At 71.1% G+C, this 55,697-nt stretch carries 55 protein-coding genes and 3 tRNA genes (2 of these 58 running past the window's edge); 28 read left to right on the plus strand and 30 right to left on the minus strand.

Annotated features, from left to right (window positions below; all coding sequences use genetic code 11):
- On the minus strand, positions 1-122 hold the 5' end (the start) of the coding sequence (locus ACZ5L9_RS01625) for a transcriptional regulator (RefSeq protein ID WP_464532893.1). Its footprint begins 151 nt before the window's first position; only the first 122 of its 273 coding nucleotides appear in the window; its start codon is at positions 120-122; its stop codon lies beyond the left edge, outside the window.
- A gap of 72 nt (positions 123-194) precedes the next feature.
- On the opposite strand from ACZ5L9_RS01625, the gene ACZ5L9_RS01630 reads away from it, so the two are divergent.
- The 4 genes from ACZ5L9_RS01630 (at position 195) to ACZ5L9_RS01645 (ending at position 2,567) form a co-directional block, all read left to right on the plus strand.
- Complete coding sequence (locus ACZ5L9_RS01630) at positions 195-1,091, plus strand: DUF929 family protein (protein WP_464532895.1); 897 nt, start codon at positions 195-197, stop codon at positions 1,089-1,091.
- Entirely contained in the window at positions 1,091-1,777 is a 687-nt protein-coding gene (locus tag ACZ5L9_RS01635) for a vitamin K epoxide reductase family protein (RefSeq protein ID WP_464532899.1), read from the plus strand. Before ACZ5L9_RS01630 ends, ACZ5L9_RS01635 begins: the two co-directional genes overlap by 1 nt.
- A 30-nt stretch (positions 1,778-1,807) precedes the next feature.
- The gene (gene orn, locus ACZ5L9_RS01640; protein ID WP_464532901.1) at positions 1,808-2,443 is read left to right on the plus strand and encodes an oligoribonuclease; all 636 of its coding nucleotides are present in this window, start codon (positions 1,808-1,810) and stop codon (positions 2,441-2,443) included.
- A gap of 48 nt (positions 2,444-2,491) precedes the next feature.
- Positions 2,492-2,567 (plus strand) — tRNA-His (locus tag ACZ5L9_RS01645).
- Positions 2,568-2,621: 54 nt separating this feature from the next.
- On the opposite strand, the gene ACZ5L9_RS01650 is transcribed toward ACZ5L9_RS01645, so the two are convergent.
- Complete coding sequence (locus tag ACZ5L9_RS01650) at positions 2,622-3,062, minus strand: hypothetical protein (protein ID WP_464532904.1); 441 nt, start codon at positions 3,060-3,062, stop codon at positions 2,622-2,624.
- Between the two features lie 115 nt (positions 3,063-3,177).
- On the opposite strand from ACZ5L9_RS01650, the gene ACZ5L9_RS01655 reads away from it, so the two are divergent.
- The 3 genes from ACZ5L9_RS01655 to ACZ5L9_RS01665 all read left to right on the plus strand — a co-directional run bounded on the left by ACZ5L9_RS01655 (position 3,178) and on the right by ACZ5L9_RS01665 (position 4,935).
- A complete protein-coding gene (locus ACZ5L9_RS01655) occupies positions 3,178-4,065 on the plus strand; it encodes a bifunctional helix-turn-helix transcriptional regulator/GNAT family N-acetyltransferase (protein ID WP_464532907.1) in 888 nt (295 codons plus the stop codon).
- A 111-nt stretch (positions 4,066-4,176) separates the two neighbouring features.
- A tRNA-Lys gene (locus ACZ5L9_RS01660) sits at positions 4,177-4,252 on the plus strand.
- Between the two features lie 62 nt (positions 4,253-4,314).
- Positions 4,315-4,935: an alpha/beta hydrolase gene (locus tag ACZ5L9_RS01665; protein ID WP_464532910.1), complete on the plus strand. Its 621-nt coding sequence runs from the start codon at positions 4,315-4,317 to the stop codon at positions 4,933-4,935.
- Here the strand turns inward: ACZ5L9_RS01665 and ACZ5L9_RS01670 are convergent.
- From ACZ5L9_RS01670 to ACZ5L9_RS01710, 9 genes are all read right to left on the minus strand, one after another.
- Positions 4,932-5,372, minus strand: coding sequence for a hypothetical protein (locus tag ACZ5L9_RS01670; RefSeq protein ID WP_464532914.1), 441 nt, complete (start codon positions 5,370-5,372; stop codon positions 4,932-4,934). The two genes, ACZ5L9_RS01665 and ACZ5L9_RS01670, sit on opposite strands and share 4 nt — an antisense overlap.
- A gap of 110 nt (positions 5,373-5,482) precedes the next feature.
- Complete coding sequence (locus ACZ5L9_RS01675) at positions 5,483-6,238, minus strand: SDR family NAD(P)-dependent oxidoreductase (RefSeq protein ID WP_464532918.1); 756 nt, start codon at positions 6,236-6,238, stop codon at positions 5,483-5,485.
- Positions 6,239-6,449: 211 nt separating this feature from the next.
- Complete coding sequence (locus tag ACZ5L9_RS01680; protein ID WP_464532922.1) at positions 6,450-8,813, minus strand: FdhF/YdeP family oxidoreductase; 2,364 nt, start codon at positions 8,811-8,813, stop codon at positions 6,450-6,452.
- Positions 8,814-8,913: 100 nt separating this feature from the next.
- A complete protein-coding gene (locus ACZ5L9_RS01685) occupies positions 8,914-10,050 on the minus strand; it encodes a M20 family metallopeptidase (protein ID WP_464532926.1) in 1,137 nt (378 codons plus the stop codon).
- A gap of 4 nt (positions 10,051-10,054) precedes the next feature.
- The gene (locus tag ACZ5L9_RS01690; RefSeq protein ID WP_464532929.1) at positions 10,055-10,723 is read right to left on the minus strand and encodes a DUF1028 domain-containing protein; all 669 of its coding nucleotides are present in this window, start codon (positions 10,721-10,723) and stop codon (positions 10,055-10,057) included.
- Positions 10,720-11,175, minus strand: coding sequence for a RidA family protein (locus tag ACZ5L9_RS01695; protein ID WP_464532932.1), 456 nt, complete (start codon positions 11,173-11,175; stop codon positions 10,720-10,722). Before ACZ5L9_RS01695 ends, ACZ5L9_RS01690 begins: the two co-directional genes overlap by 4 nt.
- Before the next feature lie 57 nt (positions 11,176-11,232).
- The gene (locus ACZ5L9_RS01700) at positions 11,233-12,723 is read right to left on the minus strand and encodes an aldehyde dehydrogenase (protein ID WP_464532937.1); all 1,491 of its coding nucleotides are present in this window, start codon (positions 12,721-12,723) and stop codon (positions 11,233-11,235) included.
- A gap of 35 nt (positions 12,724-12,758) precedes the next feature.
- Positions 12,759-14,849: an oxidoreductase gene (locus ACZ5L9_RS01705; RefSeq protein ID WP_464532941.1), complete on the minus strand. Its 2,091-nt coding sequence runs from the start codon at positions 14,847-14,849 to the stop codon at positions 12,759-12,761.
- A 146-nt stretch (positions 14,850-14,995) separates the two neighbouring features.
- Positions 14,996-15,925, minus strand: coding sequence for a LysR family transcriptional regulator (locus ACZ5L9_RS01710; protein WP_464532945.1), 930 nt, complete (start codon positions 15,923-15,925; stop codon positions 14,996-14,998).
- 211 nt (positions 15,926-16,136) lie between these two features.
- Here ACZ5L9_RS01710 and ACZ5L9_RS01715 point away from each other — a divergent pair, with 211 nt between their 5' ends.
- A complete protein-coding gene (locus ACZ5L9_RS01715; RefSeq protein ID WP_464532949.1) occupies positions 16,137-17,408 on the plus strand; it encodes a flavin-containing monooxygenase in 1,272 nt (423 codons plus the stop codon).
- Between the two features lie 238 nt (positions 17,409-17,646).
- Here ACZ5L9_RS01715 and ACZ5L9_RS01720 read toward each other — a convergent pair whose 3' ends face one another.
- Entirely contained in the window at positions 17,647-19,167 is a 1,521-nt protein-coding gene (locus ACZ5L9_RS01720; RefSeq protein WP_464532953.1) for an APC family permease, read from the minus strand.
- 299 nt (positions 19,168-19,466) lie between these two features.
- Here ACZ5L9_RS01720 and ACZ5L9_RS01725 point away from each other — a divergent pair, with 299 nt between their 5' ends.
- Complete coding sequence (locus tag ACZ5L9_RS01725; RefSeq protein WP_464532958.1) at positions 19,467-19,889, plus strand: PPOX class F420-dependent oxidoreductase; 423 nt, start codon at positions 19,467-19,469, stop codon at positions 19,887-19,889.
- An 18-nt stretch (positions 19,890-19,907) separates the two neighbouring features.
- On the opposite strand, the gene ACZ5L9_RS01730 is transcribed toward ACZ5L9_RS01725, so the two are convergent.
- Together ACZ5L9_RS01730 and ACZ5L9_RS01735 are read right to left on the minus strand one after the other, a co-directional pair.
- Positions 19,908-20,234, minus strand: coding sequence for a GroES family chaperonin (locus tag ACZ5L9_RS01730; protein WP_464532963.1), 327 nt, complete (start codon positions 20,232-20,234; stop codon positions 19,908-19,910).
- Complete coding sequence (locus tag ACZ5L9_RS01735; protein WP_464532966.1) at positions 20,231-20,491, minus strand: DUF3618 domain-containing protein; 261 nt, start codon at positions 20,489-20,491, stop codon at positions 20,231-20,233. The genes ACZ5L9_RS01730 and ACZ5L9_RS01735 overlap by 4 nt, the downstream gene beginning before the upstream one ends.
- A gap of 35 nt (positions 20,492-20,526) precedes the next feature.
- Between ACZ5L9_RS01735 and bcp the strand changes: the two genes are divergently transcribed.
- Positions 20,527-20,997, plus strand: a complete 471-nt coding sequence (gene bcp, locus ACZ5L9_RS01740) for a thioredoxin-dependent thiol peroxidase (protein ID WP_464532969.1) — start codon at positions 20,527-20,529, stop codon at positions 20,995-20,997.
- 4 nt (positions 20,998-21,001) lie between these two features.
- Complete coding sequence (locus ACZ5L9_RS01745; protein WP_464532971.1) at positions 21,002-21,292, plus strand: antibiotic biosynthesis monooxygenase family protein; 291 nt, start codon at positions 21,002-21,004, stop codon at positions 21,290-21,292.
- Here ACZ5L9_RS01745 and ACZ5L9_RS01750 read toward each other — a convergent pair.
- A tRNA-Leu gene (locus tag ACZ5L9_RS01750) sits at positions 21,281-21,353 on the minus strand. The genes ACZ5L9_RS01745 and ACZ5L9_RS01750 overlap by 12 nt on opposite strands.
- Positions 21,354-21,453: 100 nt before the next feature.
- On the opposite strand from ACZ5L9_RS01750, the gene ACZ5L9_RS01755 reads away from it, so the two are divergent.
- Both ACZ5L9_RS01755 and ACZ5L9_RS01760 read left to right on the plus strand, forming a co-directional pair.
- Positions 21,454-21,879: a hypothetical protein gene (locus ACZ5L9_RS01755; protein ID WP_464532974.1), complete on the plus strand. Its 426-nt coding sequence runs from the start codon at positions 21,454-21,456 to the stop codon at positions 21,877-21,879.
- Positions 21,880-21,905: 26 nt separating this feature from the next.
- A complete protein-coding gene (locus ACZ5L9_RS01760; protein WP_464532977.1) occupies positions 21,906-22,553 on the plus strand; it encodes a Maf family protein in 648 nt (215 codons plus the stop codon).
- Here ACZ5L9_RS01760 and ACZ5L9_RS01765 read toward each other — a convergent pair.
- Positions 22,477-23,046, minus strand: a complete 570-nt coding sequence (locus ACZ5L9_RS01765) for a GtrA family protein (protein WP_464532979.1) — start codon at positions 23,044-23,046, stop codon at positions 22,477-22,479. The two genes, ACZ5L9_RS01760 and ACZ5L9_RS01765, sit on opposite strands and share 77 nt — an antisense overlap.
- A 215-nt stretch (positions 23,047-23,261) precedes the next feature.
- On the opposite strand from ACZ5L9_RS01765, the gene ACZ5L9_RS01770 reads away from it, so the two are divergent.
- Entirely contained in the window at positions 23,262-25,061 is a 1,800-nt protein-coding gene (locus ACZ5L9_RS01770) for an acetyl/propionyl/methylcrotonyl-CoA carboxylase subunit alpha (protein ID WP_464532982.1), read from the plus strand.
- Between the two features lie 235 nt (positions 25,062-25,296).
- Entirely contained in the window at positions 25,297-28,698 is a 3,402-nt protein-coding gene (locus tag ACZ5L9_RS01775; RefSeq protein WP_464532985.1) for a pyruvate carboxylase, read from the plus strand.
- A gap of 242 nt (positions 28,699-28,940) precedes the next feature.
- Here ACZ5L9_RS01775 and ACZ5L9_RS01780 read toward each other — a convergent pair whose 3' ends face one another.
- Positions 28,941-30,176, minus strand: coding sequence for a SpoIID/LytB domain-containing protein (locus ACZ5L9_RS01780; protein ID WP_464532988.1), 1,236 nt, complete (start codon positions 30,174-30,176; stop codon positions 28,941-28,943).
- Positions 30,177-30,399: 223 nt separating this feature from the next.
- On the opposite strand from ACZ5L9_RS01780, the gene ACZ5L9_RS01785 reads away from it, so the two are divergent.
- A complete protein-coding gene (locus ACZ5L9_RS01785) occupies positions 30,400-30,690 on the plus strand; it encodes a DUF1540 domain-containing protein (protein ID WP_464532992.1) in 291 nt (96 codons plus the stop codon).
- A gap of 7 nt (positions 30,691-30,697) precedes the next feature.
- Here ACZ5L9_RS01785 and ACZ5L9_RS01790 read toward each other — a convergent pair whose 3' ends face one another.
- Positions 30,698-32,107, minus strand: a complete 1,410-nt coding sequence (locus ACZ5L9_RS01790) for an NAD(P)H-quinone dehydrogenase (RefSeq protein ID WP_464532995.1) — start codon at positions 32,105-32,107, stop codon at positions 30,698-30,700.
- Between the two features lie 72 nt (positions 32,108-32,179).
- On the opposite strand from ACZ5L9_RS01790, the gene ACZ5L9_RS01795 reads away from it, so the two are divergent.
- From ACZ5L9_RS01795 to ACZ5L9_RS01805, 3 genes are read left to right on the plus strand one after another with little or no spacing between them, the layout of a single operon-like run.
- Positions 32,180-33,181 (plus strand): DMT family transporter, encoded by a 1,002-nt coding sequence (locus ACZ5L9_RS01795; RefSeq protein WP_464532999.1) that lies wholly within the window; start codon positions 32,180-32,182, stop codon positions 33,179-33,181.
- Positions 33,182-33,190: 9 nt separating this feature from the next.
- Positions 33,191-34,018, plus strand: coding sequence for a DUF429 domain-containing protein (locus ACZ5L9_RS01800; RefSeq protein WP_464533001.1), 828 nt, complete (start codon positions 33,191-33,193; stop codon positions 34,016-34,018).
- On the plus strand, positions 34,018-35,085 hold the full coding sequence (locus tag ACZ5L9_RS01805; RefSeq protein ID WP_464533004.1) for a hypothetical protein: 1,068 nt from the start codon (positions 34,018-34,020) through the stop codon (positions 35,083-35,085). The genes ACZ5L9_RS01800 and ACZ5L9_RS01805 overlap by 1 nt, the downstream gene beginning before the upstream one ends.
- 113 nt (positions 35,086-35,198) lie before the next feature.
- On the opposite strand, the gene lpdA is transcribed toward ACZ5L9_RS01805, so the two are convergent.
- A complete protein-coding gene (gene lpdA / locus ACZ5L9_RS01810) occupies positions 35,199-36,605 on the minus strand; it encodes a dihydrolipoyl dehydrogenase (protein ID WP_464533007.1) in 1,407 nt (468 codons plus the stop codon).
- Between the two features lie 71 nt (positions 36,606-36,676).
- On the opposite strand from lpdA, the gene ACZ5L9_RS01815 reads away from it, so the two are divergent.
- Complete coding sequence (locus ACZ5L9_RS01815; protein ID WP_464533010.1) at positions 36,677-37,129, plus strand: gamma-glutamylcyclotransferase; 453 nt, start codon at positions 36,677-36,679, stop codon at positions 37,127-37,129.
- Between the two features lie 11 nt (positions 37,130-37,140).
- On the opposite strand, the gene ACZ5L9_RS01820 is transcribed toward ACZ5L9_RS01815, so the two are convergent.
- From ACZ5L9_RS01820 to ACZ5L9_RS01830, 3 genes are all read right to left on the minus strand, one after another.
- On the minus strand, positions 37,141-38,202 hold the full coding sequence (locus ACZ5L9_RS01820; RefSeq protein ID WP_464533014.1) for a DUF3533 domain-containing protein: 1,062 nt from the start codon (positions 38,200-38,202) through the stop codon (positions 37,141-37,143).
- 77 nt (positions 38,203-38,279) lie between these two features.
- A complete protein-coding gene (locus tag ACZ5L9_RS01825; protein ID WP_464533017.1) occupies positions 38,280-38,732 on the minus strand; it encodes a hypothetical protein in 453 nt (150 codons plus the stop codon).
- A gap of 132 nt (positions 38,733-38,864) precedes the next feature.
- On the minus strand, positions 38,865-39,671 hold the full coding sequence (locus ACZ5L9_RS01830; protein WP_464533020.1) for a purine-nucleoside phosphorylase: 807 nt from the start codon (positions 39,669-39,671) through the stop codon (positions 38,865-38,867).
- A 123-nt stretch (positions 39,672-39,794) separates the two neighbouring features.
- On the opposite strand from ACZ5L9_RS01830, the gene ACZ5L9_RS01835 reads away from it, so the two are divergent.
- The 3 genes from ACZ5L9_RS01835 to ACZ5L9_RS01845 are packed head-to-tail and all read left to right on the plus strand — an operon-like array spanning position 39,795 to position 41,957.
- Positions 39,795-40,175 carry a MerR family transcriptional regulator gene (locus ACZ5L9_RS01835; protein ID WP_464533023.1) on the plus strand — a complete coding sequence of 127 codons (381 nt, stop codon included), beginning with the start codon at positions 39,795-39,797 and terminating at the stop codon, positions 40,173-40,175.
- A 45-nt stretch (positions 40,176-40,220) separates the two neighbouring features.
- The gene (locus tag ACZ5L9_RS01840) at positions 40,221-41,237 is read left to right on the plus strand and encodes an aldo/keto reductase (RefSeq protein WP_464533026.1); all 1,017 of its coding nucleotides are present in this window, start codon (positions 40,221-40,223) and stop codon (positions 41,235-41,237) included.
- 51 nt (positions 41,238-41,288) lie between these two features.
- Positions 41,289-41,957 carry a lysoplasmalogenase gene (locus ACZ5L9_RS01845; RefSeq protein WP_464533029.1) on the plus strand — a complete coding sequence of 223 codons (669 nt, stop codon included), beginning with the start codon at positions 41,289-41,291 and terminating at the stop codon, positions 41,955-41,957.
- Between the two features lie 39 nt (positions 41,958-41,996).
- Here ACZ5L9_RS01845 and ACZ5L9_RS01850 read toward each other — a convergent pair whose 3' ends face one another.
- Positions 41,997-42,464 carry an SRPBCC family protein gene (locus ACZ5L9_RS01850; protein ID WP_464533031.1) on the minus strand — a complete coding sequence of 156 codons (468 nt, stop codon included), beginning with the start codon at positions 42,462-42,464 and terminating at the stop codon, positions 41,997-41,999.
- A gap of 51 nt (positions 42,465-42,515) precedes the next feature.
- On the opposite strand from ACZ5L9_RS01850, the gene ACZ5L9_RS01855 reads away from it, so the two are divergent.
- A complete protein-coding gene (locus ACZ5L9_RS01855; protein WP_464536786.1) occupies positions 42,516-44,228 on the plus strand; it encodes a phospho-sugar mutase in 1,713 nt (570 codons plus the stop codon).
- Between the two features lie 42 nt (positions 44,229-44,270).
- On the opposite strand, the gene ACZ5L9_RS01860 is transcribed toward ACZ5L9_RS01855, so the two are convergent.
- Positions 44,271-45,986, minus strand: coding sequence for a putative bifunctional diguanylate cyclase/phosphodiesterase (locus ACZ5L9_RS01860; RefSeq protein WP_464533033.1), 1,716 nt, complete (start codon positions 45,984-45,986; stop codon positions 44,271-44,273).
- 191 nt (positions 45,987-46,177) lie between these two features.
- Between ACZ5L9_RS01860 and deoC the strand changes: the two genes are divergently transcribed.
- The 3 genes from deoC to ACZ5L9_RS01875 are packed head-to-tail and all read left to right on the plus strand — an operon-like array spanning position 46,178 to position 48,894.
- The gene (gene deoC, locus ACZ5L9_RS01865; RefSeq protein WP_464533035.1) at positions 46,178-46,849 is read left to right on the plus strand and encodes a deoxyribose-phosphate aldolase; all 672 of its coding nucleotides are present in this window, start codon (positions 46,178-46,180) and stop codon (positions 46,847-46,849) included.
- Position 46,850: 1 nt separating this feature from the next.
- Positions 46,851-47,972, plus strand: a complete 1,122-nt coding sequence (locus ACZ5L9_RS01870) for a uridine kinase family protein (protein WP_464533038.1) — start codon at positions 46,851-46,853, stop codon at positions 47,970-47,972.
- A gap of 19 nt (positions 47,973-47,991) precedes the next feature.
- Positions 47,992-48,894: a VOC family protein gene (locus ACZ5L9_RS01875; protein WP_464533041.1), complete on the plus strand. Its 903-nt coding sequence runs from the start codon at positions 47,992-47,994 to the stop codon at positions 48,892-48,894.
- A gap of 25 nt (positions 48,895-48,919) precedes the next feature.
- Here ACZ5L9_RS01875 and ACZ5L9_RS01880 read toward each other — a convergent pair whose 3' ends face one another.
- Positions 48,920-50,008, minus strand: coding sequence for an adenosine deaminase (locus ACZ5L9_RS01880; protein ID WP_464533044.1), 1,089 nt, complete (start codon positions 50,006-50,008; stop codon positions 48,920-48,922).
- 40 nt (positions 50,009-50,048) lie between these two features.
- On the opposite strand from ACZ5L9_RS01880, the gene ACZ5L9_RS01885 reads away from it, so the two are divergent.
- Complete coding sequence (locus ACZ5L9_RS01885; protein WP_464533048.1) at positions 50,049-50,504, plus strand: MaoC family dehydratase; 456 nt, start codon at positions 50,049-50,051, stop codon at positions 50,502-50,504.
- 51 nt (positions 50,505-50,555) lie between these two features.
- On the opposite strand, the gene ACZ5L9_RS01890 is transcribed toward ACZ5L9_RS01885, so the two are convergent.
- From ACZ5L9_RS01890 to ACZ5L9_RS01910, 5 genes are all read right to left on the minus strand, one after another.
- Positions 50,556-51,839 carry a thymidine phosphorylase gene (locus ACZ5L9_RS01890; RefSeq protein ID WP_464533052.1) on the minus strand — a complete coding sequence of 428 codons (1,284 nt, stop codon included), beginning with the start codon at positions 51,837-51,839 and terminating at the stop codon, positions 50,556-50,558.
- An 8-nt stretch (positions 51,840-51,847) separates the two neighbouring features.
- Positions 51,848-52,267, minus strand: coding sequence for a cytidine deaminase (locus ACZ5L9_RS01895; RefSeq protein ID WP_464533054.1), 420 nt, complete (start codon positions 52,265-52,267; stop codon positions 51,848-51,850).
- Positions 52,254-53,528 carry an ABC transporter permease gene (locus ACZ5L9_RS01900; protein ID WP_464533056.1) on the minus strand — a complete coding sequence of 425 codons (1,275 nt, stop codon included), beginning with the start codon at positions 53,526-53,528 and terminating at the stop codon, positions 52,254-52,256. The genes ACZ5L9_RS01895 and ACZ5L9_RS01900 overlap by 14 nt, the downstream gene beginning before the upstream one ends.
- A 67-nt stretch (positions 53,529-53,595) precedes the next feature.
- The gene (locus ACZ5L9_RS01905; protein WP_464533059.1) at positions 53,596-54,837 is read right to left on the minus strand and encodes an ABC transporter permease; all 1,242 of its coding nucleotides are present in this window, start codon (positions 54,835-54,837) and stop codon (positions 53,596-53,598) included.
- Positions 54,834-55,697, minus strand: the 3' portion of a protein-coding gene (locus ACZ5L9_RS01910; RefSeq protein ID WP_464533062.1) for an ABC transporter ATP-binding protein. It continues 708 nt past the right edge of the window; the window shows 864 of its 1,572 coding nt (coding positions 709-1,572); the start codon falls outside the window, past its right edge — the gene reads right to left on this strand; it ends in the stop codon at positions 54,834-54,836. Before ACZ5L9_RS01910 ends, ACZ5L9_RS01905 begins: the two co-directional genes overlap by 4 nt.

Consider the following 55,697-nt stretch of genomic DNA (forward strand, 5'->3'; position numbering starts at 1 on the left):
GGCCGGGAGCCGCCCGCGCCGTTGACCTGGGTTCCCAGCGCCGCCACCGCCAGCGAGTGCAGCATCAGGACCGAGCAGACCAGTGACGACATCACATACTTCTTGACCTGCTCGACGTGCACGCCCGTGAGCATAGGGGCCCGAGTCCCGCCTCGTTCAGACTCCGCTCATGCTGGGGTTCTAGCATGCGTGGCATGACCAGCACGGGGAACAACGGCCCGCAGGACGCTCCCAAGAACCAGGGGCAGAGCAAGAGCCAGGCGAAGGTCTCGCGCCGCGAGGAGATGCGTCAGGAGATGCTGCGCCGCCAGGCCGCGGCCCAGCGCAAGGCCCGGCTCAGGATGGCCGGCGGCATCGCCGTCGTGGTCGCGGTGATCGCCGCGATCGTCGTCGTCGTCGCGATCAACGCCGGCGGCGACAAGGCGCCCTCCGGCGCGGCGCCGAGTGGCGTCATCAACGAGCTCACCAGCGTCCCCGACAGCGTGATCAACGCGGTCGGCAAGGGCACCTCGGCCGCCTCGCCGACGCCGACGTCCGGCCAGCCGGCGATGACCGCCGACGGAAAGCCCCGCGTCCTGTACGTCGGCGCCGAGTTCTGCCCGTACTGCGCCGCCGAGCGCTGGTCGGTGGTCAACGCGCTGTCCCGCTTCGGCACGTTCACCGACCTGGGCCAGACCTCGTCGTCCTCGAGCGACGTCTACCCGAACACCTCCACGCTCAGCTTCCACGGCGCCACCTACACCAGCGACTACCTCTCGTTCACCGGCGTCGAGCAGACCGATCGCGACCAGCAGCCGCTGGACACGCTGTCCGCCGCTGACCAGAAGATCGTCGCGGCCCTCAACCCGCAGGGCGGCATCCCGTTCATCGACTACGGCGGCCAGTACACCTCCTCGGGCGCGGGCTACGACCCGAGCGTGCTGCAGGGCAAGAGCCACCAGGAGATCGCCGACGCGCTCTCCGACCCCGACAGCGACATCACCAAGGCCATCGTCGGCCAGGCCAACGTCGTCACCGCGACGCTGTGCCAGCTCACCGACCAGAAGCCGACCAACGTCTGCAGCGCCGCGGGCGTGAAGGCCGCGGCCTGATGCCTGCCGGCGATCCGACCCCGCCGGTCGAGCCGGACGAGGACGCCTCCGAGGCCGAGTGGGAGGCGTACACCGCGGCAACGCTCGCGTACGAGGCGCAGCACGGTGGTTCGCGGCGCCTGCTCGACATCTGGCTGGTGATCGCCGGCGTGATCGGGCTCTACGCCGCCGGCGTGCTGACGGTGGACAAGATCTCGTACTGGCAGCAGGTCGCGCGCGGCGAGACCCCGACCCTCTCGTGCGCGGTCAACGCCGTGGTCAACTGCGGGAACGTGATCAACACCGCGCAGGCCTCGATCTTCGGCAACCTCCCCAATCCGCTGATCGGCATCGCGGCCTGGCCCGTCGTGGCCGCCCTGGGCGTGCTCGGCCTCTCCGGCGTCCGGCTCAAGGCGTGGCACTGGATCGCGCTGCAGGTCGGCGTGACCGGCGCGATCGTGATGGTGACGTGGCTGCAGTTCGAGACGATCTTCCGGATCAACGCGCTGTGCCCGTGGTGCATGGTCACGTGGGCGGTGACGATCCCGACCTTCTGGGCGGTCACCGGACGCAACCTGAGGACCTTCGCGTACGGCCATCCGCTGGCCAAGCTCGTCTACGACGTCGTCCCGGTCTGGATCGTGCTGCACATCGTGATCCTGTTCACCGTCGTGCAGACGCACTTCGGCAGTCGGCTGTGGTCCTGATCCCGTCGCCGAGCCCGATAGGGTGCTGCGGTGTCCACCACTGATCGCCTTGTCTGGATCGACTGCGAGATGACCGGCCTCTCCCTGGAGGCCGACGCGCTCATCGAGGTCGCCGCCCTCGTCACCGACTTCGACCTCAACGTCCTCGGCGAGGGCATCGACATCGTGATCAAGCCTCCGGCCGCGGCGCTGGAGCAGATGGACGACTTCGTCCGCACGATGCACACGAACTCCGCCCTCCTGCCCGAGCTCGAGCACGGCGTCACGCTGGCCGAGGCCGAGGCGCAGGTGCTCGCCTACATCCAGGAGCAGTGCGGCAAGGACGCCCGTCCGCCGCTGGCCGGGAACACGATCGGCACCGACCGCTCGTTCCTCGCCCGCGACATGCCCACGCTCGAGGGCTGGCTGCACTACCGCAACGTCGACGTCTCCACGATCAAGGAGCTGTCGCGTCGGTGGTTCCCCCGGGCGTACTTCCAAGCGCCGACCAAGCGCGGCAACCACCGTGCCCTCGCCGACATCCAGGAGTCGATCGAGGAGCTGCGCTACTACCGCGAGGCGGTGTTCGTGCCGCTGCCCGGCATCGACAGCGAGACCGCGAAGGGGATCGCCGGGAAGCACGGCGGCTCGATCACCGGCCTCACCGATTCCACAACCGAGAGCTGATTCCCCTATAGTTCCGGTCGTTGCGCTGACCTCGGTCAGGGCCACATGGTGGGTGTAGCTCAGTTGGTAGAGCCCCGGCTTGTGGTGCCGGTTGTCGCGGGTTCAAGTCCCGTCATCCACCCCACGAAGAAGCCCCGCTGATCACAGATCAGCGGGGCTTCTTGATTTCGTACGCGCGTCAGCTGGTCTGGCCGGGGTCGCCTTCGTCGGTGCTGCCCTGATCGGTGCTGCCCTGGCCGGTACCGCCCTGGCCGGTACCGCCCTGAGCCGTACCCGGCGCGGTGCCCTGGCCGTTGCCCTGGCCGGGGCCGAAGTTCTGCCCCGGCGCGCCGCCGGGGCCTCCGCCCGGGAACTGACGGAAGTCGCCGGGCCCGCGGCGATCGTCGTGACCGTGGTGGCCGACGATCACGCCGCTGACTCCGGCACCCACGATCAGGCAGGCCAGGCCCACCACGATCGCGTGCCAGAGCTTGATGGTCCGCTCCCGGAAGGAGGGGCGCGGCGCGGCCGGCTGCTGCCAGACGGGTGGCTGCTCGCTCGGCGGCTGCCAGGTGGGCGGAACGGCGCCGGCCTGCGGCTCGGGCGCCCGCTGCGGAGAGGGGTCTGCGTCGGTGGTCATGTCGCCAGCCTGCGTCCGCTACCTGGGAGCAACACCGTCACAACCTGAAACGATCGCTGAGAACAGGGTGCCGACAGAGTTGGCCGGCACCCATTATCTGACTAAAGTCAGAGATATGTCGTCCGATGCCACCGCCGTCGTCCGCCGCTTCAACCGCAGCTACACCCAGCGCATCGGCGCGCTCGAGGACTCCTTCCTCGGCCTCGGCCTCCCCCTCGGGACGGCGCGCCTGCTCTTCGAGATCGGCGCCGAGCCCGGGACCGTGCAGGAGCTGCGCGAGCGCCTGGGCCTCGACTCGGGCTACCTGAGTCGCCTGCTGCGGCGACTCGAGCACGAGTCGCTGGTCGCGCTCACTCCCGACCCCGCGGATCGCCGCCGTCGACGCGTCGACCTGACACCGGCCGGCCGGGCCACCTGGGACGACCTGGAGCGCCGCTCCGAGGAGCGTGCCCGCCTCCTGGTCGACCCGCTGACCCCGCGCCAGCAGGCGCGGCTCGCCGAGGCACTGGCGACCGCTGACCTTCTCGTACGAGCGGCGACCGTCTCCCTCGAGACGGTCGACCCGACGTCACTTCCGGCCCAGCAGGCGATGGCGGCGTACTTCGCCGAGCTCGACTCGCGCTTCCCCGACGGATTCGACGCCGGCTCGCAGAGCACCAAGGACGCCGAGCTGCTGAGCCCGCCGCGCGGCGCCTTCGTGGTGGCGATCAGCGACGGCGCCCCGGTCGCGTGCGGCGGCGTGCAGACGATCTCCGGCGACATCACCTACGGCGAGATCAAGCGGATGTGGGTGCACGACGACTGGCGCGGCGCCGGACTGGGCTCGCGCCTCCTGCGACACCTGGAGACGGTCGCCGGCGGCCTCGGCCACGACGTGGTGCGACTGGACACCAACGACTCCCTCGTCGAGGCCATCGCGATGTACCGCCGCGCCAGGTACGCCGAGATCGAGCGGTACAACGACAACCCCTACGCCCGGCACTTCTTCGAGAAGAGCCTCTGAGCGGCGTCCGGTCGGCACAGCCAGCGCGGAGTCGCCCCGATTTCGTACCGCCCCGGCCCGCTGGTAATGTTCTCGTCGTTGGAGCGAGCGCCTGGCGCGAGCGAAGACGATGCGCCTCTAGCTCAATTGGCAGAGCAGCTGACTCTTAATCAGCGGGTTCACGGTTCAAGTCCGTGGAGGCGTACCAACGAGAAGCGGCCCCGTCCTGAACAGGACGGGGCCGCTTTGCTCTGCTCGTATCGTGAAGGCGTGAGCCCGAGCGCGGAGACCCGAGCACGACTCGTTCCCGTCCGGGTGCCGCGCTCCCCCTCCGCGATGGTGGTCGTGCTGCACGGCGGCGCCGGGCGCCGCTTCTCGAGCAGGGTCAGCCCGGTCCAGTTCTCGGTCGTCAGAATGATCCCCGTCGCCCGGCGGATCGCCACGGCGGGCCGGGGCCTGGCGGTCTACCGGCTGCTCAACTCGGCGCGCGGCTGGGATGCCGCCCGCACCCCGGTCGATGACGCGCGCTGGGCGATCGACCAGCTCACCGGCCGCCATGGCGACCTGCCGGTCGGGCTCGTCGGCCACTCCCTCGGCGGTCGCGCAGCGCTCCTCGCCGGCGACGCGAAGCCGGTGCGCGCCGTCGTCGCCCTCAACCCCTGGCTCTATCCGCACGACGACGCCGACCTGTCCGGACGACGGGTGCTCATCGTGCACGGCACCGAGGACACCGTGGCGCTGCCGAGCCACGCGCACGCCGTCGCGCGGAGTCTCTCGCGGCGCGCGTCCGTCGACTTCCTCGACATCCCGGGCGGCGGGCACGCCATGATCCGCCACGCCCGCGCCTTCGAGGACGCGGCGGGCCGATTCGTCGGCGAGACCCTGCTCTAGACGGTTTGCGCCGTGAGGTCCTGGGCGCCGAGCGCGGCCATCCGCGCGCGCACGTCGGCATCGACGTGCCGGCCCAGGCACACGCTGGCGCAGACGCGGCCGAAGGCCGGCTGAGCCGCCCAGCGCTCCACCTCGTCGATCACGTCCGCACCGTGGCCGTAGTGGGAGACCAGCGCCTCGAGCGGGCCGCGCCCCAGGCCGCCGAGCGCGTCGCTGTCACCCGCGGCCAGCTCGGCGATCATGGCGATGAGCGCGACCGCCTGCTCGTGCGGGGCACAGGTGACCTCGTTGAGGAACGCCGCGGCGGGACCGGATCCCGGCCCGCGCCACTCGGCGAGCCACGCCTCGCCGTATGCGCGCGGGGTCTCCCAGGTCGTCCGTACGCCCACGAAGTCCTCGTAGGTGCAGGAGCCGTTGGAGCCGATCGCCGCGAACACCGGGCGATGATCGCAGATGATCGCGGCTGGGTCCGAACCGCGCGGCCCGGAGCTCGAACGGCCCGCCACCACCTGAGTGGCAGCGGGCCGAGGGAGCGGTCAGACGCGGATCACACGGTGGTGTAGCCGCCGTCGACCTTCCAGTACGCGCCGGTCACGAACGAGGCGTCGCCGGAGAGCAGGAAGGTCACGACCTTCGCGACCTCCTCGGGCTGACCGAGACGGCCCAGCGGGTGCTTCGCGACGAGCGCCTCACGGACGCCGTCGACGGCCGTCGCCCGGACCAGCGGGGTGTCGATGTAGCCCGGACCGACCGCGTTGATCCGCAGGCCCGCCGGGCCGTACTCGGCCGCAGCGTTCTTGGTCAGGCCCACCACGCCGTGCTTGGCGGCGGTGTAGGCGGCGTTGCCGAGCGCGGCGACCTCGCCGTGGATGGAGGCCATGTTCACGATCGCGGACTCGCCCGCACCGGCCTTGAGAAGCTCGGGGATCTGGTAGCGCAGCCCGTAGGTGACGCCGGAGAGGTTGATGCCGATGACACGGTCCCAGTCGGCGACGTCGAGCTCGCCCACCGGGGCGTTGTTGCCGCCGATGCCGGCGTTGTTGACCGCGTAGTTGAGGGTGCCGTAGGTCTCGACGGCGAACGCCACCGAGCGCTCCGAGTCGGCGGCCTTCGAGGTGTCGGCCTGCAGCGGCGTCGCCTCCCCGCCGGTGGCCTTGATCTCGTCGGCCACGCGGGTGGCCGCATCCAGATTGATGTCGGTGATGACGACCTTCACCCCGTGAGTGGCGAGATCCTTGGAGATCGCCTCCCCCAGTCCGCTTCCGCCACCGGTCACCAGCGCCACCTTGCCGTCGAACGTCATCCGTCCGTTCCCTTCGCTCCAGGGGCCGTCCGGCGAGCTCGTCGGGCAAGGCCACTTGATTGATCTTTCATCTATCTCAACGGCCGGAGGGGTACGGGTATTCCTGCTCCCACGCGTCTCGCGGGGAGCGTCGGGCGGCAAGCAACGGGTCCGAGGCAACCGGACCGGGGCAACCGGACCGAGCCGGCCCGAGCCGGCCGGAGCGCTCCCGCTAGAGCGATCCGAGGGCCGCGCGGTTCGGCGCGACGAGGGTGCCGGCGTCGCTGTTCGCGAAGGCGTCGGGGTCCGCCGCCGAGACGATGCGGATCACGACGGACTTGTAGGCGGGCTGGTTGCTGCCGTCGGCTGTGTGCCGCAGCGGAACCAGCGGGTTGGCCTCGGGGTAGTAGGCGGCGGCACAGCCACGGGGCTGGTCGTAGGAGACGACCCGGAAGCTGGGCACGCTGCGGGTCGAGCCGTCCTCCCACTCGCTCACGATGTCCACGATCTGGCCGTCGGCGAACCCGAGGGCCTCGATGTCCTCGGGGTTGACGAAGACCACCCGGCGCCCGCCCTTGATGCCGCGGTAGCGATCGTTGAGGTCGTAGATCGCGGTGTTGAACTGGTCGTGGGAACGGAACGTCTGCAGCAGCAGCCGGCCCTCGGGCACCCGGATCACCGACAGCGGTGTGGCGGTGAAGACGGCCCGGCCTGCGGGGTTGGGGAAGGTCCGGCTGTCGCGCGGCGGGTGCGGCAGCACGAACCCGCCCGGTTGGTCCACGAGCACGTCGAACCCCTCGCACCCCGGTACGGCGCGCGCGATCCGCCGCCGGATGGCGGTGTAGTCGGAGCGGAACTCGGCCCACGGGATCGCGCCGGTCGCGTCCCGGCGCCCGGCCAGGGTGGCCTCCGCCATCGAGCAGACGATGTCGACCTCGGACCTGAGGTGGGGCGAGGCCGGCTTGAGCGGGCCGCGGGAGGCGTGCACCGAGCTCATCGAGTCCTCGACCGTGACCCGCTGCTCGATCCCGCCGGTGCGGTCTCGCTCGCTGCGGCCCAGCGCGGGCAGGATCAGCGCGTCGGCGCCGTGGGCGAGGTGCGAGCGGTTGAGCTTGGTCGACACGTGGACCGTCAGGTCCGCGTTCGCCATCGCCTGCTCGATCACCAGCGTGTCCGGCATCGCGGAGACGAAGTTGCCGCCCATGCCGAAGAACACCTTGGCCCGGCCCTCGAGCAGCGCCGTCGCCGCCGAGACGGCGTCGTACCCGTGCTCGCGCGGCGGGTCGAAGCCGAACTCCGCTTGGAGCCCGTCCAGGAACCGCGCGGACGGGCGCTCCCAGATCCCCATCGTCCGGTCGCCCTGCACGTTCGAGTGGCCGCGGACCGGGCACAGGCCCGCACCCGGCTTGCCGATGTTGCCCTGCAGGAACGCGACGTTCGCGATCTCCTTGACCGTGGCGACGCCGTTGCGGTGCTGGGTCACGCCCATCGCCCAGCAGAACACGGTCGCCGAGGACTCCCGCAGCAGGTGCGCCGCCTCGATGATCTGCTCGTGGCTCAGACCGGTGGAGTCGTACACCGCCGTCCAGTCCAGGTTCTTGATGCCCGCCGCCCACTCCTCGAATCCGGTCGTGTGCGCGGCGATGAAGTCGTGATCGAGCGCGTCCCACTCCAGCAGCAGCGCTCCGAACGCCTGGAAGAGGGCGAGGTCTCCTCCGAGCCGCACCGGCAGGTGGAGGTCGGCCAGCGCCGTGCCGTTGCCGACGACGCCGCGGACCCTCTGGGGGTTCTTGAACCGCACCAGGCCGGCTTCGCGCAGCGGGTTGATCGCCAGGATCTTGGCGCCGCGGCCCTTGGCCTCCTCCAGCGCGCTGAGCATGCGAGGGTGGTTGGTACCGGGGTTCTGGCCGGTGACGAGGATCAGGTCGGCGGCGTGGACGTCCTCCAGGCTGACCGAGCCCTTGCCGATGCCGATCACGTCCGCCAGTCCCACCGAGGTCGACTCGTGGCACATGTTGGAGCAGTCCGGCAGGTTGTTGGTGCCGTAGGCGCGTACGAAGAGCTGGAAGGCGAAGGCGGCCTCGTTGGAGACCTTGCCGGAGGTGTAGAAGATCGCCTCGTCCGGGCTCGCGAGGTCGTTCAGGTGGCGCCCGATCAGGGTGAACGCGTCCTCCCAGGCGATCGGCTCGTAGTGCGTCGCGCCGGCGCGCAGCACCATCGGCTCGGTGATCCGACCCTGCTGGCCGAGCCAGTAGTCGGTGCGCTGCGACAGCGCCGCGACCGGGTGCTCGGCGAAGAACTCCCGCCCGACCCGGCGTACCGTCGCCTCCTCGGCGACCGCCTTCGCGCCGTTCTCGCAGAACTCGGCCGCGTGCCGGTGGCCGGCGTCCGGGTCCGGCCAGGCGCACCCCTGGCAGTCGAAGCCGTCGACCTGGTTCAGCTTGAGCAGGGTCTGCGCCGTGCGCCGCACGCCCATCTCGTCGACGGCATGCTTCAGCGCGATCGCGACGGCCTTCGCGCCGGCGGCGTGGTGATGCGCCTCGGACACGCAGGCCTGCGACTCGTCGATGTCGTGGCGCGGAGCCTTGCGGGTCATGCCGCGACGGTATCGACGCCGCGGTCAGGCGCGATCCGCAGGTCGACGTACGTCAACCGGTCGACGACCCCGGCCACCTCGGTGCGGAACCCGGCCGTCGTCACCGGTGGGACGCGCCCGCCACGTCGAGCGCCGTCCAGGCCAGTGCGGTGGCCGCGTCGAGCAGCGCCCTCTCCGCGTCGCCGCCCACGCAGTGGGCGGCGAACTCCGGCTGGTGGTTGAGCGCCGGCAGCGACCCGATGCCCACGTACGGATGGATCGCGGGCACGACCTGCGACACGTTGCCCATGTCGGTCGAGGCCCGGTTCATCCTCCTCGCCGGCGTGCCGGGGTCGAAGGTGCGACCCAGGCGCTCGGCATTGTGGATGTAGGCCTGCAGCGCGGGCTCGTAGGTGCGGAACTCCGCGTACGGCCTGCTCTCCGGCGCGATCTCCAGGCCGGCACCCGTGGCCAGGGCTCCGGCCTCGAAGCAGCGCCAGACCCTCTCCTCGGTCTCGGCGAGCTGCGCCAGCGAGTCGGCCCGCACATACCAGCGGCCCTCGGTCCGGGCGGGGATGGCGTTGGGCGCCTCTCCCCCATTCGTCATGATGCCGTGCACGCGTACGGTCGGCGGCAGCTGCTGGCGCAGCAGCCCGATCGCGACCTGCGCGATGGTGAAGGCGTCGGCGGCGTTGACGCCCTGCTCGGGGTAGGCGGCGGCGTGGGCGGCCTTGCCCTGGTAGGCGATGTGCGAGTGCGACACGGCGAACGGCTCCGCCTCCGCGACGTCGACGGGCGCGGGATGCGCCATCATCGCCAGGTCCAGGCCGGCGAAGGCGCCGCGCTCCAGCAGCTCGATCTTCCCGCCCCCACCCTCCTCCGCGGGCGTGCCGTAGACCTCGATGGTCAGGCCGGCGGCATCGGCCAACGGCGCCAGCGCCCGGGCCGCACCCACCGCGACCGCCGAGATCAGGTTGTGCCCGCACGCGTGGCCCAGGCCGGGCAGGGCGTCGTACTCGGCGCACAGACCGAGCCGGAACGGACCCGACCCGTACGTCGCCAGGAACGCCGTCTCGAGCCCCAGGTAGCCCGGCGTGACGGCGAAGCCCGCCTCGTCCAGGGCCTCGGCGACCCATCGGGACGAGCGGTGCTCCTCCCACGCCGTCTCGGGGTGGGCGTGCAGCTGCTCGGAGAGCGCGATCAGCCGCTCCGCATCCGACCCGACCGTGCGGGCGACCTCGTCCTTGGCGACGCTCATCGACTCACTCGTCCCCCGGGACGCCGTACGAGGGCGCGGCGGTCGGGTCGAGGCCGCGCGTGACGTAGTCGTCGCGCTGGGGCAGCCACACCGCGAGCAGGTCGCGCAGCTCCTCGATCGGCGCCTCGCTCCAGTCGACCCGCAGGTCGGTCTCGCGCCAGGGCACCTCGCGCATCACGGACAGGCCGGCCGAGTGGACCGGCCCGGCCTCGCCGCCCGCGGCCAGACCTGCCTCGAGGGCCTCCAGCAGGCGCTCCTCGAGCTCGCCCGAGGACCCCTCGAAGGCCTCGACGACGGCGTCGACGACCTCGGGGCCGGCCAGCATGTTGCCCGCCGCGACCACACCGGCCCCGACGCGCTGGTGGTGCACGCCGAGCGCCCTCTCCCCGGAGTACGCCGCGCCGGTGCCGTCGAGCCCGAGGACCGTCAGCTGCCGGTGCTCGATGAGCGCGCGGCCCTCGACGACGCGGTCGATCGCGGCGCGAGCGCCGACGCCGGTCTCGAGTGCGTCCAGCAGCGCGGTGCCGAGACGCGGATCGGTGACGTTCTGCGAGGACGCTCCACCGACGCCCGCGCGCAGGTGGATGCAGCGTGCCGCGACGGCCGGGCTGGACGAGGTGACGGCGATGCCGACGGCTCCGCTGCCGTCGGTCCCGAGCACGGAGAAGGTCACTTGGCCTGCTCCGGGATCACGGCGATCGCGTCCACCTCGACGAGCCACTCGGGCCGGGCGAGGGCCGAGACGACGAGCCCGGTCGAGATCGGGTGCACGCCCTTGGTCCAGCGCCCGATGGTCCGGTAGACGGTCTCGCGGTAGCGCGGGTCGACGATGTAGATCGTCAGCTTGACCAGGTGCTCCATCGCGGCGCCGGACTCCTCCAGCAGCATCTTGATGTTGCTCATCGCTCGCTCGGTCTGCGCCTCGACGTCGCCGATGCCGACGGACTCACTGGTGTCGAGGTCCTGCCCGATCTGGCCCCGAACGTAGACCGTGTTGCCGGCCACGACGGCCTGGCACAGGTCGTTGTCGAGGTTCTGCTCGGGGTAGGTGACGCTGGTGTTGAACGGACGGATCCGGGTGTGTCCACCCGCGACGATCGGCGCCGGGACGTTCGAGGTGGTCATCTCATTCCTGCTTTCTGCTGGTGGTCCGGCGCGAGCCGGGTGGAGGAGTCCGGGTCGTCAGGCGTTGTTGAACCAGGTGGTCTTCAGCGCCGTGTAGTTCAACAGGGCGTGCAGCGACAGATCGCGACCGAAGCCCGACTGCTTGAAGCCGCCGAAGGGCGTCGACACGTCGAGCGCGTCGACGGTGTTGACCGAGACGGTGCCGGCGCGGAGCGCGGCGGCGGCGCGGTGCGCCTGTCGCAGGTCGTCGGTCCACACCGAGGCGGCCAGGCCGTAGATCGAGTCGTTGGCCACCGCGATCGCCTCCTCCTCGGAGTCGACCTCGATGACCGCGAGCACGGGCCCGAAGACCTCTTCACGGGCCAGCGTCGCGGAGCCGGTGATGCCCTCGACGATGGTCGGCGGGACGTACGCCGCTGTCGGCGCTCCCTCGACGGTCGGGCCGCCGAGGACGATGCGGCCCTCGCGGCCGGCGATGTCGATGTAGTGGCGGACCCGCTGGGCGTGGGCCTCGCTGACCATCGGGCCCATCGTCGTGGCCGGGTCGAGCGGGTCGCCCGGGGCGATCCGGCTCGCCCGCTCCAGGACCTTCTCCAGCAGCCGGTCCTTGACCGAGCGCTCGACGACGAGGCGGGAGTTGGCCGAGCAGACCTGGCCCTGGTTGTAGAAGATGCCGGCGCAGACGCCGTCGGCGACGGCGTCCAGGTCGGCCACACCGGAGAGGACCACGTTGGCGCTCTTGCCGCCGCACTCGAGCCAGACCGACTTCATGTTGGACTGGCCGCTGTACTGCAGGAACAGCTTGCCGACGGTCGTCGAACCGGTGAAGGCGAGCGCGTCGACGTCGGCGTGGAGGCCGAGCGCCCGTCCGGCGACCTCGCCGGCGCCGGGGACGACGTTGAGCACGCCGTCGGGCAGTCCCGCCTCGCCGGCGAGCTCGGCGAGCCGCAGGACCGAGAGCGGTGACTCCTCGGACGGCTTGAGGACCACCGAGTTGCCCGAGGCGAGCGCGGGCGCGAGCTTCCACATCGCCGTCTCGAGCGGGTAGTTCCACGGCACCACGGCGGCGACCACGCCGACGGGCTCGCGGGTCACGATGGCGAGCTGCCCGGGTGCCGTCGGGGCGACCTCGCCGTACAGCTTGTCGATGGCCTCGGCGTACCACTGCAGGATCGCGGCGGTGCCGGGAGCGTCGATCGTCGAGGTGTCGGCGATCCGCTTGCCGGCGTCGAGCGAGTCGAGCAGCGCGAGCTCGTCGGCGTGCGTACGGATGAGGCCGGCGAGCCGCAGGAGCACGGCCTTGCGCTCACCCGGGGCCCGTCGGCTCCAGCGGCCGTCCTCGAAGGCGCGCCGGGCGGAGGCGACCGCCCGGTCGACATCGGTCGCGTCGGCCTCGGCGACCTCGGCCAGGACGTCGCCGGTCGCCGGGTTGATCGTCGCGGCGCGGCCACCGGAGGCGCTGGCGACGAAGCCGCCGTCGATCCAGAGCTGGTCGCGCGGCACGATCGCGGCCGCGAGAGCGCGCCACTCGGCGGCGGTCTTCGTCATGTCGGGTCTTCCTTCGGTCAGGGTCGAGAGGTGGGTCAGGACAGGAGGAGCGGGAGCGGGGCGAGGCCGGTGACCTCCCGGCGGAACGGCACCTCGTCGTTGGAGGGCAGCGTGGCGTCGAACTCCTCGGCAGCCCGCCGCCCGCTCCACACCGCTGCGGCGATCGTGCCCGGTGCCCAGGCGTCGCCGATGCCGCGCACCGACTGAAGCTCCCCACCGTCGCGTCGCGCGACCAGGTCGAGGTAGAGCTCCTCGCGCGGCAGGCGCGCGGTGACCATGACCACGGCGTCGCACTCCAGATCCCGCTCCTGGCCGGCGTAGACGTCGCGGACCTTCACGCCACCCGGCATCACCTGGGTCACGGCGTGGTCGGTCACCCGGGTGATCCCGTTCTCGATGAGCCGGCGCTGGATCCGGTTGACCTCGAAGGTGTTGTTCGTCCACGACGAGACCTGCGAGGTCGGCGTGACGATCGAGACCTCGTAGCCGCGCTGCGCGAGCAACTCGGCGACGACGCCGCCCATGTAGTAGTGGTCGTCGTCGTAGACGACGACCTTCCTGCCCTCGGGCATCCTGCCGGCGAACAGGTCGTCGGGGCCGAGGACCTGGGCCCCTTCGGCGATGGGGAGGGCGGTGGTGTGGAAGCGCGCCACGCCATCGGTACGCCACGTGGACCCGGTCGCGACCAGGACGTGCTCGAACCCGAACTCGACGATGTCCTCGCCGCTCATCGGGCTCTCCCGGTAGATCTCCACGTTGGGCAGCTCGGCCAGCACCGCCTCGCGGTACTCCACGACCCGACCCCACGCCGAGAGACCGGGCAGCGCCGACTCCTGCCTGACCCGGCCGCCGAGGTCGCGACCGGCCTCGGCCAGCACCACGTCATAGCCGCGCACGCCCAGGGCGCGGGCGGCCTCGAGCCCGGAGGGGCCGGAGCCGACCACCAGCACCCGGGTGTCGCTCTCCTTGGCCCGGATGTGCTCGGGGTGCCAGCCGCGCCGCCACTCCTCGCCCATGCTCGGGTTCTGCGTGCAGCGGATCGGGGACATGGTCAGGTCGCCGGAGACGCAGATGTTGCAGCCGATGCACTCCCGGATCAGGTTGAGGCGACCGTCGCGGATCTTGTTCGGCAGGAACGGGTCGGCGATGGAGGGGCGCGCGGCGCCGATCAGGTCCAGGATGCCGGCCTTGATCTGACGCACCATCGCGTCGGGCGAGGTGAACCTGCCGACGCCGACGACCGGCTTGGTGGTGAGCTTCTTCAGCCCCGCGACGAACTCCTCCTGTCGGCCCTCCGGCCCGAACCGCGAGGTGACCGAGTCGCCCTCCCAGCTGCCCATCGCGAAGTCCCACAGGTCCGGCAGCTCGCCGAGCTCGCGCAGCACGCCCTCGATGTCATCGCGGGTGATGCCGTTCTCGATCTCCTCCTCGACGGTGATCCGGCAGGCCACCGCGGCACGGCCGGCGACCTCGTCGAGGGTGTCCTCGAGCAGCTCGCGCAGCAGTCGCATCCGGTTGAGCAGGGACCCGCCGTACTCGTCCGTGCGCTGGTTGTAGCGCCGGGAGAGGAAGTGGTGGACACCGCTGTAGCCGTGTGCCCCGTAGACGTAGATGACGTCGTAGCCGGCCTCGAGCGAGCGCCGCACCGCGTTGCGGTGCCAGCGACGCAGGTCGTCGATGTCCTGCTTCGTCATCGCGCGGGCCTGGATCGGCGCGATGGTGTCGGGCGCTACCGGCAGGTGGCCGGGGCCCATCGGGGTCTCGCGGCTGAGCTGGTTCGGTGCGTTCATGCCGTTGTGGGCCAGCTCGATGCCCGCCAGGCCACCGCCCTCGTGGATGGCGTCGGCGATCCGCTTCAGGGCGGGCAGGTCCTGGTCGTCCCAGATCCGCAGCTCGATGAACGGCGCGATGTCGGAGGTGGCGTGGATCTCGACCTGCTCGGTGCACACCACCGACCAGCCGCCCTCGGCCTTGATCTTGCGCATCGCGGCCTGGGCGCTCGGGTCTCGATAGCCCATGCCGTTGCAGTGCGGCACCTGGTAGAAGCGGTTCTTCGTGGTCAGCGGGCCGATCTGGACCGGCTCGAACAGGATGTCGTACCGGCTGGCGGTCGATTCGTCACTCATCAGATTGCCCTTCAACATCGCTGAGGCACGCGCCGCACGGGGCGCGTTCGCTGCTGGTCGCGAGGTCGCCGGACGGTGCCCGTCGTCGGCGTTCGCCTCGCTGCCCCAGAAGCGTAAGGAGGCGGCGGCCCTCCTGTCGAGACGATCTAACCGGCGCCGAACATCGACTCAATCGATCCTTCGGAGCGCAGCTGATCGAGCATCTCCTGCACCGCCGACATGCGCCGGGTCGGCCGCACGCCGGCGGCTCGGATCAGCACGACATCGAGTGCTGGGGCGGGGTGGTCGATGTCCACCGCGACCACCCCGTGACCATCGGGGCCGGCGCCGCTGCGCGGGCGCGCGTTGAGCACGGTGTAGCCGAGTCCTCGCGCCACCAGGGCCCGGCAGGTCTCGGCGCTGGTGGAGCGGAACCGGATGCTCGGCGCCAGGCCGACCGAGGCGAAGACCTCGGCGAAGTACTCCCGGCTGTGCGGGAGATCGAGCAGGGCGAGCGGCTCGTCGGCGAGCTCCTCGAGCCTGACCTTGCGACGCTTCGCCAGCCGGTGGCCCTGCGGGAGCAGAACGTACGGCTTGAGCGTGTACAGCGGGACCGTCTCCAGCCGGGGGTCGGCGGTGATGTCGTAGCCGATCCCGAGCTCGAACCTACCGGTGGTGATCCCCTCCACCAGCTCGGCGAGGTCGACCTCGCTGGTGTTCACGGCCAGCATCGGCAGCCGGGTCGAGGCCTCGGCGAGCAGCTCGGGCAGCACGTACGGCGCCAGCACGCCGAAGCAGGCGAGGTGCAGGGTCCCGCCCACCTCGTTGCCGAGGCCGCGGGCCTCGTCGGCCAGCTCGGTGGCGTGCCGCAGGAGCTGCCGGCTCGCGGTGAGCAGCTGCTCGCCGGCCGGCGTGAGGGAGACACCCCGGGCGTGGTGGCGCAGCAGCAGCTGGACGTCGAGCGCTCGCTCGAGCTCGACGAGGGCGGTCGACAGCGCCGACTGCGAGAGCGGGATCGCCTGGGCTGCGGCGGTGACGCTGCCCGCCTCGGCGACGGCAACGAAGTACTCCAGCTGCCTGAGGGTGTACTGAGCCATGACGTCTCCTCATCGACACGTGTACCGATCCGGCACCGGGCCGGCGTCGCCTCGACGCGGCCGATGCCCAGCAACCCTAGCGCTTCATCGATCAAGCCGAACCAGATCACCAAGAACATCTGTTGGACAGGTCGTTGGTCGAGCCAGAGGATTCCTGGGACGGCGGATCGATGCCGCGTCGCAGCATTTCGCCCTGCAAGTGGAGGTAAGGATGTCGAGTCAAGAGGTGGAGGTGCTCGTCGTCGGCGGCGGCCAAGCCGGCGTCGCGATGAGCGAGCACCTGGGCGCCAGCGGCGTGCCGCACGTCGTGCTGGAGCGCGGGCGCATCGCCGAGCGGTGGCGCTCCGAGCGCTGGGACTCCCTGGTGGCCAACGGCCCCGCCTGGCACGACCGCTTCCCGGGACTCGAGTTCCCCGACGTCGCCCCCGACGCCTTCGCCAGCAAGGACCAGGTCGCCGACTACTTCAGCGCCTACGCGGAGAAGAACGGCTCACCGATCCGGTGCGGCGTGGAGGTCACCTCGGTCCGCAGGAACGCCGGCCGACCGGGCTTCATGGCGGAGACGTCGGAGGGCACCATCGAGGCGCGCTTCGTCGTCGCGGCGACCGGCCCGTTCCAGACCCCCGTCTTCCCGCCGATCGTTCCCGCCGATGCCGGCGTGCTGCAGATGCACTCGAACGCCTACCGCAACCCCGCCCAACTCCCCGACGGTGCCGTGGTCGTGGTCGGCGCGGGCTCCTCGGGCGTGCAGATCGCCGACGAGCTGCGCCGATCCGGTCGCGATGTCTACCTCTCCGTCGGAGCGCACGACCGGCCTCCGCGGCAGTACCGCGGCCGCGACTTCTGCTGGTGGCTCGGGGTGCTGGGCCTGTGGGACATGGAGACGCCGCCGGCCGGGGCCGAGCACGTCACCATCGCCGTCAGCGGCGCCCACGGCGGCCACACCGTCGACTTCCGCGGGCTCGCCGCCAGCGGCATCGGCCTGGTCGGCCTCACCGCGTCGTATGCCGACGGGGTGCTGCGCTTCGCGAGCGATCTCGAGAAGAACATCGCCGCGGGCGACGCCAACCACCTCGCGCTGCTCCAGGCCGCCGACGAGTACGTCGAGCGCAACGGTCTGCACCTCCCCGAGGAGCCCGAGGCGCACCTGCTCGGTCCGATGCCGAAGGCCGCGACGGACCCGCTGCTGGAGCTCGACCTGGCCGCGGCGGGCGTCGGCACCATCATTTGGGCGACCGGCTACACCACCGACTACGGCTGGCTCCAGGTCGACGCCTTCGACGAGCGCGGCAAGCCGGTCCAGCGTCGCGGCGTCTCCGCCGAGCCGGGCGTCTACTTCCTCGGCCTGCCGTGGCTGTCGCGCCGCGGCTCGAGCTTCATCTGGGGCGTGTGGCACGACGCGAAGTACGTCGCCGACCACATCAACACCCAGCGCAGCTACCTGGCCTACGACGCCGAGCACGGGGCCGAGCACGGGGCCTGACGAGGCGCCACAGCCGCAACGGGCTGCCACCGGGATCCGATCCCGGTGGCAGCCCGTTCGTCGTTGTGCCGGCTGTTGTTCCCAGCGGTTGCGCCCGGAGGTAGCCCGGTGCCTGCGCAGTGCCACCCAAGCGTCCGCGTCCCCGGGCCGCCCGCAGCGCCTCCACGCCCTTCACACGACAGCACGCCCGCGACCCTGAGGTCGCGGGCGTGCTGTGCAGCGAGGTGGCGGTCCGTTCTCAGCCCACGTGCTCCGGCTCCGCGGCGATCACGACGGCGTCGACGTCGTCGCCCCGGAGACGGCGCCACGCGTAGCCGCCCACGGCGATCAGCATGACCACGGCGAGCGTCCCGATGGTGAAGACCTCGAAGGTGGTGCGGGAGACGCTCCACGTGCCCTCGAAGTCGTAGTCGACGCCGAAGACCTTCTCGAGCACGCCCGGGAAGACGGCGACGAACGAGCCGAACGCGACCCACAGCGTGGTCAGGCCGACGCAGATCGTCATGCCGACCCGGCCGCCGGGGACCCGGAACGGTCGCACCACGTCGGGCTGCGTACGGCGGAGCATCGCGACCGACGGCAGGATGATCAGGTAGCTGAGCAGCAGCGTCGTGATCGCGATCGTCAGCACGACACCGAAGATGGCGGCCGCGCTGCCGGAGACGATCTGGGTCGCGAGGATGCAGAACACCGTCGCCACGACACCCGAGAGCAGGTTGACCCGGACAGGCGTCTCGAGCTTCGGGTGGAACGTGCCGAAGAACTTCGGGAACGATCCGTCGACGCCGGCGATCGCCTGGACCCGGTCCGAGCCGATCATCCAGGCGGCGCCCTGGTGCAGGAGCGTGAAGATGAACAGCAGCGCCACGATCTTCAGCATCGTGCCCTGCGCGCCGCCGTACACCGAGAAGACCGTGTCGACGGAGTCCATGAACCCGCCGGCGCCGGTGATCTGGCTGGCCGGCAGGACCACGAGCATCGCGAGGATCGGGACCAGGTAGGAGAACGTGGCGATCGTGCCGGAGGTGGCCACCGAGATCGGCACGTCGCGCTGCGGGTCGCGCATCTCCTCGGCGGCGCCACTCTCCGCCTCGTAGCCGGACACCGCGAACAGCAGCACCGGCGTCACGGCGAGGAAGCCGGCCCACGACGGCGCGTAGTCGCCGAACGCGTACCCGTGCACGCCGTGCTGCGCCCCGTAGATCACCACGGTGAGCAGGAAGAAGGCCACCAGGGAGAGCTTGATGATCGTGCCGACGTTGAGGAAGTACTTGCCCAGCCGGATGCTGACGACCGCCGCCAGGATCCCGAGCCAGATGAAGACGATCTTGAAGGTGTAGTCGCCGAACGAGCCCGACCTCAGCGGGCTGATGAAGCCGTCCCAGGTGGCCGTGGCGAGGAAGACCAGCGAGCCGCCGAGCCAGACCGGGTTCGTGATCCACCACAGCATCGTCGAGATCGCGGCGGCGAGCCGGCCGAAGGCGAGCTTCACCCAGAAGTACGGCCCGCCCTCCTGGGAGAACGTGCTGCCGAGCTCGGCGGTGATGAACGCGTACGGCACCAGGAACGTCGCCGCGATGATGATGCCCCAGGTGAAGGACTCGGCGCCGCCCGCTGCGGCGATCTGGGCGATGCTGTCGATCGCGAACGTCGCACCGACGGTGAAGAAGATGAGGTCGAGCCGGCCGAGGCTCCGGGTCAGCTCGACAGCCTTCCCGACGCCGGACGTCGCCTCATGGGGCGCATGGTTCACGGACACGACTCCTCCTGGTACCTGTGGCAGCCATCACATCAGTGGCCGTTGGGTCTCACCTTGGGCGCGCCGCCTCCCCTTGTCCAACAGATAATCTTCGCGTTGAGCATCTATTCGCTCGATGTTTTGCGTGGGGACGCGGCCGACCCGACGCCGATGCTGATCGACGGATGTTACGGCCGGGTTTCGTCGAGATGCCGCGGCGTCGACCGCCAGCCGCACTTCCTCGATCCAGAAGCGCTATTTCTCCGATGCGCCGCAGCAGCTCCGACCGCGTCCGTCCACCCGACGGGCATGCTGGGACCATGGAGATCCACGAGGCGCTCGCGGTCGCGCGTGACCGCAACCAGTCCACGCTCACCACGATCAAGCGCGACGGCCGGCCGCAGCTGTCCAACGTCGTCCACACCCTCGGCGACGACGGGCTGCTCCGCGTCTCGATCACCGCGACCCGGGCGAAGTACCACAACCTCGTCCGTACGCCGTGGGCCGCGCTGCACGTCAACGGGCCGGACTTCTGGTCGTACGTCGTGCTGGAGTGCGACGCCGACCTGTCGCCCGTGGCGCAGGACCCGCATGACGCCACCGTCGACGAGCTGGTCACCGTCTACACGGCGATCTCGGGCAAGGAGCACCCCGACTGGGAGGACTACAGACGCTCGATGGTCGCCGATCAGCGGGTCGTGCTGCGACTGCGCCCGCAGCGGGCGTACGGAGCTCTTCGCTAGCACCGTACGGCCGGATCGCTACAGGTAGAGACCGGTCGACTCGGCCGACACCCGCTTGGCCGCGACGGCGTGGACGTCGCGCTCGCGCATCACGATGTAGAGCTCGCCGGACACCTCGACCTCGGACTTGTCCTCGGCGTCGAACAGGACCCGGTCGCCGATCTCGACGGCGCGCGCGTGCGGGCCGACGGCGACCACGCGCGACCAGGAGAGCCGGCGCGCGCCCATCGCGGCGGTCGCCGGGATGACGATGCCGCCGGTGGAGCGACGCTCCCCCGCCTCCCGGTCGAGCTCCACGAGGATCCGGTCGTGGAGCATCTTGATCGGCGTCTTGCTGGAGGTCACGAGCGGTTCGAGAGCTTCCGCAGGGCGACGAAGAGGACGATCGTGACGACGACGCCGCCCACCGTCTTGCCGATGTTCGCGGTCTTGGGCTGGCCGGTCGTCGGGTCGACGTAGACCGCCTTCACCGCCGCCGCCTGCCGCGAGGCGATCGTCTTCGGGCTCGCGCGGTACACGAGTTGATCGATCGTGTCGGAGAGACGCTCGCGCGTCTGCTCGATCTCGCGCTCGAGAGCGGCGTTGCTGTCTGCCTTGGCCATGCGACCCAAGATATCGGACCGGTAGGTTTGCGCCTATGAGCCGTCTTGCCGCAGGTGACACCGCCCCCGACTTCAGCCTCGCCGACGACACCGGCGCGATGGTCTCCCTCGACGAGCTGCGCGGGCGCAAGGTGATCGTCTACTTCTACCCCGCCGCGATGACGCCGGGCTGCACCAAGCAGGCCTGCGACTTCACCGACTCGCTCGCCTCGCTCCAGGCGGCCGGCTACGAGGTCGTCGGCATCTCGCCGGACAAGCCGGAGAAGCTGGCGAAGTTCCGCGAGCGCGACGGCCTCACCATCCGGCTGCTCTCCGACGCCGACCGCACGGTGATGCAGACCTACGGCGCGTTCGGCGAGAAGAAGCTGTACGGCAAGGTCGTCGAGGGCGTCATCCGCTCCACGTTCGTCATCGACGAGACCGGCAAGGTCGAGCTCGCCCAGTACAACGTCAAGGCCACGGGTCACGTCGCCAAGCTGCGCCGCGACCTCAAGCTCGACGCCTGACCCGGTGATCCTCGAGCACGCCGTGCTGCCCGTACGCCCCGGCCAGGAGGCCGCCTTCGAGGCGGCGATGACGCAGGCGCTCCCGATCATCCGCCGCCAGCCGGGCTGCCGGCGGGCCGAGGTCTCGCGCTGCGTCGAGCAGCCGTCGACGTACCTGCTGCTGGCGGAGTGGGACTCCGTCGAGGCGCACGAGGAGGGCTTCCGCACCTCGGCGGACTACCAGGAGTGGCGCGGCCTGCTGCACCACTTCTACGACCCGTTCCCGACGGTCCTGCACTTCGAGTGCGCCCGGTGAGATTCGAACTCACACTGGTACGGACCTAAACCGCATGCCTCTACCGTTGGGCTACGGGCGCTCGCGCCGATCCTAGGGGCCATCGGCACCCGGGCGAACACTGCGTGAACTCCGGTGCCACACCGGTGCCCGAGGGGCCGAAGGGCTCTAGCGTGCCCGCCATGTCGAACGTGCGCTGGTACGCCGCGTGGGCGGTGGCGATCGCCCTGCTGATCGCGCTGCCGATCGTGGTCGTGCTGACGCACGCCAACAGCGCGACAGCGAGCTCGGCGAATCCGTTCGCACCGGCCTCGAGTGCGGCGCCCACACCCAGCCCGAGCCCCACGCAGAGCGAGGAGCCGAGCGGTGGGCCGGCGCCGGCCCTCACCGACGTACCGCTGTGCGCGAACGTCTGGCAGGACGGCAGGCTGCTGAGTCCGTCCTACACGGGGTGCCAGGACCAGGGCGCCGTGGTGAAGCCGAGGAAGGACGGCTGCCTGGTGACCTACCGCGAGACCTGGTGGGCCCGGCCCGGCCAGGAGGTCCGCAAGGCCGACGGCAGGGTCAGCACCGACAAGCGCTACGCGATCGCCCGGAGCCACTGCTGAGGCGGTCACCTGGAAGACTGGTCGCCATGACCACGCTCGTGCTGGCCTCGCAGTCCCCCGCCCGCCTGCAGACCCTCCGCAACGCCGGGGTCGAGCCGGTGGTGATCGTCAGTGGGGTCGACGAGAGCCAGCTCGACGGGCTCGCGCCGCGCGAGCTCGCGCTCGGCCTGGCCCAGTTGAAGGCTCGCGCCGTCGCGGGCCGCGCCGAGGTGCCGTCGGGTGCCCTCGTCCTCGGCTGCGACTCGGTGCTCGAGCTCGACGCCCCCGGCTACCAGGACCGAGCGCTCGGCAAGCCGCACACCGCCGAGGAGGCCGTGCGCCGCTGGCACGACATGCGCGGGCGCAGCGGCGTGCTGGTCAGCGGCCATGCCCTCATCGACACGGCGAGCGGTCGCGAGGAGAGCGCCTTCGCGACGACCACCGTCCGCTTCGCCGACGTCTCCGATGAGGAGATCGCGGCGTACGTCGCGACCGGTGAGCCGCTCCAGGTGGCCGGCGCCTTCACCGTCGACGGTCTCGGCGGCGCGTTCGTCACCGGCATCGAGGGGGACCACCACAACGTGGTGGGGGTGAGTCTGCCGCTGGTGCGCGAGCTGGTCAGCGCACTGGGTCATTCGTGGACGACGCTGTGGACCCGCCCCGACGCTCATCCGACGACGCGGTCGGCGTACTGACGCCGACCTCCGCCCCGGCGAGGGCGTGCGGGTCGTCGTACACCTCGGTGTAGTGGATGGGCCGCTTGAAGACGAAGCGCCGGAACAGGTAGAACCGCGCCACCTGCGAGACCAGCAGGCCCACGACGTTGCCGGAGATGTTGTCGGCCAGGCCGCTGGTGTAGCCGAGCCAGTGCCGGCTCACCCAGAGGCAGCCGACCGGGATCGTCACCATCGTGATGATGTTGATGATCGCGTACGAGATGAAGCCCTCGCCCGGCTTGCGATCGGCGCGATCCTTGAACGTCCAGCGCCGGGAGAGCTCGTAGGAGACGAGCATGCCGACGGCGTGCGAGACGATGTAGGACCAGGTGATGTGCCGGTAGAGCGGCGACCAGATGTGCTGCGGCTCGTAGGCCAGCCAGTTGTAGAGCAACACCGCCACCGCGGTGGAGATGGCACCGACGGCCATGAACCGCGTCGCCTCGCCCGCGATCCTTCTCCACCTCGACACGGCCGCAAGCCTAGGCGACGAAGCGAGCGGCAGCGCGAACGAGGGACGAGTTCTGGCGCTGGCCGCGAGCGAGGACCCGGCGCGAAGCGCCAGGCGACGAAGCGAGCGGCAGCGCGAACGAGGGACACGGACGTAACGGCCGTCACACCCGGAGGGGCCGATTCGCCGGTACAGTCGGCCCGATCGTCCATGAGGGCGTCGGAGCTGATCGAGGAGTGACGTTGAGCAAGCCGCTGGCCAAGGTGCTGATCGCCAACCGCGGAGAGATCGCCGTACGTGTGATCCGGGCGTGCAAGGACGCGGGCATCGGCTCCGTCGCCGTCTACGCCGAGCCGGACCGCGACGCCCTGTTCGTCCGCCTTGCCGACGAGGCGTACTCCCTCGATGGTGCGACCCCGGCCGACTCCTACCTCTCGATCGAGAAGATCCTGAAGGCGGCCGCCGACTCCGGTGCGGATTCGGTCCACCCCGGCTACGGCTTCCTCGCCGAGAACGCCCAGTTCGCCCAGGCGGTCCTCGACGCCGGGCTGATCTGGATCGGCCCCTCCCCCGCGGCGATCGACGCGCTCGGCGACAAGGCGAAGGCCAAGCAGATCGCCCTCCAGGCCGGCGCCCCGCTCGCACCGGGCCTCAAGGACGCCGTCAAGGACGCCGACGAGATCGTCGCCTTCGCCCAGGAGTTCGGCCTGCCGGTCGCCATCAAGGCGGTCTTCGGCGGCGGCGGTCGCGGCCTCAAGGTCGCCCGTACGCTCGAGGAGATCCCGGAGCTGTTCGAGTCCGCCACCCGCGAGGCGGTCTCCGCCTTCGGCCGCGGCGAGTGCCTGGTCGAGAAGTTCCTCGACAAGCCGCGCCACGTCGAGACCCAGTGCCTCGCCGACAGCCACGGCAACGTCGTGGTCGTCTCCACCCGCGACTGCTCGCTCCAGCGTCGCCACCAGAAGCTGGTCGAGGAGGCGCCGGCCCCGTTCCTCAGCGAGGAGCAGGTCGCCCGCCTCTACGAGTCCTCGAAGGCGATCCTGCGCGAGGCCGGCTACGTCGGCGCCGGCACCTGTGAGTTCCTGGTCGCAGCGGACGGAACCATCTCCTTCCTCGAGGTCAACACCCGCCTCCAGGTCGAGCACTGCGTCTCCGAGGAGGTCACCGGCATCGACCTGGTCCGCGAGATGTTCCGCATCGCCGCGGGCGAGGAGCTCGGCTACGGCGACCCGGAGATCAAGGGCCACTCGATCGAGTACCGCATCAACGCCGAGGACGGCGGCAACAACTTCATGCCGGCGCCGGGCACGCTGACCAAGTGGAACCCGCCGCAGGGCCCGGGCATCCGCGTCGACGGCGGCTACGAGGTCGGCGAGACCATCCCGGGCGCCTTCGACTCGCTGATCGCCAAGCTGATCGTCACCGGCCGCGACCGCACCCAGGCGATCGAGCGCTCGCGCCGCGCCATCGCGGAGTTCGAGGTCGACGGCATGCCGACCGCGCTCACCTTCGACGAGGTCATCGTCAACGACCCCGCCTGGGTCGGCGCCTCCAACCCGACCGGCGAGGGCTCCTTCGACGTCTACACGACGTGGATCGAGACCGACTTCAACAACACCATCTCGCCGTACCAGGGTACGAACGACACCGAGGGCGAGGCCTCGGACGAGCGCCAGACCGTCGTGGTCGAGGTCGGCGGCAAGCGCCTCAGTGTCGTCATCCCGGCCAGCCTGGGCGGCCTGGGCGGTGGCTCCGCCGCCGGCGCCGCGGGTGCGAAGAAGCCGAAGCGCGCAGGAGGCAAGAAGGCCGGCGCCGCGATCTCCGGCGACGCCGTCGCATCCCCGATGCAGGGCACCGTGGTCAAGGTCGTCGTCGAGGAGGGCCAGGAGGTCGCCGAGGGCGACACGATCGTGGTCATCGAGGCGATGAAGATGGAGCAGCCGCTCAAGGCGCACAAGGCCGGCACCGTGACGGGCCTGACCGCCACTGTCGGCGAGACCGTCGGCAACGGCGCCGTCATCTGCGAGCTCAAGGACTGACGAGCAGCACCGGACTCACCGCGAACAGTCGGTGACGGCGACGCCTCGGCGTCGTTCCGTCACCGACTGTTCGCCTTTCCGAGGGACCGCCCCGCCGAGCGGCCCGGGACATGGGGCCTGGGTCGGCGCCGGGTGTGACGACGGTGAACTCGAGGCCGTTCTGATCGGCGGCGCCCGGCCTCGAGTGCATGGACGTTGACTGCCGAGTAACTTTATGCACCGCTACGGTTGGCTCATGTTCCGCAAGATCCTGGTGGCCAACCGTGGTGAGATCGCGATCCGAGCTTTCCGTGCGGCCTACGAGCTCGGCGCCAAGACCGTCGCCGTCTACCCGTACGAGGACCGTGGGTCCGAGCACCGACTGAAGGCCGACGAGGCCTACGAGATCGGCGAGCCCGGCCACCCGGTCCGCACCTACCTCGACCCCGAGACGATCGTCGCGGCCGCGGTCAAGGCCGGCGCCGACGCGGTCTACCCGGGCTACGGCTTCCTGTCGGAGAACCCGGCGCTGGCCGAGGCGTGCGCCCGCGAGGGCATCACGTTCATCGGACCCTCGGTCGAGGTCCTCGAGCTGACCGGCAACAAGGCCACCGCGATCGCCGCCGCCAAGGCGGCCGGTGTGCCGACCCTGCAGAGCGTCGAGCCGTCCACCGACGTCGACGCTCTCATCGAGGCCGCCCAGGTCATCCCGTACCCCCTGTTCGTCAAGGCCGTCGCCGGTGGCGGCGGTCGCGGCATGCGCCGCGTGGACGACCCCAAGCTGCTGCGCGAGGCCGTCGAGACGTGCATGCGCGAGGGCGAGGCCGCCTTCGGTGATGCGACCGTCTTCATCGAGCAGGCCGTCGTCGAGCCGCGCCACATCGAGGTCCAGATCCTCGCCGATGGTGCCGGCAACGTGATGCACCTGTTCGAGCGTGACTGCTCGGTGCAGCGTCGTCACCAGAAGGTCGTCGAGATCGCGCCCGCGCCGCACCTGGACCCCGAGCTGCGCGAGCGGATGTGCGCCGACGCCGTCCGGTTCGCGAAGGCGATCGGCTACTCGTGTGCCGGAACGGTGGAGTTCCTGCTCGACCCGGCCGGCAACTACGTCTTCATCGAGATGAACCCGCGCATCCAGGTCGAGCACACGGTGACCGAGGAGGTCACGGACGTCGACCTGGTCCAGTCGCAGATGCGGATCGCCTCCGGCGAGACCCTCGCCGACCTGGGCCTGTCGCAGGAGACCGTGCACCTGCGCGGTGCCGCGCTGCAGTGCCGCATCACCACCGAGGACCCGGCCAACGGCTTCCGCCCCGACACCGGCACCATCACCACGTACCGCTCCCCCGGCGGCGCGGGCGTCCGGGTCGACGGCGGCACCACCTTCACCGGCTCGGAGATCAGCCCCCACTTCGACTCGATGCTGGCCAAGCTCACCTGCCGCGGCCGGACCTTCGAGGACGCGGTCAAGCGGGCCCGACGTGCTCTGGCGGAGTTCCGGATCCGCGGCGTCGCGACCAACATCCCCTTCGTCGCGGCTCTTCTCGAGGACGAGGACTTCATCGCGGGCCGCGTGACCACGTCGTTCATCGAGACCCACCCGCAGCTGCTCACCGCGCGCGCCTCCGGCGACCGCGGCACCAAGCTGCTCACCTACCTGGCCGACGTGACGGTCAACAAGCCGAACGGCGACGCCCCGGTCTCGGTCGCCCCGGTCAGCAAGCTGCCCGCGCTCGACCTGTCGCTGCCGATCAAGGACGGCTCGCGCCAGAAGCTGCTCGAGCTCGGCCCGGCCGGCTTCGCGGCCGCACTGCGTGCCCAGCAGGCGGTGGCCGTCACGGACACCACCTTCCGTGACGCACACCAGTCGCTGCTGGCCACCCGGGTCCGCACCCGCGACCTGCTCGAGGTCGCCGGCCACGTGGCCCGTACGACCCCCGAGCTGCTCTCCCTCGAGGCGTGGGGCGGGGCAACGTACGACGTGGCGCTGCGGTTCCTGTCCGAGGACCCGTGGGAGCGTCTCGCGGCCCTGCGCGAGGCCGTGCCGAACATCAACCTGCAGATGCTGCTGCGCGGGCGCAACACGGTCGGCTACACGCCGTACCCGACCACCGTGACCAACGCCTTCGTGGCCGAGGCCGCCGCGACCGGCATCGACATCTTCCGGATCTTCGACGCCCTCAACGACGTCGAGCAGATGCGGCCCGCGATCGCTGCGGTCCGCGAGACCGGCTCCACCATCGCCGAGGTCGCGCTGTGCTACACCGGCGACCTGTCGAACCCGGACGAGAAGCTCTACACGCTCGACTACTACCTGCGCCTGGCCGAGCAGATCGTCGACGCCGGCGCCCACGTGCTGGCCATCAAGGACATGGCCGGCCTGCTGCGCGCCCCCGCCGCCCGCACCCTGGTCACCGCGCTGCGGCAGAACTTCGACCTGCCGGTCCACCTGCACACCCACGACACCCCCGGCGGCCAGCTCGCCACCCTCACCGCCGCCATCGAGGCCGGCGTGGACGCCGTCGACGCCGCCACCGCGGCCATGTCGGGCACCACCTCGCAGCCCTCGCTGTCCTCGCTGGTCGCGGCGACCGACTACACCGATCGCGAGACCGGCCTGTCCCTGGCCGCCGTCAACGCGCTCGAGCCGTACTGGGAGGCCGTGCGCCGCGTCTACGCGCCGTTCGAGTCGGGCCTGCCCGCGCCGACCGGTCGCGTCTACCGCCACGAGATCCCCGGCGGCCAGCTCTCCAACCTGCGCCAGCAGGCGATCGCGCTCGGACTGGGCGAGCGGTTCGAGGAGATCGAGGAGATGTACGCCGCGGCGAACGACATCCTCGGGCGTGTCCCGAAGGTGACCCCGTCCTCGAAGGTGATCGGCGACCTCGCTCTGGCCCTGGTGGCCGCGGGCGCCGACCCGAAGGCCTTCGCCGCCGACCCGGCCTCCTACGACATCCCGGCCTCGGTCATCGGCTTCCTGCACGGCGAGCTCGGTGACCCGCCGGGCGGCTGGCCCGAGCCGTTCCGCTCCAAGGCCATCGAGGGCCGCCCCTGGAGCGACCCGTCCTCGGCCGCCCTCTCCGCCGAGGACGAGGCCGCCCTGGCGGGCGACTCCGCCACCACGAGCCTGGGGCGACGTACGACCCTGAACCGGCTGCTCTTCCCCGGACCGACGCGCGACTTCGCCGAGGCCCGCTCCACCTGGGGCGACGTCTCCGTGCTCGACACCCTCGACTACCTCTACGGCCTGCGCGCCGGCGAGGAGCACGTCATCGAGCTCGAGCCCGGCGTGCAGCTCTTCGTCACCATCGAGGCGATCTCCGAGCCCGACGAGCGCGGCTACCGCACCGTGATGGCCACCCTCAACGGCCAGCTGCGTCCGATCTCGGTGCGCGACCGGTCGGTGTCGGCCGAGGTCGCCGCCGCGGAGAAGGCCGACTCCTCGGTCCCCGGTCAGATCGCGGCGCCGTTCCAGGGCGTCGTCACCATCTCGGCGAAGGTCGGCGACACCGTCGCGGCCGGTGACACCATCGCCACGATCGAGGCGATGAAGATGGAGGCGGCCATCACCGCCCCCATCGCCGGCACGGTCCAGCGGATCGCGCTCAGCGGCACCCAGTCGGTCGAGGGCGGCGACCTGGTGCTGGTGCTCGGCTGATCCCAGGAGCTACGAAAGTGTCACCGTGACAGTTGCGAACTGTCACGGTGACACTCCGCGACTTCCGTGACAGTTTGAAGTGTCACTTCCGCCCCGAACTGTCACGGTGATACTTCGGGCCCCGCGGGCAATGACGCAACTGTCACGGTGACACTTCGCGACTCGCGTGACAGTTTGAAGTGTCACTTCCGCCCCGAACTATCACGGTGACACTTCGGGCCCCGCGGGCCATGCCGCAACTGTCACCGTGACACTTCGCGAGGACTCGGACTGGGCGTGGTGCTCCCGTTGGGCAGGGTGATGCTGAACCAGCTCGAGCGGAGCCCGGCGAACGAGCGGAAGAGGTCGCCGCTGACCGAGACGCTGCCGGTGGTTCCGGTGATCGCGACGGTCGAGACGTAGCCGGCGCCGGGCGCGTTCGCGCTCGACGGCGTCACCTTCACGCCGGTGAGCCGACCGATCCGCGGCCACATCCGCTCCACGGCCGCCGGGTCGACGCTCGCCTTCCAGCCGAGGTAGGGCGAGGCGGCGGCGTCGTACGGGTCCGTCCGGGAGACGAGGTACGGCATCCCGCCGGCCATCGTCGCTCCGCCGTTGCTCGCGGAGAACTGCGTGAACGCCGGCTCGCCGGCGTAGGTGAGGATCTGGCCGGCCGTGGCCGCGACCGCGTCGTTCGAGGAGGGGTACTCCGCCGAGTAGCCGCCGTACACCTGGCAGGCCGAGGTGTCGCAGATCTGGTAGTAGCCGTGCTGGTCGGCGCGCTCGAAGGCGGCGTACGTGCGCGCGGCGACCGCCTGCGCCTGCACGGCCTGCTGCGACCACAGGGCCGGCATCTCGCGCGGCACGACACCCTTGAGGTAGTTGTCGAGCGAGAGCACGTTGACGGTGTCGCGGTCCATCGCGCCCGGGTGCGGGCTCGCAGCCCGCAGCACGCCGCGGTAGGCGACGCTCGTGCCACCGGGCAGGAAGAGCATGATCGGGGCGCCGCCTGCGTTGAACTCCAGGTCGCCGCTCACCGTCGCCAGCGTGTGCCACCCGCCGGCGAGGTAGTCCAGCCGGCTGCGACCGCCGGCCACCGGCGCGATCCGCCAGCGTCGGGCCGCGAGGTGAGGGCGGTCGAGGTTCCAGCGCCGCGCGGCGCCGACGCGCTGGGCGTACAGGCCGGAGCGGGCCTGCACCACGACCGACCGCGTCGTGTCGGCCGTGATGAGCACGCGGACCTGGCCCTTGGCGCTCCCCCAGGCCGTGCCGGGGTAGTAGAAGCCGACGATCTGGCGGTACGTCAGGCCCTGCTCGGCCGCGCCCTTCGCGCCGTACTGCGACATCCCGTGCCCGTGGCCGTAGCCGTAGCCGGTGATGCTCAGCGGAGCCGTGACGACGCCGTCACGCCTGGCCTCTGCGGGAGCGGTGGTCACCGAGGCGACTGCCCCGCACAGCGCGAGCAGCGCGACGACCCTCCCGAGCACACGACGCGACACCGGACGACCCCTATCGATCAGGTTCCTAGGACCGTAACCGATCGGCAGGCGTCGCGCCGAGCAAAGCAGACGGACGTGGGAGCTCACTGTGAACCGCCCGGCCACGCCACGAACCACGCCTCAGGTCGAGGCAAGGCCAGCCTCACCTGGCTGGACGGCGCGGGTGATGGCGAGGAACGTGGGGAGCGTCGTCTCACCCACGCAACGCGCCCCGGAGGTACGTATGACCACCTTGAGCTTGCCGATCGTGAACACGTGCAGCGCCGAAGGCTGCTCCTACAACCATGACCACGACTGCCACGCCGGCGCCATCACCGTGATGGAGGACACCGCTGCGTGCGCCACCTTCTACGGCGACGGCAGCAAGGGTGGTGTCGTCGGGACCGGGATGGTCGGCGCGTGCCACCGGACCGACTGCGTGCACAACAGCGACCTGGAGTGTTCCGCCCAGGGCGTGGAGATCGGGATGAGCGGCGACGTCGCCGACTGCCTGACCTTCGCCAGCAAGAACTGAGCGCCGCTCAGTCGACCCGGTGCAGGCGGCGCGCGGCCTCGGCCGTCGACCCGCTCAGCGACGGGTAGACCGTGAACGCGTTCGCGAGCTGGTCCGCCGTCAGGTTGGCCTTCACCGCAAGGGCGATCGGGTGGATCAGCTCGCTGGCGCGCGGCCCGACCACGACGCCGCCGACCACGACCCCGCTACCGCGGCGCGCGATCACCTTCACGAAGCCGTCGGTGATGCCCTGCATCTTGGCGCGAGGGTTGCCGGTGAGGTCGAGCTTGACCACGTCGGCCTCGATCTCGCCCTTCTCCACCGCCGCCGCCGACCAGCCGACGGTGGCGATCTCGGGGCTGGTGAAGACGTTGGAGCTGATCTCCTTGAGGTCGACCGGCTGCACCGCGTCCCCGAGGAAGTGACGCATCGCGACCCGGCCGGCCATCGCGGCGACGCTGGCCAGCATGAAGCCGCCCGTGCAGTCGCCGGCGGCGTAGACGCCCGGAGCGGTCGTACGGGAGACCTTGTCGATCCGGATGAAGCCGCCCTCATCGAGCTGGACGCCGGCCCCCTCGAGGCCGAGCCGCTCGGTGTTCGGGATCGAGCCGAGCGCCAGGATGCAGTGGCTGCCGGAGACCGTACGGCCGTCGGCGAGCGCGACAGTGACGGTGTCCCCCTCGCGGGTCACCGAGGCCATCCGGGAGTTGCCGAGGATGTTCATGCCCCGGCGCTCGAGGACGTCCTGGAGCACCTCGGCGGCGTCGGCGTCCTCGCCCGGGAGGACGCGGTCGCGGCTGCTGACCAGGGTGACCTGGCAGCCGAGCGCGAGGTAGGCGCTGGCGAACTCGGCGCCGGTGACACCGGAGCCGACCACGATCATGTGCTCGGGCAGCTCATCGAGGTCGTAGACCTGCTCCCAGGTCAGGATCCGCTCGCCGTCGGGCTGGGCGGTCGGGAGGACACGCGGGCGCGCACCGGTGGCGATCAGCACGCTGTCGGCGTGCAGCGACTCCTCGGTGCCGTCGGGCAGGGCGGCGATCACCTCGCCGCCACCCGCGCCGGCGCCCTTGCCGAGGCGGCCGAGGCCCTTGACGATCCGGATGCCACGGCGGGAGAGACGGGCCTCGATGTCGGCCGACTGGGCGGCGGCGAGCGTCTTGACGCGGGCATTGACCTTCGCGAGGTCGACGCCGATCGTGGTCGCGGCGTCGCCCTGGTTGTCCAGGGAGGTGATGCCGAGCTCGCCGGCGGCGGCCATGTCGGTCATCACCTCGGCGGTCGCGATCAGCGTCTTGCTGGGCACGCAGTCGGTCAGGACCGCGCTTCCGCCCAGCCCATCGCGGTCGACGACGGTGACGTCGGCTCCCAGCTGCTGCGCGACGAGGGCGGCCTCATAGCCGCCGGGTCCTCCACCGATGATCACCACGTTGGGCATGGGCCCATTGTGTCAGCCCGCGGCCGCCGCGCGTGTGCCGGGCCGTGCGACCCGCACCCCTACGCTTGGCGGGTGACGGTGACCGTTGCCACAACCACGCCCGCACCGCCGAGCCGGGCCCTCCGGCTGCTCGCCGTACCGCTGATGCTGCTGGCCGGCGGCGGCGTCGCCGTCCAGTCGCAGATCAACGGGAGCCTTGCCCATCGTCTCGGCACCGGGGCGCGAGCGGGGTTCGGTGCTGCGGTGATCAGCTTCGGCAGCGGCCTTGTCATCCTCGCCGTGGTGACAGCGCTGTGGGCCGGGCACCGCGCCGGGGTGCGGTCGCTCATCGATGCCGTACGCCGCCACGAGCTGCGCCCGGTCGAGCTGATCGGCGGCTGCCTGGGCGCCCTGCTCGTCGCCTCCCAGGGGCTCACCGTCGGCACCCTGGGGGTCGCGCTCTTCAGCGTCGCACTGACCGCCGGCCAGTCGGTCTCCGCTCTGGTCGTGGACCATCTCGGCATCGGCCCGTCCGGTCATCAGCCACTGAGTCCCTCGCGGCTGGTCGCGGCGGGCTTCGCGGTGGCCGCGATGCTGCTCGCCACCCTCGACCGGCTCTCGGCCGAAGTGTCATGGCTGCTGATCGGCTGCGCACTGTTCGCCTTCGTCGCCGGATCCGGCGCGTCGGTGCAGCAGGCGCTCAACGGCCGGGTCTCGCAGCGCGTCGGTCCGTGGGTGACGACGCTGAACAACTTCGCCGTGGGGACCGCCGCGCTCCTCATCCCCTTCGTGCTCAGCCTCGTCCTCGGCCACGGCACCCTGAACGCGCTTCCGCACGCCTGGTGGCTCTACCTCGGCGGCGTGATCGGGATGAGCTTCATCTGGCTGGCCGCGGTCCTGGTCCGGGTGCACGGCGTCCTCGTGCTGGGCCTGTCGATGATCGCCGGCCAGGTCATCGGCGCCGAGATCATCGAGGCCGTCGTCGACCATCAGCGGGTCGGTGCGAGCCAGTACGCCGCCTCCGCGCTCACCGTCGTCGGCGTGCTGATCGCGCTCGGGGTGCGGCGCCCCCAGAGTTCAGCCTCCGCGGGCTAACGTCGCCTCGTGATCACTGCCGGCATCGACCTGAGCGCCGACCCGAGGAAGACCGGTGTCGCGACGATCGAGTGGAACGGCGACACGGCCTCGGTCCTCGAGGTGGCGGTCGGGCGCCACAGCGACCTGGAGCTGGTGGACCTCATCGGCAACGTCTCGAAGACGGGCATCGACTGCCCCCTCGGCTGGCCCTCGCTGTTCATCGACTACCTCATCGCCCACCGAGACGGCGGTCACGAGCTCGTGGTCCCCGAGACCCGGCACCCGCTCTCGTACCGCGTGACCGACCTCCACGTGAGGACGACCATCGGCGCGCAGCCGCTGAGTGTCGCCGCGGACCGCATCGGTGCGGTGGCCATGCGGTGTGCCGCCCTCCTCGCGGCGGTGACCCGCGAGGGCGGGATCGTCGACCGGACCGGGCTGACGGGCCCGGTCGTCGAGGTCTACCCCGCCGGAGCGCTCAGGATCTGGGGACTCGTCCATCAGGGCTACAAGGGGAAGGACGCCGCGAACGTCCAGCGCCGCCTCGCGCTCGTCGACTCGATCGAGGAGTCCCTCCCCTGGCTCCGTCTCGGTACGTACGTGGACCCCTGCCGCCATGCCGACGATGCGCTCGACGCCGTCCTGTGCGCCGTCATCGCCGGGCTCGCCCAGCGAACGCCGGAGCAGATCCCCGAAAGCATGCTGGCGGCGGCACGGACCGAGGGCTGGATCGCGCTCCCGCCGCTCCCGGCCGCACTCGACGAGGCGCGAGGAATGCGTCGATCTCGGCCCACGGGACGACGCGTCAGCCACGCGCCTGAGGCCGGCCACCTCCCGACGACGGCCCCCTCCTGATGTCGGATCGACTCGACCTGTCCAGCGCGCCGGCGTACGCCCGGACGGTCACCGCGCGCCACGAGCTGCGTTGGCGCGCCCTGGAGCTGGCCGCGCTTCGCGGCCATCCGGACATCCAGTGGTACCTCGACCGCGACACGCAGCTCGGCTCCTTCCCCGAGCCTCGCGGAGCGAAGGCGCCGAGAAGGTCGCAACGGCGTCAGCGCCAGCTGCGGCGCGAGCGCTGGGCGGCGCGCCCCAAGGCGGTGCAGTCGGCCCTGGTCGCGCTCGCCATGATCGGCTTGGTGCCCGCAGCCGTGGTCTTCCTCGCCCCCACCCTGATCTCGATCGTCGCGCTCGCCGACATCTGGGCGGGCATCATCGGCACAGCCAGCGTTGCCTCCCGCCTGGACGGCCCGGTCATCGCACCGGCCCACTCGATCCCGACGAGCGGGCTGCTCATGGCGTCACTGGTCCTGATCCTCCCGGCCCAGCTCGCGCTGGAGCTCCACGGCGGCAACAGGCTCGACGACGAGGACCGAGTCCCCTTCTTCGCCCCGCACAGTTACCTCACGGCGACGCTCTGCGGTCCGGTGACGGCGCTCGGCTGCCTCCTTCTGGGGCGCAGGTACGACGTCGCGCACTGGGGGCTCGCGGCCCTGGCGTCCCTGGCCGGGACGGCGGTCGGACTGGTCTGCGTGCTGCTTCGAGCGCGCGCGATGCGTGACTCCTCCGCGCCCCGTGGCACGGCCTACCGGGCCGACGACCAGCCGCTCCTGCCTGAGCATCTCGCAGGCCGCTACAACCACCTCAAGCCGGCGCTGCGCCTCATCCGGAGTCTCGACACGGACGATCGCGCCGCCGCACAGCGCGAGCTGGAGACCGCCCTGACCGACCTCAACGCTCGCGGCCTGCTCACCGAGGAGGAGGCCACCCGGGCCGCCACGGTCGGGGTCGGGCTCTTGGCCGCGGAGATGCCGAACCTTCGACGCGAGCGCGTGACGCCGCCCGAGGCGCAGCAAGCGATCGAGGGGTCGCCTTCAGCGGGTGGTCCCGCGGAAGGTGACCCCTCGACGCGCAAGAAGTGACCTCTGAACTCAGGGTCTCGATACGTCCGTTCGCGGGTTCGCAAGCTCACCCGCGCGGACACTCGACCTCTTCGGCCGACGCCGACCACGCGCGAGCGCGCGGTCGACTGGCCTCAGAGGTTGATCATGTGGCCGACGATGCCCTCGACGGCCTCCTTGACGGCCTCGCCGAGGGTCGGGTGGGCGAAGACGTTGCGGGAGACCTCGTCGGCGGTGAGGTCCCACTTCTGCGCGAGGGTGAGGACCGGGAGCAGCTCGGTCACGTCCGGGCCGATCATGGCGGCGCCGATGATCTCGTTGTGCTCGGCATCCGCGATCACCTTGACGAAGCCGACCGGCTCGCCGAGGCCCATCGCCTTGCCGTTGGCCGAGAACGGGAACGTCGCGGTCTTGACGTCGTAGCCCTTGTCCTTGGCCTGCTGCTCGCTGTAGCCGAACGAGCCGATCTGCGGCTGGCAGTAGGTCGCACGCGGGATGAAGTCGATCTCGACCGGCATCGTCTCGACGCCGGCGATGACCTCGGCGACGACGACGCCCTGCGCCTCGGCGACGTGGGCGAGCATCATCTTTCCGGTGACGTCGCCGATGGCGTAGACGTTCGGGACGTTCGTGCGGCCGAACTCGTCGGTCGCGATGGCGCCGCGCTCCGTGGTGGCGACGCCGGTGGCCTCGAGGCCGTAGCCCTCCAGGCGCGGGGCGAAGCCGAAGGCGGCCAGCATCTTGTCGGCCTTGATGACCTGCTCGTCGCCGCCCGCGGCCGGAGCAACGGTGACCTCGACGCCGCTGCCGGTGTCGACGGCGCCCTTGACGGCGGTGGAGAGCAGGACGTTGACGCCCAGCTTCTTGTAGTGCTTGAGGAGCTCTTTGGAGACGTCCGCGTCCTCCGTCGGGACCATCCGGTCCGCGTACTCGACGATGGTGACGTCGACGCCGAAGTTCTTCATGACGTAGGCGAACTCGACGCCGATCGCACCCGAGCCGCCGATGATCACCGAGTTGGGGAGCTGGTCGCTGAGGATCTGCTCCTCGTAGGTGACGATGTTCTGCCCGTTGGGGACGACGCCCGGCACGGAGCGGACGGTGGCACCGGTCGCGATGATGAGGTCGTCGAAGGTGTGCTCGGTCGTCTGACCGCTGCCGTCACGGGGCGCCACGTTGATCGACTTCGGGCCGGTGAAGGTGCCCCAGCCGTCGATCTCGGTGATCTTGTTCTTCTTCATCAGGTAGTGGACGCCCTTGACGATGCCGGCGCTCACCTGGCGGGAGCGGGCGTGCGTCGGGCCGTACGACATGGTCGCGTCACCCTCGATGCCGTACTTGGCCTTCTCGTGGGTCAGCGTGTGGGCGAGCTCGGCGTTCTTGAGCAGCGCCTTGGAGGGGATGCAGCCGACGTTGAGGCAGACACCACCCCAGTACTTCTCCTCCACGACGGCAACGGTCTTGCCGAGCTGGGAGGCACGGATGGCGGCGACGTAGCCACCGGGGCCAGCGCCGAGGACGAGGACATCGAAGTGGGTCACGCCGACTAGGGTAGTGCGCCGCGGACGCCCACCCCATGTCGCCTACGACACCCATCGGTAACGTTCGGCGTGTGAGCCTGTACGCCGCCTACGGGGCGAACCTCGACCCCGCCCTCATGGCGCAGCGCTGTCCGCACTCGCCGCTGCGCACCACCGGCTGGCTGACGGCCTGGCGGCTCACCTTCGGCGGCGAGGAGCACGGCTGGGACGGGGCGCTCGCGACGATCGTCCCGGACCCGTTCGAGCAGGTCTACGTCGCCGTGTACGACGTCAACCGCGACGACGAGCGGACGCTCGACGAGTGGCAGGCCGCCGACACCGGGCTGTACCGCCGGACCAAGGTGCGGATCCACACCCTCACCGCGGACATCGTCGCCTGGACCTACGTCCTCGACGCGTACGAGGGCGGGCTGCCCTCCGCGCACTACCTCGGCACGATCGCCGAGGCGGCCGAGGCCGCGGACGCCCCGGCCGACTACGTGCACTGGCTGCGGACGCGGCCCTGCCGCTCCATCGAGCCGTAGCGCCCGTCGGACTAGGCGTCGCGTGTGCGCCGCCATCGAGCGCGCAGGACCGAGGCGCCCAGGGTGACGGCGACGCCCACCACGATGTAGCCGATGATGATCGCGAGCCTGCTGCCGACGCCGTGCGCGTCGAAGTAGACGATGCGCCGTACGGCGTCGGTGCCCGCGCCGTTCGGGATCCAGCCGCCGATGCCGCGCCACAGCGAGGGCAGCAGGTGTGACTGGTAGGCGCCGCCCGCGCTCGGGTTGCCGATGACGACGAACAGCAGCACCGTCAGCCCGATGCCGATCGTCCCGAAGAGGACCTGGAAGGCCATCGTCACCGTTGCGGAGGAGAGCACCAGGAGGGTGCCGATGCCCCACAGCGCCCAGAAGTGACCGGTCAGGGCGCCCAGCCACTGATCGACGATCAGGGCGCCGCCGAGCCCGGACGCGAGGGCGTACGGCACCAGGGCGCTCAGGCGGATCACCGCTCGGCGCGGTGTGGACGGGCGCGATCCCTTGGCGACGCCGAGCAGCGAGGCGACCAGGTAGCCACCGACGAGCCAGCCGAGGACGAGGTAGAAGCCGGTCAGGCCACGCGCGTCGCCCGACTGGAGCGGCACGATGTCGGTGACCGTGACAGTACGGCCCTGCTGCGTGCTCTCCCGGGAGGCGACCTCCTCGAGCGCGGTAGCCAGCGAGGCTCCGCCACCGGAGGCCACGATCAGCTCGTCGGTGGTGGAGGTGGGGTCGACGATCAGGGCACCCGACAGGTCGGTGGACCTGATCCGCTCGACGGCCGTCGCGCGGTCGGCCACGACCTCGGCCGAGAGCGGGTGGCCGTCGACGGCGTCGAGCTGCTGCTGCAGCTGGTCGGCGGCCTGCTGAGGCGCCACCACCCCGATCGAGACGTCGTGCGGGGTCGGATGGTGGAACGCCCCCACGTACGACGCGACGAACGCCAGCTGGACGAACAGCACGCCCAGGACCAGCAGCATGGTGCGCGGTGCCACCGCGTCCTTGAGGTCCGCCAGCAGCCCGGGGTCGGGTCTCTCGGTCGTCTCGGAGGTCTCCGTCGATCGCTCGCTCACGCCTCGACACTAGGACCCGATCGGGCTCCCTGTCGCCGGTCGCCTCGCCGGTCGCCTCGCCGGTCGCCTCGCCGATCTCACGAGGCGTGCCGGCCGAGGACGGCATCGGCCGGCAGCGGCCGGATGTCGTCGTCGGTGGCCAGGTGGATCACCTCCAGCGGCACGCCGGCGACGCGACAGGCGGCGTACGTGCCCTCGGCGAGCTCCCGGTCGGCCCTGTCCGGACCGCCGGTGCCGGGTCGGGAGAGCAGCAGCGCGATCCGGCCGCCGGGCAGGACCTCGGCGAGGAGGTCACGCCACAGGCCGGCGGCCGCGGCGTGACCCTCGGCATCGATCTCGTCGGGCAGGTCGGCGATCTCGTGGACCTGAGGGACAGGGGTGTCGTCGGGTGCCACCAGGACGAACCACAGCGATCGGGACCGCCAGCCGAGCGGTTTCATCAGGACACGCCACATCAGCTCGACGTCGGCCTGGGAGATGAGGGAGGGAGCGTGCGGCTCCCGGGCGTCGGGTGCGGTGAAGGTGCTCATGGCCCACGCTGCGATGACGCGCACGCGGCCGCAAACGGCTCTCCACAGGAGGTACGGACCCGTCCCGATCCGCTTCACACGAGCGGCTCGGGAGGGGTTGTCCACCGGTCAGATCCCTGGTCAGATCTCTGGTCAGATCTCTGGGACGATCCGCGACAGCAGCGTGCCCATCCGGCTCGCCGCGGCGCGACCCGCCTCGAGGACCTCCGCGTGGTTGAGCGGCTGGTCGCTGATGCCGGCGGCGAGGTTGGTGACCAGGCTGATGCCGAGGATCTCCATGCCGGCCTCGCGTGCGGCGATCGCCTCGAGGGTGGTGGACATGCCGACCAGCGAGCCGCCGATGACGCCGGCCATCCGGACCTCGGCCGGGGTCTCGTAGTGCGGTCCGGGGAACTGCACATACACGCCCTCGTCGAGCGTCGGGTCGAGCTCCTGGGCCTTCGCGCGCAGGCGCGAGGAGTAGAGGTCGGTGAGGTCGACGAAGTTCGCGCCGACCAGCGGCGAGGTGCCGGTGAGGTTGATGTGGTCGTTGATCAGCACCGGAGTGCCGGGCGACCAGGTCGGCTTGAGGCCGCCGCAGCCGTTGGTCAGCACGATCGCGCGACAGCCGGCGGCCGCGGCGGCGCGGACCGGGTGGGCGACGGCAGCGACGTCGCGGGCCTCGTAGTAGTGGGTGCGGCTCAGGAAGACGAGCAGGTTCTTCTCGCCCGACCGGATGCTGCGGATCTTGCCGCTGTGCCCCGCGACGGCGGCGGCCCGGAAGCCCGGCACGTCGGTGGTGTCGATCTCGGCGGTCGCGGTGCCGAGCGCGTCCACGGCGGGCAGCCAGCCACTGCCGAGGACGAGCGCGACGTCGTGGCGCTCCACGCCGGTGAGTCGGGCGAGCGCGGCGCCCGCCTCCTGGGCGAGTGCGTACGGGTCGGTCGCGGTCTGGCTCATGGCGACGACTCTAGGGGACCGAGCGAGCGGCAGCGCGTGCGAGGGACGAGCACTGGCGCTGGTCGCGAGCGAGGGGACCGCGCGAGCGGGAGCGCGGTATGGCGGGGCCGTACGCTCGATGCCATGGCGATGACCATTGCGGAGGCGGCCGCGGTGTCGGGGCTGAGCACCGACACGCTGCGCTACTACGAGCGTGACGGCCTGATGGCCCGCCCTGTCGGGCGCTCGGCGAGCGGCCACCGGCGCTACACCGATGCCGACCTGAGCTGGATCGAGATGGTGACCCGGCTGCGGGCCACCGGGATGCCGATCCGCGACGTGCGTCGCTACGCCGCCCTGGTCCGTACGGGCGATGGGAACGAGCACGATCGGCTGGAGCTGCTGCGCGCCCACCGCGAGCACGTCCTCGCCGAGCTGGCCGCCGTCCAGGCCCACCTGAGCGCCATCGACGCGAAGATCGAGATCTACCTCGACCGGATCGAGGACACGGCCCGGTCCGCGTAGGGCACGGGTTGACTTGGAGCGCACTCCAGGTCGTTGAGTGGAGGCATGAGCCTCTCCCCCACGAACCTCGCGCAGCGCACTCTCGGCACCGCCGCTCCCCTGACCGTGTCGGCCCTCGGCCTCGGCTGCATGGGCATGTCCGAGTTCTACGGTGCACCCGACGAGCAGAGCGGCCTCGACACCATCCATCGCGCCCTCGACCTGGGCGTCACCCTCCTCGACACCGCCGACATGTACGGCCCCTTCACCAACGAGCGACTCGTCGGCAAGGCGATCGCCACCAGTGGGCACAGCCGTGACGACATCCAGCTGGCCACCAAGTTCGGCAACGAGCGCCGCCCGGACGGCACCCGCCTGGGCATCAACGGCAGCCCGGAGTACGTGCGTGCCGCGTGCGACGCCTCCCTGGAGCGACTCGGTGTCGACCACCTCGACCTCTACTACCAGCACCGCGTCGACAAGTCCGTCCCGATCGAGGAGACCGTCGGTGCGATGAAGGAGCTGGTGGAGGCGGGCAAGGTCCGCTTCCTCGGCCTGTCCGAGGCGAGCCCCGAGACGATCCGCCGCGCCCACGCCGTCCACCCGATCACGGCGCTGCAGACCGAGTACAGCCTCTTCACCCGTGACCTCGAGGACGAGATCCTGCCGACGCTGCGCGAGCTCGGCATCGGCCTGGTGCCGTACTCCCCGCTCGGTCGCGGCATCCTCACCGGCGCCATCACCGCCGAGCCGTCCGGCGAGGGCGAGAGCCGCTCGACCGCGTACTTCCCGCGGTTCCAGGGCGAGAACCTCGCCGCCAACCTCACCCTCGTCGACCGGGTGCGGGCACTCGCGGAGGAGAAGGGGGCCACGCCCGGGCAGCTCGCTCTCGCCTGGGTGATGGCGCAGGGTGACGACATCGCGCCGATCCCCGGGACCAAGCGGGTGCGGTACCTGGAGGAGAACGTCGGCGCCGCCGGGATCACGCTGAGCCCCGAGGACCTCGCCGCTCTCAGCACGGCGGTCCCCCGCGACGCGGTGCGTGGCGCGCGGTACGGCGACATGACCTCCATCGACATGTGACGGCGGCCGAGGCACGCCACCGGCGGCCACCGCGTCAGTAGGGTGCGGGCCATGCGCCTGCTGTCCCCGTACCTCCTGGTGGTGATGCTCCACCTCGCGGCCGAGGCCGCGGGGTGGAACGCCGTCGCCGACGCCCTCCAGGTGATGATGATGCCGGCGCTCGGGATCTTCCTGATCGCCTCCGCGTCGACTCACGACCGGCTCGTCGACCTGACCCGCTGGGCGCTGTTCTTCTCCTGGCTCGGCGATACGGTGCCGCGGTTCCTCCACGGCGACGCCGCGTTCGGCGCGATGCTCGGCGCCTTCCTGCTCGCACAGGTCTGCTACATCCGAGGCTTCCTGCCCTACCGGGAGCGGAGCCTGTGGCGGGTGCGGCGGGCGTGGCTGGCGCCGTACGGGCTGGCGCTGGTCGTCCTGCTCGTCGCCTGCGCGCCGGCCGCGGGCGTGCTCGCACCGGCCGTGGTCGTCTACGGCTGCTGCCTGGCCACGATGGCGGTGCTGGCGAGCGGCCTCAACCGCCTGGTCTGGGCCGGGGCGGCGATCTTCATGGCCTCGGACAGCCTGATCGCGCTGGACGCCTTCGACGTATGGACCCAGCCGGGCCACGACCTCTGGGTGATGTCGACCTACTGCCTGGCGCAGCTGCTGATCGTCCTGGGTGTGCTGCGGCAGACCGCGGCGTCGGCTCCGGCGGCGAGGCTGGTGGCGCGAGCTGGTTGATCGAGGTATGCAAGTGAACCCGCACTCCCCGTGTGGAACTCACCGTGGGAAGTGTCGGTTCGGCTGCATACCTCGATGGACCAGCCGGGCGTCCAGTCCCAGCGCGCAGCCCCGCATCATCCGGTGGTGGTTCCAGACCAGCACCGGTCGGACGGCGGCGATCGCCACCGCCGGGAACGAGCGCAGCTCGACATCCTGGTGCGCCTCGACGCGCGAGCCGGCGCGGCCGTCGTCGGTCACCGTCCAGACGACCGATCCCGCCAGGTCGCCGGTGACGCCCACCCGCAGGGTCGGCAGCTCGCGTGAGACGGCGTGCAGCCGCAGCTCGAGGGTGTACGGCAGCACCGAGCGGCACAGCACGATCGCGTCGTCGTCGCCGAGCTTCGCGATCGCCCGGATCTGCGGCCACCACTCCGGATAGTGCTCCAGGTCGATGAGCACGTCGCGTACGTCCGATGCGGGCGCGGCGACCGTCCAGGACGTGTCGAAGGTGAAGTGCCTGTCCACGAGGCCATCCTGCCGCGCTGTTCCCCGGGGGCGGGGAGGCTCGGCTAGCGTCTGCGTGTGACCGATCTGCTGGAGCTGCTCGAGACCGCCCGTTCCTGGCTCGCCGAGGATCCCGACCCGCAGACCCGCGCCGAGCTCGAGGAGCGCATCGCCAAGGCCAAGGGCGGCGACGTCGCGGCCCAGGCCGATCTGGCCGACCGCTTCGCCGGCACCCTGCAGTTCGGCACCGCCGGCCTGCGAGGCGCCCTCGGCGCCGGCCCGAACCGGATGAACCGGGTGGTCGTGCTCCGAGCCGCCGCGGGCCTGGCCGCCTACCTCCGCGGGACGGGGGCGAGCGGGCCGGTGGTCATCGGGTACGACGCCCGGCACAACTCCGACGTCTTCGCTCGCGACACCGCCGAGGTGATGACCGGCGCCGGGTTCGAGGCGCTGCTGCTCCCCCGCGCGCTGCCGACCCCCGTGCTCGCGTTCGCGATCCGCGACCAGCGCGCCGCCGCCGGCGTGATGGTGACCGCGAGCCACAACCCGCCGCAGGACAACGGCTACAAGGTCTATCTCGGCGACGGCTCGCAGATCGTCCCCCCGGCCGATGCCGAGATCGCCGCCGAGATCGCCGCCGCCTCGACCGGCCCGGTGGGCGACATCGCGCGCGGCGGCGCCGGCACCGTCCTCGACGACGGCGTCGTGTCCCGCTACCTCGCCCGGATCACCACGCTCGTCGACTCCTGCGGCCCGCGCGAGGTCGTCACGGTGCACACCGCGCTGCACGGTGTCGGGTCCGACCTGGCGCTGCGCGCGATCCGGCTGGCCGGGTTCCCCGAGCCGATCCCGGTCGCGGAGCAGGCCCAGCCCGACCCGGCCTTCCCGACCGTGGCCTTCCCCAACCCGGAGGAGCCGGGCGCGATCGACCTCGCCCTGGCCAAGGCCGCCGAGGTGGGCGCCGATCTGGTGATCGCCAACGACCCGGACGCCGACCGGTGTGCGGTCGCGGTCCCGGTGGTCTCGACAGGCTCGACCTCCGAGGGCTCGACCTCCGGGGGCTCGACCTCAGGGGCGGGCGGCTGGCGGATGCTGCGCGGCGACGAGGTCGGTGCGCTGCTGGCCGATCACCTGCTGCGCACCGGCGCCACCGGCACGTACGCCTGCTCGATCGTCTCCTCGTCACTGCTCGCCAAGCAGGCGGCCGCGTACGGCCAGCCGTTCGTCGAGACGCTGACCGGCTTCAAGTGGATCGGCCGCGTCGAGGGGCTGGCGTTCGGGTACGAGGAGGCGCTCGGCTACTGCGTCGACCCGACCGTCGTGAAGGACAAGGACGGCATCTCGGCGGCGGTCCGCGTGGTCGAGCTCGCCGCACTGCTCAAGGCCTCCGGCCGGACGCTGCTCGACCGGCTCGACGAGATCGCGCTCGCCCACGGACTGCACGCGACCGATCAGCTGTCGGTGCGGGTGACCGACCTCTCCGTCATCGCGTCGGCGATGGAGCGGCTGCGCACGACGCCCCCGACCACGCTCGCGGGTGCTGAGGTCACGTCGGCGGAGGACCTCGCGGCCGGTACCGCCACGCTGCCGCCGACCGACGGTCTGCGCTACCACCTCGGCGACGGGTCGCGCGTCATCGTGCGACCGAGCGGCACCGAGCCGAAGCTGAAGTGCTACCTCGAGGTGGTCGTCGAGGTGTCCCACGGTGTCGACGCCGCCCGCGACGAGGCGACCGCCCGGCTGGCTGCGCTCACGGATGACATGCGGGCGGCCCTCGGCCTGTGACCCGGCCGCTGTGACCCGAGCGCTGTGACCCGGCAGCTGTGATCAGACGACGGCGTCGTCGACCGCGAGCCGCGGCATCACGACGTACGCCTCGCCGGGCACGGCCGCCCGACCGAAGACGTTGCCCTGGGCGAGCTCGTAGCCCAGCTCGCGCAGCACATCGACCTGGTACTGCGTCTCGACGTGCTCGGCGAGCAGCCGGATCCCGAGGCTGTCGGCCATCGTGACGATCGCCCGCAGGATGGCGGGGTCGTGGCCTTCGCGGATGGAGCCGATCAGGGCGCCGTCGACCTTGATGATGTCGATCGGGAGCTGTTCGATGCGACGCAGCGAGGAGTAGCCCGCGCCGAAGTCGTCGATCGCGACGAGCGCCCCGATCGAGCGCAGGTCCTCGAGGTTGCGGATGACCTGTGGGTCGTTGTCCTCGAAGACGCTCTCGGTGACCTCGAAGACGAACCGGTGCGCCGAGGTCCCCCACGCCGCGACCCGACGGCGTACGTCGGCGGCGTAGTCCGCGCGGCGCAGCTCGTGCACCGAGACGTTGACCCCGATCACCTGGTGGGCGCTCGGCAGGACGGTCGCGAGCCGGCAGCACTCGTCGATCAGCCAGCGCCCGAGCGCATGGATCGCGCCGGTGCGCTCGGCGTGCGGGATGAAGTCGTCGGGGAGCGCGACGCCGCGCCCGGGCCGGATCCAGCGGGTCAGGGCCTCGAACCCCGCGACCGGCTCCTCGCCGTTCTGCAGGTGGACGACCGGCTGGAGCATGAGCCGCATCTCGCCGGCCGCGATCGCGGCCTCGAGCTCACTGGCCTCGCGGTCCGGGTCGCCGTAGACGGCGGTGCGGTCGCGCCCCGAGGACTTGGCGTCGTAGAGCGCGACGTCGGCGCGGCTGAGGAGAAGGGACTGCGAGTCGCCGTGCCCCCAGGCCGCGACGCCCGCCGAGGAGGTCGCCCCGGGTACGGCGTTGCGCAGCCGGTCGGCGACGTCGGCGGCCTGTCCGAGGGAGGTGTCGGGGAGCAGGACGATGAACTCGTCGCCGCCGTGGCGGCCGAGCACGGAGCGCTCCGGCAGGACCCTGCGCCACGCGCGGGCGCAGTCGACCAGGAGCCGGTCACCGTACTGGTGGCCGTTGACGTCGTTGACCTGCTTGAAGTAGTCGATGTCGAGGGCGATGAGTGCGCACTGGCCGCCCTCGCGGTCGAGCCGGCGCAGCACCTCCTCGAGCCGACGTTCCAGTCCGCGGCGGTTGAGCGCTCCGGTGAGCGGGTCCACCTCGGCGACATCGGCGACGTGCGCGAGCCACCCGACCATCACGGCCAGCCCGGCCGTGCAGCCCTCCACCATCAGGAGCTCGCCGAAGGTGGCACCGGCCGCCACCGTCACCCACCCGCGGCACAGCAGCGCGAGCGCGATGAGCGGGCTGGCGTTGCGCAGCGAGAACTGCATCGTCCCGGCGACCACCGGGAGCAGGAAGAGCGAGGTCACCGCGATCGCGTGGTGGGCGTCGTCGGCGGCCCACGCGAGACCCGTGATCATCACGATCGAGAGGGCGACGAGCAGCTCGAAGGCCCGCCGCGGCAGCCGATGACCGATCGCGCCGCACATGGCGCCGAACAGCAGGGCCACGAGCCCGGTGCCGATCGACGCGAGTCGCGAGCTGACGGCGCCCTGCATCAGCAGCCCGCAGACGATGAGGAGCAGCCCGCCGAAGCCGAGCAGGAACGTGGCACTGATCCGCAGCGTCGAGGGCGTCGCCATCGCCGGCGGCTCACGCCAAGCGCGCGCGACGTCGAAGCGCAACGTGCTCGTCTGCCGTGTCCCCTGCAACTCCCCGGCTCCCTCGGTCGATCACCGGTCCCCCGTCGAACCGTTGAGGAGGATCGCAGATCGCTGCCGCGACGACAACCAGTTCGCGTCAACCCGGGAAAGGGCGCCGATATGATGTCCCGGTGAGTGCCGCCGACATCGCCCGGATCATCGACCACACGCTGTTGAAGCCGGAGGCCACCCGCGCCGACGTCGAGGCGCTGATCGCGGAGGCGGCCGAGCTCGGCACCTACTCGGTGTGCATCTCCCCCTCGATGCTTCCGGTCTCCGTCCCGCAGGGCCTCCACCTCGCCGTCGTCTGCGGCTTCCCGAGCGGGAAGCACACCTCGGCGGTGAAGGCCGCCGAGGCTGCCGAGTCAATCGCGCTGGGGGCCGAGGAGATCGACATGGTGATCGACGTGGGCGCCGCCAAGGAGCACCGGTACGACGACGTGCAGGCCGACATCGCCGCGGTCCGCGCCGCCGCGCCGGCCCCGGTCGTGCTCAAGGTGATCATCGAGTCCGCCGCGCTGAGCGACGAGGAGATCGTCGGCGTGTGCCGCGCGGCCGTCGCCGCCGGCGCCGACTTCGTGAAGACCTCGACCGGCTTCCACCCCAGCGGCGGCGCGTCCGTCGACGCCGTGAGGCTCATGCGCGAGACCGTCGGTCCCGACCTCGGCGTCAAGGCCTCCGGTGGCGTACGCACCCTCGAGCAGGCCGAGGCGATGGTCGCGGCCGGCGCGACCCGCCTGGGCGTGTCCGGCTCGCGCGCGCTGCTCGCGGGCGCCGCGGAAGCCGGCGCCGGCTCGTACTGAGGTGTCTCGAAGGGTCATCGTCGTCGCGGGACCGTCCGGCTCGGGCAAGTCGCGGCTCAGCCGCCGTCTCGGCCTGCCGGTGCTGAACCTGGACGACTTCTACAAGGACGGCACCGACCCGTCGCTGCCGCGCATCCAGACCGGCCCCAACGCCGGGATCGCCGACTGGGACGATCCCGAGTCCTGGCTGCTGGAGGACGCCCTGGCGGCGATCCGCGACCTGTGCGCGACAGGTGCCGCCGAGGTGCCGATCTATCAGCTCTCGGCCGACGGCCGGGTCGGCTCGAAGACGCTCACCCTGGACGAGCACGACGCGTTCGTGGCCGAGGGGATCTTCGCCCAGGAGGTCGTCGACGCGTGCGAGCACGGCGGTGAGCTGCTCGCCGCGTACTGCATCAGCCAGCCGCCGGTCGTGACGTTCTGGCGGCGGCTGCTGCGCGACCTGCGCGAGCGGCGCAAGCCGCCGCTGGTGCTGTTGCGCCGCGGGCTGGCGCTGATGCGGGTGCAGCGGCGGGTCGTCGCCGACGCGGCCGCGAAGGGCTGCCGGGTGATGTCCTCGGAGCAGGCGTACGGCGAGCTCCGCGCCCGGATGCGGGTCCGGACCGTCACCCTGCCAGCGGGACTGCGGCAGCCCGACAACTACTCCTGCGGCGCCACCGCGGTCGTCGTGGCCCGGATGCTGCGCGACCCCGCCTGGGCCGCGGAGATCCGACCGCGCTTCGGCGAGGTGGTCCTGGCGACGCATCGCGGCTTCCGGGGCTGGCCGCGGCGCCTCGGCACGGCGTTCTGGTCGATGGCGCACCAGTTGCACGAGGTCGAGGGCGTTCGCTACACGCTGCGTCCGCTCCTGGGGATCGGCTACCTCTCCCCCGGCCGGGGGTTCGACCGGCTGCACCGGGCCGCGGCCCGCGGCCTGTTCGGCGGCCTCTACGTGGGTACCCGTACGCTCCCGCGCCACGTCACCCTCGTGGTCGCCACGGGCGGCCCGGACGGCGCTGACCTGCAGGTCTACGACCCGGCCGACGGCTCGATCCAGGTGATCACCCGCGCCCAGTTCACCTCGCACACGATCGGACTCGGCGGCTGGCCGCGGGTCTGGTCGGTGGTGGTGCCCCGCGGTTAAGCGGAGCATGCTGGGTGTCATGTCGACGATCACCCCGCACCTCTGGTTCGACACGCAGGCCATCGAGGCGGCCACGTTCTACGCCGGGCTCTTCCCCGAGTCCGAGGTCCTCCGTACGGACACCCTCACCGACACCCCGAGCGGCGACACCGACCTGGTGTCGTTCCGCCTGTGGGGTCAGGACTTCATGGCGATCAGCGCCGGGCCGCACTTCACGATCAACCCGTCGATCTCGTTCATCGTCAACGTCGATCCGTCCCGCGTTCCGGACGCGGCGGCCGAGGTCGACCGGCTCTGGGCCGCGCTCAGCGAGGGCGGCCAGGTGATGATGGAGCTCGGCGAGTACCCGTTCTCCCCGCGCTACGGCTGGGTCCAGGACCGCTTCGGCGTCTCCTGGCAGCTCATGCTCACCAGCCCCGACGGCGAGCCGCGCCCGGCGATCCTGCCGGCGCTGCTCTTCACCGGCGAGGCGGCCGGCAGGGCCGAGGCGGCGCGCGACCTCTACACCGGGCTCTTCCCGGACGCGGCACCCGGCCAGCTGGTGCTGCGCCCCGAGGACGACGGCGCCGAGCCGGCCGGCAGCGTGTTGTTCAGCGACTTCCGGCTCGGCGACACCTGGCTGACCGCGATGGACAGCGCGGCGGGTCACGACTTCGGGTTCAACGAGGCGGTCTCGCTGGTGGTCAGCTGCGCCGACCAGGCTGAGGTCGACCGCTACTGGGCGGCGCTCTCGTCGGTGCCGGAGTCGGAGCAGTGCGGCTGGTGCAAGGACCGCTTCGGGGTCTCGTGGCAGATCGTCCCCGCCGAGCTCGAGCGGTTGATGTCCGCCGGTACCCCCGAGCAGAGCGCTCGGGTGGTGTCGGCGTTCCTGGCGATGAAGAAGATGGACATCGCCGCCCTCGAGGCCGCCTTCAACGGCTGAGGCCGGCCGTTCGGCGGGCGCGTCGTCACCCGCGCAGGGCGGCGTACGCCTCCTTGATCCGGTGGATGAGCTCGACACGCTCGTCGTAGTGCAGGAACGCGGACTTCATCGCGTTGACGGTGATCTTCTCCAGCTGGGCGAGGTCCCAGCCGAACGCCTCCACCAGGCCGCTCATCTCCGCGCTCATCGAGGTGCGCGACATCAGCCGGTTGTCGGTGTTGACCGTGACCCGGAAGCCGAGGTCGGCGAGCAGCCCGATCGGGTGCTCGGCGATCGAGGCCGCGGCCCCGGTCTGCACGTTGGAGCGCGGACAGATCTCGAGCGGGATGCGACGGTCGCGGACGTACGCCGCGAGGTGGCCGAGCCGCGCGGTGCCGTCGGATCCTGCGGAGATGTCCGCTGCAATGTCTTCTACGATCCGCACGCCGTGCCCGAGCCGGTCGGCGCCGCACGGGTGGACCGCCTCCCAGATCGACGGCAGGCCGAAGCCCTCGCCGGCATGGATCGTGTAGCGCATGTTCTCCGCGGCGAGCAGCTCGAAGGCCGCCAGGAAGCGGGTGGGCGGGAAGCCCGCCTCGGGGCCGGCGATGTCGAAGCCGGCGACGCCACGCTCGCGCCATCCGATGGCGAGCCTCGCGATCTCGGAGGCGCGGGCGGCCTGGCGCATCGCGGTGACCAGCTGCCGCACCGTGATCGTCGTGCCGGCGGCCGCTGCCGCGGCCACGCCCTCGTCGAAGCCGCGCTGTACCGCGGCGACGACCTCCTCCAGGGTCAGTCCGCCGTCGACGTGCAGCTCCGGCGCGTACCGGATCTCGGCGTAGACGACGCCGTCCGCCGCGAGGTCCTCGACGGCCTCCCGCGCGACCCGGCTGATCGCGTCGGCGGTCTGCATCACCGCGACGGTGTGGGCGAAGGTCTCGAGATAGCGCTCCAGCGAGCCGGAGTCGGCGCTCTCCGCGAACCAGTCCCCGAGCGTCTCGGGCGTCGTCGCGGGCAGGGCATGGCCGATGCCGGCCGCCAGCTCGATGATGGTCGCGGGGCGGAGGCCGCCGTCGAGATGGTCGTGCAGGAGCACCTTCGGCGCCTGCTGGATCTGCTCACCGGTAGGTTGCACGTGACCATCCAAGCAGCACGTTCCAGCCGAGGGGCACGAGATGCGCAGCTTCACCACGTTCGACGAGATCTCAGCGGCCGCGGGCGAGCCACTGGGCAGCACCGACTGGGTCGAGGTCACCCAGGACCGGGTCGACGCCTTCGCCGATGCGACCGGTGACCACCAGTGGATCCACGTCGACGTCGAGCGCGCGAAGGACGGCCCCTTCGGCGGCACCATCGCGCACGGCTACCTGACGCTCTCGCTGGTGCCGTGGCTCGGATCGCAGATCTTCGCCCTCGAGACGCCGGGCGCGAAGCTCAACTACGGGCTGAACAAGGTCCGCTTCCCCCACCCGCTGCTGGTCGGCAAGCGGATCCGCTGCGCCGCGGTCTTCTCCGACGTCGCCCCGATCCCGGCCGGCCTGCAGGTCACGATCTCGTACACCGTCGAGATCGAGGGCGAGGCCAAGCCCGCATGCGTCGCCGAGACCCTCGTCCTCCTGCTCGACAGCTGAGGCCGAGTCGGCGCATCTTCGGCGTGACGGTGCGCCGACTCGGCGTCGGGTTCAGGAGATCCGGTCGAGGATGAGCCGCGAGGGCTTGTAGCGGGTGTCCTCGGGCTCGATGTCGTAGCCACCCAGGAGGGCGTCGAGAGCCCGGGGGAACCGGTCGGGCGTGTCGGTGTGGAGCGTGAACAGCGGGTCCCCCGCCCGGACGACGTCGCCGGGGCGCGCGTGCCACACGACACCCGCTCCGAGCTGCACCGGGTCCTCCTTGCGCTCACGTCCCGCGCCGAGCCGCCAGGCGGCCAGTCCCACCGAGAGCGCATCGAGCCGGGTCAGCACGCCGGTCGTCGGCGCCGTCACCTGGTGCGTCTCCCGCGCGACCGGCAGCGCCGCGTCCGGGTCGCCACCCTGCGCGGCGATCATCGACTTCCACGCATCCATGGCGCGTCCCGAGGCGAGCACCTCGGCGGGATCGACATCGGTGACACCGGCGCCCAGCAGCATCTCCCGGGCCAGCGCGACGGTCAGCTCGACCACGTCGGCCGGACCGCCCCCGGCCAGCACCTCGACGGACTCGGTGACCTCGAGCGCGTTGCCCGCGGTCAGGCCGAGCGGGGTGGCCATGTCGGTGAGCAGCGCGACGGTGTGCACGCCGGCGTCGGTGCCGAGGTCGACCATGGTACGGGCGAGCTCGCGGGCGTCGTCGATGTTCTTCATGAACGCACCGGAGCCGACCTTGACATCGAGGACCAGCGCGCCGGTCCCCTCGGCGATCTTCTTGCTCATGATCGAGGAGGCGATCAGCGGGATCGACTCGACGGTGCCGGTCACGTCACGCAGCGCGTAGAGCTTCTTGTCGGCCGGCGCCAGCCCGGCGCCCGCGGCGCAGATGACCGCACCGACGGACTCCAGCTGGGCGAACATCTCCTCGTTGGAGATCGAGGCGCGCCAGCCCGGGATCGCCTCGAGCTTGTCGAGGGTGCCGCCGGTGTGGCCCAGCCCGCGACCGGAGAGCTGCGGGACCGCGACGCCGCACGCGGCGACCAGCGGGGCCAGCGGCAGCGTGATCTTGTCGCCCACGCCTCCGGTCGAGTGTTTGTCGGCGGTCGGGCGCGACAGCGCCGTGAAGGACATCCGCTCACCCGAGGCGATCATCGCCGCGGTCCAGCGGGCGATCTCGCGCCGGTTCATGCCGCGCAGCAGGACGGCCATGTTGAGCGCGGCCATCTGCTCGTCGGCCACCCGGCCGTCGGTGTAGGCGGCGATCACCCAGTCGATCTGGCTGTCGCTCAGCTCTCCACCGTCGCGCTTGGTGTGGATCACCTCGATCACGTCGTGGCTCATCTCGCTCCTCAGCTCAGGTTCTCGGGTCCGAAGGCGTCCGGCAGCACCTCGGCCATGGTCCGCTCCCCTGCCGGGGTCAGCACCACGAGCTCGGCGCCGCCGTTCTCCCACAACAGCTGGCGGCAGCGGCCGCACGGCATGATCAGGTCGGGCTCGTCACCGTGCGAGGCGCCGACGCAGACGAAGTGCGTCAGCCGCCCGGCGCCGCTGAGGTGGAGCTGCGACACCAGGCCGCACTCCGCACAGAGCGTGACGCCGTACGCGGCGTTCTCGACGTTGCACCCGCGCACGATCCGGCCGTCGTCGACCAGGGCCGCGGCGCCCACCGAGAAGCCCGAGTAGGGCGCGTAGGCCTGCTGCGAGGCCGCCACCGCGGCCGCGCGCAGTCCGACCCAGACCTCCGCGATGCCGGTCTCACTGCTTGACATAGGGCTCCCCGTCGGCGGCCGGTGCGCGCACCTTCCCGACCAGGCCGGCCACCGCGATGATCGTCGCGACGTACGGCAGCATGGCCAGGAAGTACGACGGGATCGCGTGGGTGTTGATCGACAGGTTGGTCTCGAGCGCGATCGCGAAGCCGAACAGCAGTGCGGCGGCCGTCGCGCCCCGCGGCGACCAGCGACCGAAGATCACGGCTGCGAGGGCGATGAAGCCGTTGCCCGACGTGATGTTCTTGGCGAAGCCGCCGACCGACCCGATGGTGAAGTAGGCGCCACCGAGGCCGGCGATGGCCGACCCGATCAGCACGTTGCGGTAGCGCAGTGCCAGCACCTTGATGCCGACCGTGTCGGCCGCTTTCGGGTGCTCGCCGATGGCGCGAGTGCGCAGGCCCCAGCGCGTACGGAAGAGCGCGACGTCGACACCGAAGATCAGGATGTACGTCAGGTAGACGACGATGTTGGCCTCGAAGAGCAGGGGGCCGATCACCGGGATCGAGTGCAGCAGCGGGATGTCGATCTCGCCGAGCACCCCGGGCTGGTTGAACTTCTGGCTGTCGGTCTGCATGAACGCGTCGAACAGGAAGCCGGTCAGACCGGCCGCCAGCACGTTGAGCACCACGCCGAGGACGACCTGGTTGACCAGGTAGCGGATCGCGAAGACGGCCAGCAGGACACCCATGAAGGCACCGGCCGCGAGCGCGCCGAACAGGCCGACCCAGGTGACGGCGACGCTGCCGACCAGGGCCGCGGCCCAGGCACCGGCCAGCATCTGGCCCTCGATGGCGACGTTGATGACGCCGGACCGCTCGCACATCACGCCGGCGAGCGCGCCGAGGATCAGCGGCACCGAGAGTGCGATGGAGTTCTGCAGGAGGCCGACGACGTCGATGTCCGGGTTGCGGCCCTGGGTGGAGACCCAGGAGAAGAACGCGACCATGAAGAGGACGAACGCGATGCCGGCGACCCACGGGGTCGCCTTCTTGCTGAAGCCGCGGACCCCCTGCCAGGCGGCGATCGCGAGGAGCACGAGACCGACGACGATGACGGTGGCCTTGGCCGGAAGGCTGACGGTGTGACCGTCGAAGACCAGGTGGGCGGTGCCGCCGTCGACAGCAAGGCCCAGCCAGATCAGCGAGATCAGCCCCATGACGGCGTACGCGGCGGCTCGCAGCAGCCGGGTGCGCGCGCCGAGGGTGGTGTCGATGACCTTGTGGTCGACCGTGAGTTCGTCAGTCTGGACGGCGCTCATCGGGGTCCCCGATCGATTGTTGGGCGGAGGAGCGGAGCGGCGGAGGCCAAGGATCGAGTGGGGCGATTCATCCGTTCCACCCCTTCGCAAGCTCGGCACCCGTGGCGGCGCCTGTCGTCTTGAGCCGGTAGATCGCGCGGATCAGCGCGGGTGCGGCGATGAACAGCACGATCAGCGACTGGATCACCTGGACCAGCTCGATCGGCGCGTACTGCTGCATCAGCGGGCCGCCGGCGCGCAGCGCGCCGAAGAGCAGGCCGGCGAAGACCGTGCCGACCGGGCTGGCGCGGCCGAGCAACGCCACCGTGATGGCGTCGAAGCCGATGCCGGCGTCGATGTCGCCGGTGATCTGCGGGTTGGTGCCGAGCACCTGGGAGACGCCGGCGAGGCCGCACAGCGCGCCCGAGATCAGCATGACCACGATGTAGCTGTTCTCGACGCTCATGCCGGCGGTGCGGGCGGCCGCCGGGTTGGCGCCCACCGCGCGCAGGCGGAACCCGAGCCGGCCGTACTTGAGCAGCCACCACACGAACGCCGCGGCCGCCAGGGACAGGATCAGGCCGAGGTGGACGCGCAGGGTGCTGCCGAGCAGGAGCGGCAGCGAGGCGTTGTCGTCGATCGGGTTGGCGATCGCCTGGCCGTACGGCGGAGCCTGGAAGCCCTTGACCGACAGCAGATAGCCCAGCAGGTTGATGGCGACGTAGTTGAGCATGATCGTCGTGATGACCTCGTGGGCACCGGTGCGGGCCTTGAGGAACCCCGCGATGCCGCCCCACAGCGCGCCCCCCAGCATGCCGGCCAGGATCGCCGCGATGAGGTGGAGGCCCGCCGGCAGATGCCAGTGGAAGCCGACGAAGCCGGCGAAGATCGCACCCAGGATGATCTGGCCCTGGCCGCCGATGTTGAACAGGCCCGCCCGGAACGCGACGCCGACCGCGAGGCCGCCCGCGATCAGCGGCGTGGCGTTGGTCAGCGTCTCGGAGATCGGGCCGAGGTAGCCGGCCAGGGTGCCGTTCTGCGCGGTGTGCGGGTTGAAGATCGAGCCGTAGAAGAGCGCCTGGTACGTGTGCCAGATCGCCGACCAGGCGTACCGGAACGTGTCGCCCGGGTAGTGCAGGAAGTACTGCAGCGAGTCGCGCGTCTGCTTGTCGGCGAGCGCGATCAGCACCGCCGAGATGACCAGCGCCGTGACGAAGGACAGCACGGTGACGAGCGCGGTGTCCCACGCCTGGCTGCGCCGCCGGTTCGCCGCCGGCGCGGGGGCGGGAGCAGGCGTCGGGGCCGGGGTCTCCTCGGTGGTCGCGCTCATCGGGCGGACTCCGGGGCGGTCTCGTTGGTCGGGCCGTCGCTCGGGCCGTCGGTCTGGCCGGCCATCAGCATGCCGATCTCCTCAACCAGCACCGGGTCGGTGCCTCCGTCAACTTCTCCGATGATCTTGCCGCGGTACATCACTCCGATCCGGTCGGCGAGGCCGAGGACCTCGTCGAGCTCGCTGGAGATGAGGATGACCGCGGCGCCGTTGTCGCGCTCGGCGACGATCCGCTTGTGGACGAACTCCATCGAGCCGACGTCGAGTCCTCGCGTCGGCTGCGCCACGATCAGCAGCTTGAGCGGGCGCGACATCTCGCGGGCCAGCACGACCTTCTGCTGGTTGCCGCCCGACAGGGTCGAGGCGGCGTGCCCGATGGAGGAGGTCCGAACGTCGAACTCCTCGACCTTCTGTTCCGCGTGCGTCGCGATCTGCTTGAGGTCGAGGTTGAACCGGCCCGAGTACGGCGCCTGGTCGTAGAGGTCGAGGACCATGTTCTCGGCGACCGAGAAGCTGGAGACCAGACCGTCGTGGAGCCGGTCCTCGGGCACGTAGCCGACACCGAGGCCGAGGATGTCGTCGGTCGACATCCGGGTGACGTCGACGCCGCCGATCCGGATGCTGCCCTCGTCGGCCCGGTCGAGCCCGACCAGCGCCTCGGTGAGCTCGGTCTGTCCGTTGCCCTGCACGCCCGCCAGGGCGTAGATCTCGCCGGCGCGGACGGTGAAGCTCACGTCGTCGACGGTGACGGTGCCACCGTCGTCGAGCAGCCGTACGCCGGACACCTCGACCACGTCGGCTCCCGGCTGGGCCGGCGTCTTGTCGACGTTGAGCTTGACCGGACGCCCGACCATCAGCGA

It is taken from the genome of Nocardioides sp. JCM 18998, from assembly GCF_055391535.1.

Coding starts and splice junctions, on each gene's coding strand:
- ACZ5L9_RS01630 (WP_464532895.1), top strand. CDS start 195: ATGACCAGCACGGGGAACAACGGCCCGCAGGACGCTCCCAAGAACCAG.
- ACZ5L9_RS01635 (WP_464532899.1), top strand. CDS start 1,091: ATGCCTGCCGGCGATCCGACCCCGCCGGTCGAGCCGGACGAGGACGCC.
- ACZ5L9_RS01650 (WP_464532904.1), bottom strand. CDS start 3,062: ATGACCACCGACGCAGACCCCTCTCCGCAGCGGGCGCCCGAGCCGCAG.
- ACZ5L9_RS01655 (WP_464532907.1), top strand. CDS start 3,178: ATGTCGTCCGATGCCACCGCCGTCGTCCGCCGCTTCAACCGCAGCTAC.
- ACZ5L9_RS01675 (WP_464532918.1), bottom strand. CDS start 6,238: ATGACGTTCGACGGCAAGGTGGCGCTGGTGACCGGTGGCGGAAGCGGA.
- ACZ5L9_RS01680 (WP_464532922.1), bottom strand. CDS start 8,813: ATGACCCGCAAGGCTCCGCGCCACGACATCGACGAGTCGCAGGCCTGC.
- ACZ5L9_RS01685 (WP_464532926.1), bottom strand. CDS start 10,050: ATGAGCGTCGCCAAGGACGAGGTCGCCCGCACGGTCGGGTCGGATGCG.
- ACZ5L9_RS01695 (WP_464532932.1), bottom strand. CDS start 11,175: ATGACCACCTCGAACGTCCCGGCGCCGATCGTCGCGGGTGGACACACC.
- ACZ5L9_RS01700 (WP_464532937.1), bottom strand. CDS start 12,723: ATGACGAAGACCGCCGCCGAGTGGCGCGCTCTCGCGGCCGCGATCGTG.
- ACZ5L9_RS01705 (WP_464532941.1), bottom strand. CDS start 14,849: ATGAGTGACGAATCGACCGCCAGCCGGTACGACATCCTGTTCGAGCCG.
- ACZ5L9_RS01710 (WP_464532945.1), bottom strand. CDS start 15,925: ATGGCTCAGTACACCCTCAGGCAGCTGGAGTACTTCGTTGCCGTCGCC.
- ACZ5L9_RS01715 (WP_464532949.1), top strand. CDS start 16,137: ATGTCGAGTCAAGAGGTGGAGGTGCTCGTCGTCGGCGGCGGCCAAGCC.
- ACZ5L9_RS01725 (WP_464532958.1), top strand. CDS start 19,467: ATGGAGATCCACGAGGCGCTCGCGGTCGCGCGTGACCGCAACCAGTCC.
- ACZ5L9_RS01735 (WP_464532966.1), bottom strand. CDS start 20,491: ATGGCCAAGGCAGACAGCAACGCCGCTCTCGAGCGCGAGATCGAGCAG.
- bcp (WP_464532969.1), top strand. CDS start 20,527: ATGAGCCGTCTTGCCGCAGGTGACACCGCCCCCGACTTCAGCCTCGCC.
- ACZ5L9_RS01755 (WP_464532974.1), top strand. CDS start 21,454: ATGTCGAACGTGCGCTGGTACGCCGCGTGGGCGGTGGCGATCGCCCTG.
- ACZ5L9_RS01760 (WP_464532977.1), top strand. CDS start 21,906: ATGACCACGCTCGTGCTGGCCTCGCAGTCCCCCGCCCGCCTGCAGACC.
- ACZ5L9_RS01775 (WP_464532985.1), top strand. CDS start 25,297: ATGTTCCGCAAGATCCTGGTGGCCAACCGTGGTGAGATCGCGATCCGA.
- ACZ5L9_RS01785 (WP_464532992.1), top strand. CDS start 30,400: ATGACCACCTTGAGCTTGCCGATCGTGAACACGTGCAGCGCCGAAGGC.
- ACZ5L9_RS01790 (WP_464532995.1), bottom strand. CDS start 32,107: ATGCCCAACGTGGTGATCATCGGTGGAGGACCCGGCGGCTATGAGGCC.
- ACZ5L9_RS01805 (WP_464533004.1), top strand. CDS start 34,018: ATGTCGGATCGACTCGACCTGTCCAGCGCGCCGGCGTACGCCCGGACG.
- ACZ5L9_RS01825 (WP_464533017.1), bottom strand. CDS start 38,732: ATGAGCACCTTCACCGCACCCGACGCCCGGGAGCCGCACGCTCCCTCC.
- ACZ5L9_RS01830 (WP_464533020.1), bottom strand. CDS start 39,671: ATGAGCCAGACCGCGACCGACCCGTACGCACTCGCCCAGGAGGCGGGC.
- ACZ5L9_RS01835 (WP_464533023.1), top strand. CDS start 39,795: ATGGCGATGACCATTGCGGAGGCGGCCGCGGTGTCGGGGCTGAGCACC.
- ACZ5L9_RS01840 (WP_464533026.1), top strand. CDS start 40,221: ATGAGCCTCTCCCCCACGAACCTCGCGCAGCGCACTCTCGGCACCGCC.
- ACZ5L9_RS01845 (WP_464533029.1), top strand. CDS start 41,289: ATGCGCCTGCTGTCCCCGTACCTCCTGGTGGTGATGCTCCACCTCGCG.
- ACZ5L9_RS01860 (WP_464533033.1), bottom strand. CDS start 45,986: ATGGCGACGCCCTCGACGCTGCGGATCAGTGCCACGTTCCTGCTCGGC.
- ACZ5L9_RS01875 (WP_464533041.1), top strand. CDS start 47,992: ATGTCGACGATCACCCCGCACCTCTGGTTCGACACGCAGGCCATCGAG.
- ACZ5L9_RS01885 (WP_464533048.1), top strand. CDS start 50,049: ATGCGCAGCTTCACCACGTTCGACGAGATCTCAGCGGCCGCGGGCGAG.
- ACZ5L9_RS01890 (WP_464533052.1), bottom strand. CDS start 51,839: ATGAGCCACGACGTGATCGAGGTGATCCACACCAAGCGCGACGGTGGA.
- ACZ5L9_RS01895 (WP_464533054.1), bottom strand. CDS start 52,267: ATGTCAAGCAGTGAGACCGGCATCGCGGAGGTCTGGGTCGGACTGCGC.
- ACZ5L9_RS01900 (WP_464533056.1), bottom strand. CDS start 53,528: ATGAGCGCCGTCCAGACTGACGAACTCACGGTCGACCACAAGGTCATC.
- ACZ5L9_RS01905 (WP_464533059.1), bottom strand. CDS start 54,837: ATGAGCGCGACCACCGAGGAGACCCCGGCCCCGACGCCTGCTCCCGCC.